At 42.2% G+C, this 57671-nt stretch carries 46 protein-coding genes, 4 tRNA genes and 6 pseudogenes (1 of these 56 cut by a window edge); 17 read left to right on the top strand and 39 right to left on the bottom strand.

The window, feature by feature from the left end; genetic code table 11:
- Positions 1 to 159 precede the first annotated feature (159 nt).
- The 5 genes from rplS to ffh form a co-directional block, all read right to left on the bottom strand.
- Positions 160 to 513, bottom strand: coding sequence for a 50S ribosomal protein L19 (gene rplS, locus GKR74_RS17225; RefSeq protein ID WP_036949834.1), 354 nt, complete (start codon positions 511 to 513; stop codon positions 160 to 162).
- A 41-nt stretch (positions 514 to 554) separates the two neighbouring features.
- The gene (trmD, locus tag GKR74_RS17220; RefSeq protein WP_154604584.1) at positions 555 to 1319 is read right to left on the bottom strand and encodes a tRNA (guanosine(37)-N1)-methyltransferase TrmD; all 765 of its coding nucleotides are present in this window, start codon (positions 1317 to 1319) and stop codon (positions 555 to 557) included.
- A gap of 37 nt (positions 1320 to 1356) precedes the next feature.
- Positions 1357 to 1905 (bottom strand): ribosome maturation factor RimM, encoded by a 549-nt coding sequence (gene rimM, locus GKR74_RS17215; RefSeq protein WP_154604583.1) that lies wholly within the window; start codon positions 1903 to 1905, stop codon positions 1357 to 1359.
- A gap of 18 nt (positions 1906 to 1923) precedes the next feature.
- Entirely contained in the window at positions 1924 to 2172 is a 249-nt protein-coding gene (rpsP, locus tag GKR74_RS17210; protein ID WP_036949828.1) for a 30S ribosomal protein S16, read from the bottom strand.
- Between the two features lie 137 nt (positions 2173 to 2309).
- Complete coding sequence (gene ffh / locus GKR74_RS17205; protein ID WP_036949826.1) at positions 2310 to 3671, bottom strand: signal recognition particle protein; 1362 nt, start codon at positions 3669 to 3671, stop codon at positions 2310 to 2312.
- A gap of 296 nt (positions 3672 to 3967) precedes the next feature.
- On the opposite strand from ffh, the gene GKR74_RS17200 reads away from it, so the two are divergent.
- Together GKR74_RS17200 and GKR74_RS17195 are read left to right on the top strand one after the other, a co-directional pair.
- On the top strand, positions 3968 to 4759 hold the full coding sequence (locus tag GKR74_RS17200; protein WP_154604582.1) for a cytochrome C assembly family protein: 792 nt from the start codon (positions 3968 to 3970) through the stop codon (positions 4757 to 4759).
- A 45-nt stretch (positions 4760 to 4804) separates the two neighbouring features.
- Positions 4805 to 6091 carry a CNNM domain-containing protein gene (locus GKR74_RS17195; protein ID WP_154604581.1) on the top strand — a complete coding sequence of 429 codons (1287 nt, stop codon included), beginning with the start codon at positions 4805 to 4807 and terminating at the stop codon, positions 6089 to 6091.
- Between the two features lie 84 nt (positions 6092 to 6175).
- Here GKR74_RS17195 and luxS read toward each other — a convergent pair whose 3' ends face one another.
- The 18 genes and pseudogenes from luxS to gpt form a co-directional block, all read right to left on the bottom strand.
- A complete protein-coding gene (gene luxS / locus GKR74_RS17190) occupies positions 6176 to 6691 on the bottom strand; it encodes an S-ribosylhomocysteine lyase (RefSeq protein ID WP_154604580.1) in 516 nt (171 codons plus the stop codon).
- 156 nt (positions 6692 to 6847) lie between these two features.
- Entirely contained in the window at positions 6848 to 8407 is a 1560-nt protein-coding gene (gene gshA / locus GKR74_RS17185; RefSeq protein ID WP_154604579.1) for a glutamate--cysteine ligase, read from the bottom strand.
- 187 nt (positions 8408 to 8594) lie between these two features.
- Positions 8595 to 8671: transfer RNA gene (locus tag GKR74_RS17180), tRNA-Arg, on the bottom strand.
- Positions 8672 to 8773: 102 nt separating this feature from the next.
- A tRNA-Arg gene (locus GKR74_RS17175) sits at positions 8774 to 8850 on the bottom strand.
- Positions 8851 to 9022: 172 nt separating this feature from the next.
- Positions 9023 to 9099 (bottom strand) — tRNA-Arg (locus tag GKR74_RS17170).
- Positions 9100 to 9110: 11 nt separating this feature from the next.
- Positions 9111 to 9203: transfer RNA gene (locus GKR74_RS17165), tRNA-Ser, on the bottom strand.
- Between the two features lie 438 nt (positions 9204 to 9641).
- On the bottom strand, positions 9642 to 9827 hold the full coding sequence (csrA, locus tag GKR74_RS17160) for a carbon storage regulator CsrA (protein WP_004264815.1): 186 nt from the start codon (positions 9825 to 9827) through the stop codon (positions 9642 to 9644).
- Positions 9828 to 10052: 225 nt separating this feature from the next.
- The gene (gene alaS, locus GKR74_RS17155; RefSeq protein ID WP_154604578.1) at positions 10053 to 12680 is read right to left on the bottom strand and encodes an alanine--tRNA ligase; all 2628 of its coding nucleotides are present in this window, start codon (positions 12678 to 12680) and stop codon (positions 10053 to 10055) included.
- A gap of 325 nt (positions 12681 to 13005) precedes the next feature.
- Positions 13006 to 14073, bottom strand: a complete 1068-nt coding sequence (gene recA, locus GKR74_RS17150; protein ID WP_036954212.1) for a recombinase RecA — start codon at positions 14071 to 14073, stop codon at positions 13006 to 13008.
- A gap of 65 nt (positions 14074 to 14138) precedes the next feature.
- Positions 14139 to 14681, bottom strand: a pseudogene (pncC, locus tag GKR74_RS17145) (nicotinamide-nucleotide amidase).
- 14 nt (positions 14682 to 14695) lie between these two features.
- Positions 14696 to 15898: a lysophospholipid transporter LplT gene (gene lplT, locus GKR74_RS17140; protein ID WP_154604577.1), complete on the bottom strand. Its 1203-nt coding sequence runs from the start codon at positions 15896 to 15898 to the stop codon at positions 14696 to 14698.
- Between the two features lies 1 nt (position 15899).
- The gene (gene aas, locus GKR74_RS17135; RefSeq protein WP_154604576.1) at positions 15900 to 18047 is read right to left on the bottom strand and encodes a bifunctional acyl-ACP--phospholipid O-acyltransferase/long-chain-fatty-acid--ACP ligase; all 2148 of its coding nucleotides are present in this window, start codon (positions 18045 to 18047) and stop codon (positions 15900 to 15902) included.
- A 125-nt stretch (positions 18048 to 18172) separates the two neighbouring features.
- Complete coding sequence (gene aroL / locus GKR74_RS17130; protein ID WP_154604575.1) at positions 18173 to 18670, bottom strand: shikimate kinase AroL; 498 nt, start codon at positions 18668 to 18670, stop codon at positions 18173 to 18175.
- A 133-nt stretch (positions 18671 to 18803) separates the two neighbouring features.
- Entirely contained in the window at positions 18804 to 20057 is a 1254-nt protein-coding gene (proA, locus tag GKR74_RS17125) for a glutamate-5-semialdehyde dehydrogenase (RefSeq protein ID WP_154604574.1), read from the bottom strand.
- A 2-nt stretch (positions 20058 to 20059) separates the two neighbouring features.
- On the bottom strand, positions 20060 to 21163 hold the full coding sequence (gene proB, locus GKR74_RS17120; RefSeq protein ID WP_036954225.1) for a glutamate 5-kinase: 1104 nt from the start codon (positions 21161 to 21163) through the stop codon (positions 20060 to 20062).
- A 115-nt stretch (positions 21164 to 21278) separates the two neighbouring features.
- The gene (crl, locus tag GKR74_RS17115; RefSeq protein ID WP_154604573.1) at positions 21279 to 21680 is read right to left on the bottom strand and encodes a sigma factor-binding protein Crl; all 402 of its coding nucleotides are present in this window, start codon (positions 21678 to 21680) and stop codon (positions 21279 to 21281) included.
- 71 nt (positions 21681 to 21751) lie between these two features.
- The gene (gene frsA, locus GKR74_RS17110; protein WP_154604572.1) at positions 21752 to 23002 is read right to left on the bottom strand and encodes an esterase FrsA; all 1251 of its coding nucleotides are present in this window, start codon (positions 23000 to 23002) and stop codon (positions 21752 to 21754) included.
- 174 nt (positions 23003 to 23176) lie between these two features.
- Positions 23177 to 23641 carry a xanthine phosphoribosyltransferase gene (gpt, locus tag GKR74_RS17105; protein WP_108479429.1) on the bottom strand — a complete coding sequence of 155 codons (465 nt, stop codon included), beginning with the start codon at positions 23639 to 23641 and terminating at the stop codon, positions 23177 to 23179.
- A gap of 319 nt (positions 23642 to 23960) precedes the next feature.
- Here gpt and pepD point away from each other — a divergent pair, with 319 nt between their 5' ends.
- Positions 23961 to 25421, top strand: coding sequence for a beta-Ala-His dipeptidase (pepD, locus tag GKR74_RS17100; protein ID WP_181478099.1), 1461 nt, complete (start codon positions 23961 to 23963; stop codon positions 25419 to 25421).
- An 81-nt stretch (positions 25422 to 25502) separates the two neighbouring features.
- Here the strand turns inward: pepD and dinB are convergent, their stop codons facing one another.
- Positions 25503 to 26558 (bottom strand): DNA polymerase IV, encoded by a 1056-nt coding sequence (gene dinB / locus GKR74_RS17095; protein WP_154604571.1) that lies wholly within the window; start codon positions 26556 to 26558, stop codon positions 25503 to 25505.
- A 234-nt stretch (positions 26559 to 26792) separates the two neighbouring features.
- Between dinB and GKR74_RS17090 the strand changes: the two genes are divergently transcribed.
- Both GKR74_RS17090 and GKR74_RS17085 read left to right on the top strand, forming a co-directional pair.
- Positions 26793 to 27689 (top strand): glycerophosphodiester phosphodiesterase family protein, encoded by an 897-nt coding sequence (locus tag GKR74_RS17090; protein WP_154604570.1) that lies wholly within the window; start codon positions 26793 to 26795, stop codon positions 27687 to 27689.
- A gap of 225 nt (positions 27690 to 27914) precedes the next feature.
- The gene (locus tag GKR74_RS17085; protein WP_154604569.1) at positions 27915 to 28280 is read left to right on the top strand and encodes a hypothetical protein; all 366 of its coding nucleotides are present in this window, start codon (positions 27915 to 27917) and stop codon (positions 28278 to 28280) included.
- Positions 28281 to 28384: 104 nt separating this feature from the next.
- On the opposite strand, the gene nqrM is transcribed toward GKR74_RS17085, so the two are convergent.
- The 8 genes and pseudogenes from nqrM to GKR74_RS17045 all read right to left on the bottom strand — a co-directional run bounded on the left by nqrM (position 28385) and on the right by GKR74_RS17045 (position 35729).
- Positions 28385 to 28612 carry a (Na+)-NQR maturation NqrM gene (gene nqrM, locus GKR74_RS17080; RefSeq protein ID WP_154604568.1) on the bottom strand — a complete coding sequence of 76 codons (228 nt, stop codon included), beginning with the start codon at positions 28610 to 28612 and terminating at the stop codon, positions 28385 to 28387.
- A gap of 15 nt (positions 28613 to 28627) precedes the next feature.
- The gene (locus tag GKR74_RS17075) at positions 28628 to 29659 is read right to left on the bottom strand and encodes an FAD:protein FMN transferase (protein WP_154604567.1); all 1032 of its coding nucleotides are present in this window, start codon (positions 29657 to 29659) and stop codon (positions 28628 to 28630) included.
- A 234-nt stretch (positions 29660 to 29893) separates the two neighbouring features.
- Positions 29894 to 31117, bottom strand: a pseudogene (gene nqrF / locus GKR74_RS17070) (NADH:ubiquinone reductase (Na(+)-transporting) subunit F); the annotation flags it as partial.
- A gap of 15 nt (positions 31118 to 31132) precedes the next feature.
- Complete coding sequence (nqrE, locus tag GKR74_RS17065) at positions 31133 to 31729, bottom strand: NADH:ubiquinone reductase (Na(+)-transporting) subunit E (protein WP_006657396.1); 597 nt, start codon at positions 31727 to 31729, stop codon at positions 31133 to 31135.
- Between the two features lie 4 nt (positions 31730 to 31733).
- Positions 31734 to 32363, bottom strand: a complete 630-nt coding sequence (locus GKR74_RS17060) for an NADH:ubiquinone reductase (Na(+)-transporting) subunit D (RefSeq protein ID WP_154604565.1) — start codon at positions 32361 to 32363, stop codon at positions 31734 to 31736.
- A pseudogene (locus GKR74_RS17055) lies at positions 32350 to 33150 on the bottom strand (Na(+)-translocating NADH-quinone reductase subunit C). Before GKR74_RS17055 ends, GKR74_RS17060 begins: the two are co-directional and overlap by 14 nt.
- Positions 33143 to 34381 carry an NADH:ubiquinone reductase (Na(+)-transporting) subunit B gene (locus GKR74_RS17050; protein ID WP_036954189.1) on the bottom strand — a complete coding sequence of 413 codons (1239 nt, stop codon included), beginning with the start codon at positions 34379 to 34381 and terminating at the stop codon, positions 33143 to 33145. The pseudogene GKR74_RS17055 and the gene GKR74_RS17050 overlap by 8 nt, the downstream one beginning before the upstream one ends.
- A 4-nt stretch (positions 34382 to 34385) precedes the next feature.
- Positions 34386 to 35729, bottom strand: a complete 1344-nt coding sequence (locus GKR74_RS17045) for a Na(+)-translocating NADH-quinone reductase subunit A (protein ID WP_154604563.1) — start codon at positions 35727 to 35729, stop codon at positions 34386 to 34388.
- A 415-nt stretch (positions 35730 to 36144) separates the two neighbouring features.
- On the opposite strand from GKR74_RS17045, the gene GKR74_RS17040 reads away from it, so the two are divergent.
- Positions 36145 to 36885 carry a L,D-transpeptidase family protein gene (locus GKR74_RS17040; protein WP_154604562.1) on the top strand — a complete coding sequence of 247 codons (741 nt, stop codon included), beginning with the start codon at positions 36145 to 36147 and terminating at the stop codon, positions 36883 to 36885.
- Here GKR74_RS17040 and GKR74_RS17035 read toward each other — a convergent pair.
- Both GKR74_RS17035 and lpcA read right to left on the bottom strand, forming a co-directional pair.
- A pseudogene (locus GKR74_RS17035) lies at positions 36859 to 37623 on the bottom strand (class II glutamine amidotransferase); the annotation flags it as partial. The gene GKR74_RS17040 and the pseudogene GKR74_RS17035 sit on opposite strands and share 27 nt — an antisense overlap.
- Before the next feature lie 26 nt (positions 37624 to 37649).
- On the bottom strand, positions 37650 to 38228 hold the full coding sequence (gene lpcA, locus GKR74_RS17030) for a D-sedoheptulose 7-phosphate isomerase (RefSeq protein WP_036954182.1): 579 nt from the start codon (positions 38226 to 38228) through the stop codon (positions 37650 to 37652).
- A gap of 340 nt (positions 38229 to 38568) precedes the next feature.
- Here lpcA and fadE point away from each other — a divergent pair, with 340 nt between their 5' ends.
- Positions 38569 to 41034, top strand: a complete 2466-nt coding sequence (gene fadE / locus GKR74_RS17025; protein ID WP_154604560.1) for an acyl-CoA dehydrogenase FadE — start codon at positions 38569 to 38571, stop codon at positions 41032 to 41034.
- Positions 41035 to 41141: 107 nt separating this feature from the next.
- On the opposite strand, the gene GKR74_RS17020 is transcribed toward fadE, so the two are convergent.
- Positions 41142 to 42404 carry a hypothetical protein gene (locus GKR74_RS17020; protein WP_154604559.1) on the bottom strand — a complete coding sequence of 421 codons (1263 nt, stop codon included), beginning with the start codon at positions 42402 to 42404 and terminating at the stop codon, positions 41142 to 41144.
- A gap of 25 nt (positions 42405 to 42429) precedes the next feature.
- Positions 42430 to 43059, bottom strand: coding sequence for a sel1 repeat family protein (locus GKR74_RS17015; RefSeq protein ID WP_154604558.1), 630 nt, complete (start codon positions 43057 to 43059; stop codon positions 42430 to 42432).
- A gap of 1278 nt (positions 43060 to 44337) precedes the next feature.
- On the opposite strand from GKR74_RS17015, the gene GKR74_RS17010 reads away from it, so the two are divergent.
- Entirely contained in the window at positions 44338 to 44571 is a 234-nt protein-coding gene (locus GKR74_RS17010; RefSeq protein WP_154604557.1) for a helix-turn-helix domain-containing protein, read from the top strand.
- Between the two features lie 140 nt (positions 44572 to 44711).
- Here GKR74_RS17010 and GKR74_RS17005 read toward each other — a convergent pair whose 3' ends face one another.
- Genes GKR74_RS17005 through GKR74_RS16995 form a run of 3 tightly spaced genes read right to left on the bottom strand, consistent with a single transcriptional unit; the run spans position 44712 to position 48542 of the window.
- Positions 44712 to 45479, bottom strand: coding sequence for a dimethyl sulfoxide reductase anchor subunit family protein (locus GKR74_RS17005; RefSeq protein ID WP_154604556.1), 768 nt, complete (start codon positions 45477 to 45479; stop codon positions 44712 to 44714).
- A 2-nt stretch (positions 45480 to 45481) separates the two neighbouring features.
- Entirely contained in the window at positions 45482 to 46099 is a 618-nt protein-coding gene (locus GKR74_RS17000) for a DMSO/selenate family reductase complex B subunit (RefSeq protein ID WP_154604555.1), read from the bottom strand.
- 13 nt (positions 46100 to 46112) lie between these two features.
- The gene (locus GKR74_RS16995) at positions 46113 to 48542 is read right to left on the bottom strand and encodes a DMSO/selenate family reductase complex A subunit (RefSeq protein ID WP_195848785.1); all 2430 of its coding nucleotides are present in this window, start codon (positions 48540 to 48542) and stop codon (positions 46113 to 46115) included.
- Between the two features lie 1083 nt (positions 48543 to 49625).
- Here GKR74_RS16995 and GKR74_RS16990 point away from each other — a divergent pair.
- From GKR74_RS16990 to GKR74_RS16950, 9 genes and pseudogenes are all read left to right on the top strand, one after another.
- Positions 49626 to 50150, top strand: coding sequence for a fimbrial protein (locus tag GKR74_RS16990; protein ID WP_154604553.1), 525 nt, complete (start codon positions 49626 to 49628; stop codon positions 50148 to 50150).
- 65 nt (positions 50151 to 50215) lie between these two features.
- Entirely contained in the window at positions 50216 to 50941 is a 726-nt protein-coding gene (locus tag GKR74_RS16985) for a fimbrial biogenesis chaperone (protein WP_154604552.1), read from the top strand.
- The gene (locus tag GKR74_RS16980; protein WP_154604551.1) at positions 50925 to 51509 is read left to right on the top strand and encodes a fimbrial protein; all 585 of its coding nucleotides are present in this window, start codon (positions 50925 to 50927) and stop codon (positions 51507 to 51509) included. The genes GKR74_RS16985 and GKR74_RS16980 overlap by 17 nt, the downstream gene beginning before the upstream one ends.
- Positions 51510 to 51524: 15 nt before the next feature.
- Complete coding sequence (locus GKR74_RS16975) at positions 51525 to 52115, top strand: fimbrial protein (RefSeq protein WP_154604550.1); 591 nt, start codon at positions 51525 to 51527, stop codon at positions 52113 to 52115.
- Positions 52116 to 52165: 50 nt separating this feature from the next.
- Positions 52166 to 52732: a fimbrial-like protein gene (locus GKR74_RS16970; RefSeq protein WP_195848784.1), complete on the top strand. Its 567-nt coding sequence runs from the start codon at positions 52166 to 52168 to the stop codon at positions 52730 to 52732.
- A pseudogene (locus GKR74_RS16965) lies at positions 52683 to 53504 on the top strand (fimbrial biogenesis chaperone). The gene GKR74_RS16970 and the pseudogene GKR74_RS16965 overlap by 50 nt, the downstream one beginning before the upstream one ends.
- Positions 53458 to 54351 (top strand): annotated as a pseudogene (locus GKR74_RS16960) (fimbrial biogenesis chaperone). Before GKR74_RS16965 ends, GKR74_RS16960 begins: the two co-directional pseudogenes overlap by 47 nt.
- 19 nt (positions 54352 to 54370) lie before the next feature.
- Positions 54371 to 56992 (top strand): fimbria/pilus outer membrane usher protein, encoded by a 2622-nt coding sequence (locus tag GKR74_RS16955; protein WP_154604546.1) that lies wholly within the window; start codon positions 54371 to 54373, stop codon positions 56990 to 56992.
- Positions 56993 to 57009: 17 nt separating this feature from the next.
- Positions 57010 to 57671, top strand: the 5' portion of a protein-coding gene (locus GKR74_RS16950; RefSeq protein WP_154604545.1) for a hypothetical protein. 460 nt of this gene lie beyond the right edge of the window; the window shows 662 of its 1122 coding nt (coding positions 1–662); its start codon is at positions 57010 to 57012; the stop codon falls past the right edge of the window.

Here is a 57671-nt window from a genome sequence, read left to right as displayed (position 1 = left end):
TGTGGTTAGGCGGCAAAATGAAGACAGCGCAGGGAGCATACATAAGTATGTGACCTGTGTGGCTGAATGAAGCCAACACCGCCACAGCGCGAAATATGACGAATATAAAAAAGGCCCGCAAATGCGGGCCCTTTAACTTTCGGATGTAGCGAAAGCGTATTACTTGGCGTTCAGACGCTCTTTGATACGAGCTGCCTTACCAGAACGCTCACGCAGGTAGTACAGTTTAGCTCTGCGAACAGCACCACGGCGTTTAACAGCAATGCTATCTACGACTGGAGAGTGAGTTTGGAATACACGCTCAACACCTTCGCCGTTAGAAATTTTACGAACAGTGAATGCAGAATGCAGACCGCGGCTACGGATAGCGATAACCACGCCCTCAAATGCCTGCAGACGTTTTTTAGAGCCTTCTACGACCCATACCTTAACTTCCACGGTGTCACCCGGACGGAATGAAGGTACGTCCTGCTTCATCTGCTCTTGTTCAAGTTGTTTAATAATGTTGCTCATAATAACTCTCTTACCCTAGGTAAACTGATATGTTTAGACAATTAATTGTCTGGATTCACTGGTTGCTCAGCCTGATATTCCCGTTGGAATTCAGCTAGCAACATCCTCTGCTCGTCAGTCAGAGCTAGGCTTTCTAGAAGCTCAGGTCTTCTAAGCCAGGTACGACCGAGTGACTGCTTCATGCGCCAGCTATCGATCTTGGCATGGTTTCCTGAAAGTAGTATGTCAGGAACTTGCATGCCGTCTAACACCTCTGGTCGGGTATAGTGAGGACAATCTAACAAGCCATCCGCAAAAGAATCTTCTTGAGCTGAAGCTTGATGACCTAGTACTCCAGGAATAAACCGAGAGACTGAGTCTATCAACACCATAGCAGGGAGCTCCCCACCACTGAGAACGTAATCACCGATTGACCATTCTTCATCAATTTCGGTTTGAATGATCCGCTCATCAATACCTTCATAACGACCACAAACAAGAATTATCTTCTCGTTTGTTGCCAGTTCACAAACTCCGTCTTGACCGAGTTTGCGACCTTGAGGTGAAAGATAAATCACTTTTGCACCATCACCGGCCTCAGCTTTTGCTGCGTGGATTGCATCTTTTAACGGTTGCACCATCATCAGCATGCCTGGACCACCACCATAGGGGCGATCATCAACGGTTTTGTGTCTATCGTGAGTAAAATCTCTCGGATTCCAACACTCAACCGTTAGCAGGCTATTTTTCACTGCCCGACCAGTTACCCCGTACTCGGTTATTGCGCGGAACATTTCGGGAAACAGGCTAATTACCCCAATCCACATGATTTATCCCACTCATAAAAACCGGTAAACCGGAGATTTAAAAACCAGGATCCCACTCCACTTCAATAATTTTGGTGGAGAGATCGACTTTCTTGATAACCTGCCCATCAAGAAACGGAACCAACCGCTCCTTGATGCCAAATGCATCTTTTAAATTTGCCTTGATTACGAGAACGTCATTCGATCCCGTTTCCATCATATCAATCACAGTACCAAGGTCGTAACCCTCAGACGTCACTACATGGCATCCCATAAGGTCTTTCCAGTAGTATTCGTCGTTGTCCAAATCAGGAAGTTGGGTTGAATCAACCGCAATTTCAAAATTGGTCAATAGAGCAGCTGCATCGCGGTCTTCGACCCCTTTGAGCTTGACGATGATATCTTTGTTATGATGTTTCCAATCTTCTATTTCAATATGTTGCCATTGACCAGAGCGTTGGATAAACCAAGGTTGATAATCAAAAATACTTTCAGCATGTTCGGTGGAGGAAAAAACTTTGAGCCAACCACGAATACCGTATGCCGCGCCTAATTTGCCCAATACAATTGGGTTTGCAGGAGGCAGTAGTTTAGTTTGCTTGCTCATTGTTACCACCGTGACAGATTAAGCTACTTTTTTAGCTTGTTTGACCAGTTGTGCAACACGGTCAGAAACAGTTGCGCCTAAGCCAACCCAATGCTCAATACGGTCCAGGTCTAAACGCAGTTCTTCTGCTTGACCTGCAGCGATCGGGTTGAAGAAACCGATACGCTCAATGAAACGACCGTCACGCGCATTGCGGCTATCGGTTACAACGATTTGGTAGAACGGACGTTTTTTAGCGCCGCCACGAGATAAACGAATTGTTACCATAACATCCTCATTAGTTAACAAAACAACCAGACTCCATCGAGGGATAGAGTCCGGCTGTTATATAAAAAGCCCGAAAAGTTTACTCACTTTGACGAAAAAATCAATCAAAAGTACACTTTTGTTTCAGGCTTTATTGCTTAACGCCCCGGGAAACCCGGAGGCATCATACCCTTCATACCGCGCATCATCTTGGCGAGACCGCCTTTCTTCATCTTTTTCATCATGCGCTGCATATCATCAAACTGTTTTAAGAGTTTATTAACCTCTTGTACTGTGGTTCCAGAACCCGCAGCAATACGGCGTTTGCGTGATCCTTTAATAATCTCTGGTTTTTCGCGTTCTTTACGCGTCATGGATTGGATCATCGCTTCCATACGGATGGTAATTTTGTCATCCATTTGGGATTTAACCGCATCTGGTAACTGGGACATGCCCGGCATCTTACTCAGCATGCTGGTCATTCCGCCCATATTACGCATCTGTTTTAGCTGGTTTAAGAAGTCATTAAAATCAAAGGTATCCCCAGTTTTCAACTTCTTCGCTAATTTTTCAGCTTCATCACGGTCAACTTTGTGTTCAATCTCTTCAATCAGAGATAACACATCCCCCATGCCTAAAATACGTGAAGCCACGCGTTCAGGGTGGAATGGCTCAAGAGCGTCAGTTTTTTCACCAACCCCTAAGAATTTGATTGGCTTACCGGTAATAGAGCGGATAGATAATGCAGCACCACCACGCGCATCACCGTCAACTTTGGTTAAAACAACCCCAGTTAATGGCAATGCTTCATTAAAAGCTTTCGCTGTGTTAGCTGCATCTTGTCCTGTCATGGCATCAACCACAAACAGGGTTTCAACTGGATTGATTATACGATGGACTTCTTGGATCTCTTCCATCATCGCTTCATCAACGTGTAAGCGACCGGCTGTATCTACTAACAACACATCGTAAAATTGTAATTGTGCGTGCTTTAAGGCTTTTTGAACAATTGCCGCTGGCTTTTCTTGCACTTCAGATGGGAAGAAATCAACACCAACCGCTTGCGCTAAAGTTTCTAATTGTTTGATCGCCGCAGGGCGATAAACGTCGGCAGAAACCACTAAGACTTTTTTCTTTTGCTTTTCTTTTAATAGTTTACCCAGTTTTGCAACGCTGGTTGTTTTACCCGCACCTTGCAAACCTGCCATCAACACAACAGCCGGAGGCTGAGCAGATAAATTCAGTTGGTGATTTTCTTCACCCATTGCGCGGGTCAGTTCATTTTGAACAATTTTAATGAACTCTTGACCCGGTGTTAGGCTTTTATTAACGTCTTGACCAACAGCACTTTCTTTGACTTTTTGAATAAATTCACGGACGACTGGCAAAGCAACGTCGGCTTCCAGTAACGCCATGCGAACTTCGCGTAATGTATCTTTAATATTGTCATCAGTCAGACGTCCACGCCCACTGATATTGCGCAAAGTGCGCGATAGTCTGTCAGTTAAATTATCAAACATGTGTCTTAGCTCAATTCTGTTATGGGCCTATATGTAGCCTTATTTGGTTACTCGCGCGCTGTATTTCAAGGGCAAACTCAAGATAGCCACGGCACAATTCAACGCTGTGTTGGTCGCCGATTGTATCATACTTGATGGGGTTTCGCTGTTTCGTTTCATTAAGCTAATTGAGCAGCCTAAATGAGCGATTAGTAAAGAATATACAGCGATACGTCATACCAATAGTTGGAGCCTACACTTGCACGGGTTATACTAGTTAATTACTATCCACTTAAAATGAATAACGACACTATACTATGCCCGTATTTGCAGTCATAGCAGTTTGTACATACATGGTCAGTCTGCTGCTGATCGTTCCCGGACAAGTGCGCAAGCAAGCTCTTTATCGTCGATTGGCTATTTTATTAGCTATCGTGGCGATGGTTACTCACGCAATCACGTTGAAATTACAAATTTTTAGTGAAGCCAGCGGGCAAAATCTCACCCTCTTAAATTTAGGCTCCTCTGTCAGTCTCTTAATGTGTTTGATTATGACGGTAGTTTCCTATTTAGGACGTGCGTGGTACTTAACCCCTATTGTGTATAGTTTCGCGATTATTAACCTGATTTTATCTACGATTATGCCTGGGGAGTTTATTACTCATTTAGAGGCAAGTACCCCATTATTTGTCCATATTGGCTTAGCCTTATTAAGCTATGCGACGTTGCTTATCGCGGCGTTATATGCGTTTCAAGTTGCCATTATTGACTACCAGCTTAAAAACAAAATTCTGAAATTTAGCCCTGATATGCCGCCAATGATGGTTATTGAACGCAAAATGTTTCACGTCACTCAGGTGGGCGTCATTCTCTTAACCTTAACCCTGTGCACGGGCTTTATTTATATGGATAACATCTTTGATAAAGAGAATATCCACAAATCCGTACTCTCTGTTATTGCTTGGTTTGTTTACGTTATTTTGCTGTGGGGGCATTTTCATGGTGGATGGCGAGGCAAACGCGTCCTCTTTTTCCATTTGGGCGGGTCACTCATCTTAACCTTAGCTTTCTTTGGAAATCGATTAATTCAGCAATTAACTGTGGCATAAGGCCGTTTAAGCCTTAAATGACTGTTATAAATAAGGAACCTTGTTTTGGATGAAGTATCTACTGGTACTCTAATCATCATACTGATTGTTTTAATTTTTTTATCCGCTTATTTTTCAGCGTCAGAAACCAGTATGATGACGTTGAACCGTTATCGGTTAAAACATTTAGCGAAACAAGGTAATCGCTCCGCTATCCGCGTTGAAAAACTACTACGCCACCCCGACCGCTTACTGGGCTTAGTATTGATTGGTAACAACCTAATCAACATTGTTGCTTCTGCTCTCGCGACCATTATCGGGATCCGCTTATATGGCAATATGGGTGTCGCCATTGCAACTGGTGTGCTCACATTTGTTATTTTGTTATTTGCAGAAGTGATGCCAAAAACCATCGCGGCACTGTATCCAGAGCGTATTGCCTTCCCTAGTAGCTTTATTCTTACGCCACTGCAAAAAATCATGTTACCTGTCGTGTGGGCGTTTAATACTATTTCCGCCCTTTTTATGCGCTGCTGTGGAATAAAAGTCTCAAACACTCGTAATGATGCGGTCAACAAAGAAGAGTTACGCACTATTGTTCATGAGTCCAAAAACAAGCTCAGCCGCCGTAATCAAGACATGCTGATTTCGATTCTTGATTTAGACAAAGTGACCGTTGGCGATATTATGCTGCCACGTAATGAAATTGTCGGTATCGATATTAATGATGATTGGAAATCGATTGTTAGGCAGCTCACGCACTCCCCTCATGGGCGCATTGTTCTGTATCGTGACTCTCTTGATGATTTGATTGGTATTTTGCGAGTGCGAGAAGCTTATCGATTGATGGTAGAAAAGCGCGAATTCAACAAGCAGAATTTGATCAAAGCCGCCGATAGTATCTATTTCATTCCCAATAGCACACCTCTCAACGTTCAGTTGGTTAATTTCCAGCATAAAAAAGAGAAGTTTGGCATTATCGTTGATGAATATGGCGAGATCCAAGGTTTGATCACCGTAGAAGATATTTTGGAAGAAATTGTCGGTGATTTCACAACATCAATGTCGCCTTCTCTAGCTGAAGAAGTCATGCCTCAGAGCGACGGCAGCGTCCTCGTGGATGGAACAGCAAACATTCGTGACCTAAATAAAGCATTTGATTGGAACCTCCCTATTGATGGCCCTAGAACCGTTAATGGGATGGTTTTAGAGGTATTAGGTGATATTCCACAGCCTGAAGAACAAATTGTTATTGGCCACTATGTTATCGAAGTTTTAGTAATCAACGATAATATTATCAAGCAGGTAAAAATCACCCCGCTCGGTTTTGACTCACAAGCCCCTGAATTTTAATTGTTCATTTCAAAGAAAAAAGCCTTAAAACCCTGATCCATTGATCGGTGATTTTAAGGCTTTTCAGTCTGTTTTTTTCAACAACTAAACATGAAGCTGGGCGAGCTTTTCTTCTGGCAATGCAAGTTCATCGTTTTTATTGACGAGAATATCTTTCGCTAGCACACTTCGGGCAATTTGCTGAGCTTCTTCAAGAGAGTGCATCATGTAAGTCCCACATTGGTACACATTGAGCTCTGGGATCTTATTTTGGTCTTGTACATGCAGCACATCTTGCATAGCGGCCTTCCAGGCTTTAGCAACACGTTGTTCATCTGGTTGACCAATCAAGCTCATATAGAAGCCTGTACGGCATCCCATTGGCGAAATATCGATGATTTCAACACCGTTACCATTAAGGTGATCTCGCATGAAGCCAGCAAAAAGGTGCTCTAGGGTATGCGTTCCTTTTTCTGTCATTGCTTCTTTATTTGGTACTGTAAAGCGTAAATCGAATACGGTGATAGCATCCCCGTGAGGCGTTGTCATCGTTTTCGCGACACGAACAGCAGGAGCAGCCATACGCGTATGATCCACAGTAAAACTGTCTAATAACGGCATTTCATGACCTCCATAAAAATAAAAAAAATAATTTTGAAAAAAATGAAACTAATCCAAAAATGCAGAGTCTTAATATGTGAAAGACGCGCAAATTGTTATCATCCCTAATTCTTTAAAAGATTTTTTATTTGGCCACCTCGTTGTGGCCATTTTCTTTTAGCGTCCTGCGTGGATCTTAAGATACTCTTCAAAACTTTCGCTCTGATCTTGCTCCATTCGCTTCTGCTTCTCAATTGAAGCCAAACGTGCTTGTTCAAACTGCTCTTCAGTGATCACTTCATAAGGTTCATTAATTAACTGCTGATAGTATTTTTCAGCTAATTCTAACCCATAGCCACCGATACCTTTTTCCAGCATTTCGTCCATCACCAGCGCTGAATAGGTCAAGTTTGGATCTTCAAACATGGCGACAAACTGATGACACACATCTTTGTATTTTGCATCACAGCAGGTATCCAAAACTTCAGCCACACGGATCAGATCTTTAAACAACGTTTGTCCTACTTCAACCAATGGTTTGAGCTCGCTACCACAGCCAAAGCCAATCACCTGCTCCGGTTTACGACCTTCAAGGATCACGCGGCTCCAGTTTTTACGGCAGCAATCCAACTCTTGAACATTCATTTCCGGGGCATCTGCAAGCACGCACCAAATCAGGAACAAGTCCACAAAGCGGGCTTGAGTTTCATTAACCCCAATCGGACTAAATGGATTGATATCGAGGGAACGAACTTCAATGTACTCGATACCACCACGTAATAATGCATCAGAAGGCGATTCGTTACCTTGAGGTACACGCTTCGGACGAATTGGCGCATACAGCTCATTCTCTATCTGTAGCACATTGGTGTTCAACTGAACGTACTTGCCATCTTTTTTCACGCCCAGCTTTTCAAATTCAGCGGAAGGCTTGTGAATGGCTTTTTTCAGATTTTCCACATATTCGTCAAGGTGGTTAAACGTAATATTTAAATCACTCTGAGATTTATTGGTGTAACCTAAATCGCTCATTCTCAATGAAGTTGCGTAAGGCAGATAATAAGTACCGCACTCGGTCTTGCTAAAGTTCAGTGAGGTTTCTCTGTTCTTTAAGAAAGAACCGCAAATAGCGGGAGATGCGCCAAATAAGTATGGGATCACCCAACCAAAGCGGTAGTAGTTTCTGATTAGACGTAAATAGCCTTCAGAAATTTTTTCCTTTCCGCTTTCTGCGTCTTCAACACCCGCCCACGCTTTCCAAAACTCAATTGGAAATGAGAAATTATAGTGAACGCCCGCGATGGTTTGCATTAATGCCCCATAGCGGTTTTTTAACCCTTCACGATACAGCGTTTTAAACTGCCCCACATTGGAGCTACCGTATTGCGCTAGTGTGATCTTATCTTCACTTGCAATAAAGCAAGGCATACTTAACGGCCACATTCTTTCATCGTGTAAATGACGTGCCGTATAGCGATGCAGATCCCGCAAAAAAGCCAAGTTGTGGCTAATGCTTTTATCTACAGGAGTAATAAATTCGAGTAAGGATTCCGCAAAATCCGTTGTGATCCATTTATGGGTAAGGGCTTTCCCCAGCTCATCTGGATGTAATGTCTCGGCTAACGCACCTTGAGGTGTCACGCGTAGTGTTTCACGCTCAATACCGCGTTGAATGCCATTGAGAATTTCCGGGTGCGCTTCTAACCATGAGAGCGCTTTTGATACGTCCGGGATCAAATCGACCTCCCGCCTGTGATTTAGTTTTATTTTAATAAGGTGATTACTTTAGCTTAAATCACATAAATTGTCGCTGTCTAGATGTGTGGTTTACCCGATGAGAAAACAGAAAGAAAAGGAAGGAAGATAGCAAATTAGGATTTTAGGCAAAAAAAAAAACTCCTCAGATTGAGGAGTTTCTTAATGATGGTGCATCCGGGAGGATTCGAACCTCCGACCGCTCGGTTCGTAGCCGAGTACTCTATCCAGCTGAGCTACGGATGCAGAATTTGTCGATTATCAATCGATGCTGTATAACTACAGCAGTAATTTGGATTTATTAAATTGATGACAGAATTATTGATACTGACAGAAATGTTTAAGAGATGGTGCATCCGGGAGGATTCGAACCTCCGACCGCTCGGTTCGTAGCCGAGTACTCTATCCAGCTGAGCTACGGATGCATTTTAGTGCAATACGTACTTCTCTCTCAATACTGCTTAATCAAAATCTACTTCAATATTTATGGTTATAAATCTTGTTAGCTTTAAGACCATATTAAATCTAAACTACTTTTGCTTTAGTTTGCTAAAAACTAAAACATCACCCTATCAGTTTTACTCATAAGGTAGAAAATGGTGCATCCGGGAGGATTCGAACCTCCGACCGCTCGGTTCGTAGCCGAGTACTCTATCCAGCTGAGCTACGGATGCAGAGCCTAAAATGGCGGTGAGGGAGGGATTCGAACCCTCGATGCAGCTTTTGACCGCATACTCCCTTAGCAGGGGAGCGCCTTCAGCCTCTCGGCCACCTCACCATATTTTAGTCACATGCGATTTGTTTTTGTTTAAACATCTCGTCTCTGTGTGGCGCACATATTACTTTCCTAGACTTAGAAGTCAAACAATTTTTCCAAACTTTTTGCATTCCAATGATCGTTTGCACATTTCACAAGCAAGATGATTAGTTTAACACCGAAAAAGCAATGTTTCCGTGCTTTTTTGCCCTTTTATTATCTTCAATCTTATTATAAAAAATTCAGGAAAAAATGGAGAAAGTTGATAGCGTGTAGCTTAGCAGTATGAAAATAGTACAGGAAGAAAGGTGGATTCATTCAAAGAGATAGCGCTCAACACCAACATAATGTGTTAAGCCAATTAAAGAATAGAAAAATTAGGGGATCACTAAAGATAAAAAAGAGAAAGACAAGCGCCCATTATTGCTGTGTGATAACTCACTGGACGCTTATTCATTATTATTGATTGTCTGGTTGAGTCTTTTCGGCCTGGATCCGTTGATAAATTTCTTCACGGTGAACAGAAACTTCTTTTGGGGCATTAACACCAATACGTACTTGGTTGCCTTTTACGCCCAATACGGTCACTGTTACCTCATCGCCTATCATGAGTGTTTCACCAACTCGACGAGTCAGAATAAGCATTCTTTGCTCCTTGAAATATTAAAAGAGTCGGGTCTCTAGGTATTCCCCGCTATTGTCCATCACACACCGTGAAAACGTAAAGCAATGACATTCACCTAAAGCATTGATGCCATCAAGGCAATAATTCTAATTATTTACAAGCAAAATATAACACTACCGGCAACATATTAACAATGCTGCAACAGATTAAAGTTACCCCACTAAAATGGGGTAACTTCGCAGCAATTACAGTTTAGAATCAACCCATTGTTCGACACTTTCCATCGCTGTTGGTAATGCGCTTACGTCAGTACCTCCAGCCATCGCCATGTCTGGTCGACCGCCACCTTTACCGCCTACTTGTTGAGCAACGTAGGATACCAAATCACCTGCTTTAATTTTAGCAGTCAAATCATTAGTCACACCAACAATTATACTGACTTTATCACCACTTGTGGTTGAAAGCACGATAATCGCCGATTTCAGCTGATTTTTTAGATCATCGACCATTGTTCTCAATAGTTTAGGATCAGTATCGCTTAATTGACTAACTAATAGTTTGATACCTTTAACATCTTTCGCTTTACTACCTAGTGAAGCACTTTCTTGAGAGGCTTGCTGATCTTTTAATTGCAAAATCTCTTTTTCAAGATTTCGTGATTTATCCAATGCAGCTTTAACTTTCTCAACTAGGCTATTTGCATCACCTTTTAATAGGTGAGCAATTGCAGAAAGTTGTTCTGACTGAGCATGTAAGTGCTCCATTGCAGTTGCGCCGGTTGTCGCTTCGATACGACGAACCCCTGCAGCGGTACCAGACTCACTTAAGATACTGAACAGGCCAATATCCCCTGTGCGGCTAGCATGTGTACCACCACATAATTCGATGGAGAAATTCCCCATACTCAGAACACGTACGCGCTCTTCATATTTTTCACCGAATAATGCCATAGCCCCTTTCGCTTTCGCACCCTCTAAATCCATCAACTCAGTTTCAATTTCTGAGTTTTGGCGGATCTGCGCGTTCACAATATCTTCCACTTGACGCAGTTGCTGTTGTGTCATCGCTTCAAAATGAGAGAAGTCAAAACGGAGATACTTGTCATTTACCAACGAGCCTTTTTGAGAAACGTGCTCGCCTAAGACTTGGCGTAATGCTGCATGTAATAAGTGAGTCGCCGAGTGGTTTAGACGAATAGCATTACGTCTTTCACTATTGACTATAGCCGCAATTCGATGGTTAACAACTAATGAACCTGATTCGACCTTACCCACATGACCAATTGCTTGACCATATTTTTGGGTATCAGTCACAGTAAAGCTAGCGCTGTCATTTTTGAGAACACCAGTATCACCAACTTGACCACCAGATTCTGCGTAGAATGCAGTTTTATCAAGGATCACTAACCCTTCATCACCCGCCTGCAGGGAATCAACCGGCTGACCATCTTTATATAATGCTGTGATAGTCGCTTGCTGTTCATCATGCTGATAGCCTGAGAATTCACTGTGCTTATCAACTTTGATCAGGGCATTATAGTCTGCACCGAAGCCGCTTGACTCTCTCGCACGACGACGCTGGTCTTCCATTGCACGCTCAAAGCCATCTTCATCTACTTTGAGGTTGCGCTCGCGGCATACGTCCGCCGTTAAATCTAACGGGAATCCATAAGTATCATAGAGACGGAATGCGGTTTCACCATCTAGCGTATCGCCTTTCAGTGATGCCAGCTCTTCATCTAATAATTGCAGACCGCGCTCTAAAGTACGCGCAAACTGTTCTTCTTCAGTTTTTAATACTTTTTCAACTAAAGCTTGTTGACGCTGTAGCTCTTCCGCTGCAGGTCCCATTACTTTAATTAGGGTAGAAACTAATTTATAGAAGAACGTTTCTTTCGCACCCAGCATATAACCATGACGTACCGCACGGCGAATAATACGACGTAAAACGTAACCACGACCTTCGTTGGATGGAATTACGCCATCACTCACCAAGAACGCACATGAACGAATATGATCAGCAATGACACGCAGAGATTTGTTAGACAGGTCAGTTGCACCTGTCGCTTCTGCTGCTGCTGCAATCAGCTCGCGGAAAATATCGATTTCATAGTTAGAATTCACGTGTTGCAGAACCGCAGAAATACGCTCCAGCCCCATGCCTGTATCTACAGACGGTTTTGGTAGCGGCTCCATGGTACCGTCAGATTGACGGTTGAACTGCATAAAGACGAGGTTCCAGATTTCAATATAGCGGTCGCCATCTTCTTCTGGACTTCCTGGAGGACCACCCCAGATATGATCGCCGTGGTCAAAGAAAATTTCGGTACAAGGTCCGCAAGGCCCTGTATCACCCATCTGCCAGAAGTTGTCAGATGCGTAAGGAGCGCCTTTGTTATCACCAATGCGAATAATACGCTCGACAGGAACACCAATTTCTTTGTTCCAAATATCGTAAGCTTCATCGTCAGTCGCGTATACAGTAACCCACAGTCTTTCTTTTGGTAGGTTAAACCACTGTTCGCTGGTTAAAAGTTCCCATGCAAAGCGAATAGCATCGTGTTTAAAGTAATCACCGAAGCTAAAATTACCTAACATTTCAAAGAATGTGTGGTGGCGAGCGGTATAGCCCACGTTTTCTAAGTCGTTATGTTTACCACCTGCACGTACACAACGTTGTGCGGTTGTCGCTCGGGAATATGCTCGTTTATCCAGACCAAGAAATACATCTTTGAACTGGTTCATCCCTGCGTTAGTGAACAATAGTGTTGGGTCATTATTTGGCACTAGCGAACTGCTGGCTACCACCTGATGACCTTTCGTATGGAAAAAGTCGAGAAACGCTTGACGGATCTCAGCGGTGCTTTTACTCATATTTATCCCGATATCAAGCTGGAAACAGAATTACGAATTGTTGAGATGGAATGTAACATCACCTCTAATCAACTCTCCGATTAAAAAGTGACTGATAAGATAAAGTCTCTTTGTATAGAAGTAAAATATAGATACATCCATTCGCGGCTTTCATTGTAAAGCGTCTGAATATTTTCTGAAAGTATGTTTATACCTCTGGCTAGGGTATTTTTCCACAGAAAAACTGTGCAATAAACTATTATTGTGATAGGCAGAAACAAAAAAGCGCCAGTCAATTAAGAATGGCGCTTTTGATATCAATTTATTTCAATAGGTTAGCGTTGAATTAAAATTCTTCTGGAACTTCCTCTTCATCAGAATCACTGATGAAATCAGTCGCTGCACTGTTAAATTCACCTGTGTGGTTTAATAATAAATCACGCAGCTTTTTATCAATTTCTTGTGCAACTTCAGGATGTTCTTTCAGGTAAGTTGTCGAGTTCGCTTTACCTTGACCAATTTTGTCGCCGTTATAGCTGTACCAAGCACCCGCTTTTTCAATCAGCTTATGTTTAACACCTAAGTCAATCAGCTCACCGAAGGTATTGATACCTTCACCATAAAGGATTTGGAATTCAGCTTGTTTAAATGGCGCCGCAACTTTGTTTTTCACCACTTTAACGCGCGTTTCGCTACCAACAATTTCTTCACCGTTTTTCACTGCACCAATACGGCGGATATCTAAACGAACAGAAGCGTAGAATTTCAGTGCGTTACCACCAGTCGTGGTTTCTGGGTTACCAAACATCACACCAATCTTCATACGGATCTGGTTGATGAAAATCAGCAAAGTATTTGAATTTTTCAGGTTACCCGCTAATTTGCGCATTGCTTGGCTCATCATACGCGCCGCAAGGCCCATATGAGAATCACCGATTTCGCCTTCAATTTCCGCTTTTGGTGTTAATGCTGCAACGGAGTCAACGATGATCACGTCTACCGCACCAGAGCGAGTTAATGCATCACAGATCTCTAACGCTTGCTCACCCGTATCTGGTTGGGAACACAGAAGGTTATCAATATCAACGCCTAATTTTTTCGCGTAGATAGGGTCAAGCGCATGCTCAGCATCAATAAACGCACAAGTTTTACCACTACGTTGAGCTGCAGCAATAACTTGCAGAGTTAATGTCGTTTTACCTGAAGATTCAGGGCCGTAGATTTCAACAATACGCCCTAATGGCAAACCACCCGCACCTAAAGCAACGTCAAGAGATAAAGAGCCTGTTGAAATGGTTTCAACATCCATTGTGCGGTCTTCACCAAGACGCATAATGGAGCCTTTACCGAATTGCTTTTCGATTTGACCTAATGCCGCAGCAAGTGCTTTTTGTTTGTTTTCATCAATAGCCATGTTCACTCCCTAAGGCAATGGTGGTAACCATTGCGAATAAAACGATTGAATTCGATTTGTTGGAACTAAGTATACTGTATAATCATACAGTATCAAGAAAATTTTTCAGATATTAACTGTAAAAGCGTTTCCAGCGAATAACCTGTTGATTGCAAACGAACTTGATACCTATCACCTTCGAATATCTGATGACGAGTCACAACATCCACAGTACCATTGGCCTGCTTTAATGCAAAACCAAACCAAACTGTCCCGACAGGTTTATCTTCGCTGCCGCCGCCCGGTCCAGCAATTCCACTGACTGACATCGCAAAGTCTGCCTGGGCTTCATTTAATGCTCCAAGTGCCATTTCCTGAACCACTTGCTGACTAACTGCACCAAAACGCGTTAATGAGTCGTTGGTTACCCCAATCATTTGGTGCTTAGCTTCATTACTGTAAGTCACAAACCCACGGTTAAAATAAGCTGAGCTGCCTGCAATATCCGTCAACACTTTGGCAATCCATCCACCAGTACAGGATTCCGCCGCCGTCACTGTTTTATCAAGTTGCAGTAAACGCTGTCCTAACTGAATACTTAATATTTCGAGTTGCTTCTCATCTATCATTTGGTTATTCACCGTTATGCTGTTTTCTTACGAGCGCGATCCCAAATCCACAGCCCTGCAATCGCAATTGCGAATACCACGCCAAAACCGACACCTACGCTCACGACCGAGAATCCGACCTTTATCGCCAGAGAATATAACCCTAGCATTAATAGCATGGCACTGTTTTCGCCGAGATTTTGTACTGCGATGGCATTACCTGCTCCGACTGTTTCTTTACCTTTCTCTTGAAGTAAAGCATTCAGTGGAACCACAAATAGCCCACCAAAAATCCCTAATACCATCAAAATAAAATAGGAAGGAATAATATTGGTTTGTAGTGAAAGGAAAACCACCATAACCCCAATCACAATCCCTGCAGGAATACAGCGATAGACCGTTTTTAAGGTGATAAATTTCGCCGCTAACCCTGCCCCCACAACAATACCTACCGCCACCATCGCATTCAAAATGGTTGGGGTTGTATTATCTTGCAATCCTAAAGCCACTGGCACCCACGCCACCAGCAAGAAACGCAATGTTACCCCTGCGCCCCAAAACATGCTGGTGCCCACAAGGGAAAAACGACTTTCTTGATTTGCCCATAAAATACGACAGGCGGAGAAGAAGTCCCCCAGCAACTGTTTGAAATTCCATCCTGTTCCCGGTCTTGCAGCCGCTAAGTGGGGAATAAAAAAGTTAAAAATGACCGCGAGCGCATACAGTAAAGAACAAGTTCCCAATGCCAATAGTAGGTTAATGTCAGAGAGCATACCGCCAACCACAGAACCCACTAAAATCGCTGCGATCGTAGAGGCTTCCATTAGTCCGTTAGCTTTGACTAAATTATCGCCACCTGTAAGTTCACCCAAAATACCATATTTTGCCGGAGAATATGCAGCGGCACCGACACCGACTAACCCGTAACAGAGGAATGGATTAACCCCTAAGCAGATCCCCAATGCCCCAATAAATTTAAATATGTTGGAAAACAGCATCACGCGGCCTTTAGAAAATCTATCCGCAATTTGCCCCACAAATGGTGCCAGCACAATATAGGTGAAGACAAACACCATTTGTAGAATTGGATGGCTCCATTCTGGGTAAAATTCCGCTTTTAACTGCGCTAATATCGCGAATAATAACGCGTTATCTGCAAATGCAGAAAGAAACTGAGACGCCAGAACGGCTTTCATTCCGGTGCTCATCAGTGGCGTATTTGGTGTGCTTTCCTGCATATTATTCCCCTGTTAACGCCATCTGTTTTAATGTCACAAAGTCCGTTTTTCCGCTACCTAATACTGGTAAGGCTTTAACCCAACGAATATCCCGAGGAACCGCTAATTCAGTTAAACCTTTACCTTTCGCTGCGGCAGATAATGCACCTCGGTCAAGATCCTTATCCGTGGTAAATAACACCAACGCTTCCCCTTTGCTACTGTCGGGTTTGGTCACAACACCGTGGTCGCAGCTTGGAGAGATCTCAGCCACCATTTGTTCAATACTTTCAAGAGAAACCATTTCGCCAGCGAGTTTAGCAAAGCGCTTCACTCGTCCTTTAATGGTGCAGAAGTTTTTATTGTCTAACTCAACAATATCCCCAGTGTCATACCAGCCTGGTTCTATCTCGCCCTGAGCATTTTCCGCTTTTGGCTCCTCTAACACGCCCGGCGCTTCTACACGTAAGTAACCCTTCATTATATTTGGGCCTTTCAGTTGAAGTTTTCCACCGTGTTCAATACCCGGTAATGGTATAATACGGGCTTCCATACTGGGTAAAATCTGCCCTACAGAGCCTTCTTTCGCCGCCATAGGGACATTAATAGAGACTATCGGCGCACACTCCGTCACGCCATAACCTTCAAGAATACGGATACCAAATTTTTCGTACCAAATTTTCTTGGTTTTATCTGACAGTTTTTCTGCGCCAGCCACAATATAACGAACTCTTGCAAAATCATACGGATGGGCAAAACGTGCATAATTGCCTAAGAATGTTGAGGTTCCAAACAGAACGGTACAATTTCGGTCATATACCAATTCAGGAATAATTCGGTAATGTAATGGACTTGGATATAGGAAGACGCGGCTCCCAGAAAACAGCGGGATAAATAACCCAACGGTTAATCCAAATGCGTGGAATAACGGCAGTGATGACATAAAACGGTCACGCGGCGTAAAATCGGCAATGGTTTTGATCTGTTCAACGTTAGCCATTAAGCTACGATGACTATGCACTACGCCTTTTGGCGTCCCTTCAGAACCAGAGGTAAATAATACAATGGCTTCGTCATCCACGTTACGGGGAACAATAGCGTTACGTGGTGAGAATAAATGCTTAACAATCCACCACTTATCTTGGAAAGTGACAGTATCTTTTAAATCTTCGAGGTAAATCCACGTGGCTTCAGGCACTTGCTCAGGAATATGAGTTAGTTTCCCTTTTTCCAAAAATTGTCTTGAAGTAAAGACCACCTTCGCCGTTGACGCTTTCAAAGCATTACTGATCCCGTGGCTTCCCGCCGTGTAGTTCAGCATTGCAGGCACACGACCACGCATTAAGCAGCCAAAAATCGCCGCGGCAGTCACTGTCGCATTGGGCAGTAATAGCCCGACGCGTTCATTTTCATGAGTATAGCGTTCGATAATTCGCCCAACACCAAGAGATTTTTTCAGTAATCCTTGATAGTTATCTTCTTTAAAAGCGATATCTTCAATGCAGCGAGAACGACGCCCGTAACGCTCAATACTATCAATAAAGGCTTCGACTAGCGTCATTTGCGGGCGGCTTGCCATACGTGCCGCTTTCATGATTTGGTAAAGGTGTTCACCCGCTAATGCTCGGCGCTCAACTGCACGAGGTGCATCCGGCATAGGAATGGCTTCAGCAGGTAGAATGTGTAACTTGATTTTCGGGAACCACTTTAACGGGATAACCCCTTTTAAGCGCCCAAAGTAACTTCGCTCAGCACCATCAATACGAATAGGGACAATTTTTGCCCCTGATTTGGCAGCGACAAAAGCCGCACCTTCATAGATCTTCATTAAAGAGCCATGAACAGAAATGCGGCCTTCTGGGAAAATAACGATTGGGCGACCTTTGTCCACTTCACGAACTAAGTGTCTGAGGCCCAACGGGTTCTTTGGATCTAATGCAACAACATCGGCATAAGGCTTAAGACGCTTGATCATCTTAGGCGTTGCCACTGTGCTGTACATAGCAAATACAGGTTTTACTGGTAAGAATAGCGCAATCAACACACCATCAAGAAAAGAGACATGGTTTGGCGTAATGATACATTTGTCTTGATTGAACTCATTTGGGTTGCCAATGACTTCGACACGAAACAAAAACTTCAGTACTTTTTTTATTATCTTTGCCAACATAATGATTCCCTTTCTTATGGTGATAATTTTATCTATTGATTAACAATTAGATACTACAATAATTATCTCGTGGCCAATGCGCCTCATTAAGGGGTTTATCCTAAAGGCATTGGTATACCAAATATTTATCTCAAATTTGCGATCTGCTTAATGATAGCATCAATGGATTGATTGGCATCAATAACGTGGTGCGCAGTCGATAAATAGATAGGATCACGCTGCTCCATCACCTCTTCAATTTCTTCAAGCAGTGATTTTCCCGTTAAGCTCGGTCGCTGTTCTGCTTGAGGCTCTGCCGCAAGCCGCTGTGCGAGGGTTTCAGGAGTGGAACGTAAATAAATGACCGTTCCATTATCCCGCATAACCTGCTGATTTTCAGAGGCTAAAATAATACCGCCCCCTGTTGAAACAATGGCTTTTTGTGGTTCGATTGAAGCAAGAATTTGGCTTTCTAGCTGACGAAAATAGTCCCAACCTTGTTGCTGGACAATGTCAGCAATGCTCATTCCCGCGTGTTCTAAAATAAGTTTGTCGGTATCAATAAACTGGTAACCCGTTTTTTCTGCGAGCTTCTTACCAATCGTTGTTTTTCCTGAGCCTCTAGGCCCAATAATGTAGAACATCGATATTCATCCCATCATCATGATTACTATGATAAATTTTCCATACACATGCTTCTAGCAGGTTAGCCAAAATGGCGAATAGTCTAAAAAAATAAAGCCACACGCAGTGTGGCTCGAAATTATTATGATTAAATTATGGCCGACTTAAAAAGTCACCGTAACCAATCCATTTATAAGTAGTCAGAGCATCTAACCCCATAGGTCCACGGGAATGGAGTTTTTGGGTACTCACAGCCACTTCAGCACCGAGTCCAAACTGCCCACCATCGGTAAAACGGGTGCTGGCATTAACGTATACCGCAGCCGAGTCCACACGCTGCACAAAGTAATCCGCTTGGCGAATAGACTCCGTTAAGATGGCGTCAGAGTGTGCGGTACCATAGTGACGAATATGTTCGATAGCGGCATCAATCCCTGAAACAATCTCAACGTTCAAGTCCAAAGATAACCATTCATCCACTAAGTTTTCCGCTTGAACAGGAACCACTTTAGCAGCGCCATCTTTCAAGAATGCCATTGCTTTCTCGCTGGCATGTAATGTCACTTGCTGCTGAGCCATTTTTTCACTTAAACGCGGTAAGAAACTCGCCGCAATGTCTTCATGAACCAACAGTGTTTCCAATGAATTACATGCACTTGGACGCTGAACTTTAGCATTAGTAATGACACTCAGTGCCTTATCAAAATCCACAGAGTCATCTACAAAAGTATGGCAAACACCAATTCCGCCAGTGATCACCGGGATTGTAGATTGCTCTCGACATAATTTATGTAAACCCGCACCGCCGCGAGGGATCAGCATATCCACATAGCGATCCAATTTTAATAATTGAGCCACTAATTCACGATCCGGATTATTGATTGCCTGTACCGCATTGGCTGGCAGCCCGCTATTTTTCAGCGCTTGCTGAATAACCTCTACCACAGCAAGATTGGTATTATGCGTCTCTTTTCCACCGCGCAGAATAACCGCATTTCCCGTTTTTAAACATAAAGAAGCGACATCCACAGTAACATTAGGGCGGGCTTCATAGATCACTCCAATAACCCCTAACGGAACACGACGACGTTGTAAATTTAACCCGCTATCTAACTCGCTACCATCAAGGACTTGCCCTACAGGATCAGCCAACTGGCACACTTTTCTGACGTCATCCGCGATGCTTTTTAAGCGCGCTTGGGTCAGTAATAAACGATCTTGTAATGCTTCGCTCATACCACTTTGCTGAGCTTGAGCCATATCCTGCTGGTTAGCCGCTAAAATACTGGCACTCTTTTGCTCTAAGAGGTCAGCAATTTGCTCAAGCGCACTATTTTTTTGTTTGGTATTGAATTGAGTCAACTGCCATGACGCTTCGCGCGCCGCTTTACCCATTTGTTCTAACATAATTAACTCACTATCATATCGTCGCGATGAACGGCAACTGAGCCATGTTCATAGCCAAGGATTTTACCAATATCTTGGGAATGATGACCTGCAATCATTCTGAGCGCATCACTATTATAGTGGCTTACGCCATGTGCCAAATCTTTGCCTGCCATATTGCGAATACGGATCACTGCGCCACGGGAGAAATCGCCTTCTATTTTCTTAATACCCTTTGGCAATAATGAGCTGCCTTTTTCGGTGATCGCCAACTGCGCGCCATCATCAATATAAACATCCCCCGCCGCTGGCGCGCCAAAAATCCAGCGCTTACGGTTTTCCATTGGGTTTTTCTGCCCATAAAAACGGGTTCCCACAGGGATATTTTCAATCACTGAATTGATGACATCCGGTTTATTCCCCGCTGCAATAAACACGTCAATCCCAGCACGGCCAGCAACATCAGCCGCCTGTAATTTTGTTGCCATTCCACCGGTACCTAAGCCCGTTACACTATCCCCTGCCATACGGCGTAAATCATCATTAATGCCATGAACTTCAGGGATTAGTTTTGCGTTCGGATTACTGCGTGGATCCGCGTCGTAAAGGCCTTCAATATCGGTTAATAACAGTAATTTATCTGCATCACCAAGAATGGCAGCAAGTGCGGATAAGTTATCATTATCCCCCACTTTAATTTCGGCTGTCGCCACTGCATCGTTTTCGTTGATCACCGGAATAATACCGTTATCTAACAGCGCTTGCAGTGTGTCTCGCGCATTTAAAAAACGTTCGCGATCTTCAAGATCTGCACGAGTTAACAGCATTTGGCCAATGTGAATGCCGTAGATGGAAAAAAGCCTTTCCCATAATTGGATTAAACGACTTTGACCGACCGCCGCCAGCAACTGTTTAGATGCAATGGTGGCCGGCAGTTCGGGGTAATTGAGATGTTCACGTCCTGCAGCAATTGCGCCAGACGTGACAATAATAATTCGGTGACCTTTTTCATATTGCTGCGCACACTGTCGAACCAACTCAACGATATGAGCTTGATTTAAACGACGTGAGCCCCCTGTTAAGACACTTGTGCCAAGTTTGACCACGAGTGTTTGGCTATTTTTCATCTTTTTTCTGCCATTAGGATTAATAAATACAAAGTGGGTATCAGTTTTATCAGGAGATGCGCGTTATGCCAACAGGCATAACGCAAAATTAAACAAAAGTTGGTTTAAAACAATTTTATGCGCTTAATTCCAGCTTTAATTCTGTCATTAAGGGGGATGGGAACAAGCTTAATTCTAGAGCGGATAATTGCTGGGAAAGGCGTTGATGGAAGGCATGCAGGTTCTTTTCGACGGCATCCGTCGTTGCGGCATCTTTCAAGGTTTTTGCTTGCCAATTTCCCTGATTATTGTAGATCCCTAATTTATAAGCAAATTCGAACCCTTCATCCGTGGAAGCTAATTCTAACCACCATCCCCAAAACTCTCGTTTTTCAGGCGCAATATTCGCATTAACACAGACAACTAAGCTATCAAAAAAGTAGCAGTTTTTGATAGATTGTTGCTCACGTAAATAAGGCCCTATCGCAGCAAATTTCTTTAAAAACTTTCCATTTGTGTAATCAGTCGGTAACGCCATATTAAGGATCTCCTTCTTGGGAAGATCCCTTTTTAACAAATGTTAAAAAATAAGCAAGCTATTCAATACAATTATAATATTTTACTTTCTAACCATTTGGTTGTATCTGACATGGATCGCTCGAAAGCCTCTAAAATAGGGCTACTTGGTAACGTCAATAAATGACTATCCATAGATGAACGCGCTATTAAATCTGAATCAGCTTTCGGACTGTAGGGATCATTTTTAAAACATACTGACATCATCGGTACTTGGTTACGGCGTCCCAACAGGCCTTGATTACGCAGTGAATAACAGCTGAGCTCATGGCGTAATGATTGACCATCAACTTGATAAATTCCTAAGCGGCTAGCAAAAACATCCAGCACCATACGGGGAATATCTTTCTGATATTTTTCTTCATGTAATAGGCTATGGACGATAGGGCCAATCACCGCAACGGCTTTGATTTTATCTGGGCACATATACGCTAAGCGAACAGCGATATTCGCGCCAAAACGGATCCCAGTGATTGCAAATCGCGTGTGGTCAATCCATGGGATGGTGTCGAGCTGGCGAACAATCTGTTCATGCAATGTACTGGTTTCTTGCGAAAGGCAGTACTTGCCAGAATAACCGATAGATGGCATATCCAGCGTTAGCATCGCAATACCACGAGGCTCTAAATATTCTCGAAAGTAGCGGCTGTAATCTGTTTGTAAACTATCCAGCATGCCACAAACCATCACTGTTGGATAAGGACCTTGAACATTCGATGGTATGTGCAAAAAGCCACAGACTTCTTTACCACCATCAACTTTGAATGGGATTTTTTTCAATTGGTACTGTGAGAATTTTGCCGCACTATCATAAGCTTTACAGGCTAACACAATCGCTTGATCCGCCAGCTCATCCCCTTTAATAAACGGGTATGCCGCAATACTGTATAAGTTAGCGGCACGCAACCACGCATCGCACGCTTCCTGGCCTTTTTCAAATTCTAAGGCTTTTTGTTGCCAGTGCATGGCTTGATGTGACCATTCAAAGCACCAATTACCGCGACGATTCCCAATGACGGTATCAAGCCATTCTTCACGGCTACGTTTAGCATCCGAAATAGCAATACGGCTTAGAACTTCTTCAATTTCAATCGCATCAATACCACGCCAAATCCACATTAACCGGTTAAGAGTACGATACCAATGATTATGCGAAGAGCCACTTAATACACTGTGGTTCTCTAATTGGGAAAGGGTATGGGAGGAATAAGAAACCAACGTTGATGTTTCAACTTGTCTAACGCGAGGTTTAAAGAGTTTTTCGGATAAATTTTGCTGAGTCATGTGGGTTCCCTACTTTTACCTATTAAGTCTGTCACATAAACAAAAAGGGAGTGCATTTCGCACTCCCTTCTATCATATCGTGTTTAGCTCAAATCACTTAGGTAATAATGTGTTGTTTTTATCAAACAAACGCGACCTATCACGGCTAAACAGATTTAAATTATTTCGTTCAGACTACTTATCTTGTTCACACAGAGGATCGATAAACACAACGCCCATATCCCAAGGCTGTTCAATCCAAGTGTTTTGTGGGATATCAACCACATAATCATCCACTAATGGGCGACCTGCTGGTTTTGCAAAGATAGTCACGAAGTGTGCTTTTGGATACATGTCGCGGATAGCTTTCGCAGTGCCACCAGTATCCACTAAATCGTCAATCACGATAAAGCCTTCACCATCGCCTTCAGCGCGTTTGATGACATTCAATTCGCGTTGGTTGTCATGGTCATAGCTAGAGATACAAACGGTGTCAACATGACGAATACCCAGCTCACGCGCTAACAGTGCGCCTGGGACTAAACCACCACGGCTAACTGCGATGATACCAGTCCATTGTTTTGCTGGTAATAAACGTTGTGCGAGTTTACGGGCATGTATTTGCAACATATCCCACGTTACGACATATTTTTCGCTCATAAAATTCGGGTCCCGAAGGTGAGTAAAACAGAAATGTGTCTTGCGGAAAAAAGGTTGCGCGAGATTATAGTGATTTGGCGCAGGAAAAACCAGTGAAACCATCCCACTAAATGAATTATTCTTATTAGCGCTCTCCATTATTCGATAGAAAGTGTTATGCTGAACCAATACATAAAACCGCTTAAAACCTGAGTTATTACACTTAAGTGCAATCTTAAATTAAGCGACCAACGCCGTCAGTTAATTGTTTTGGATGTAAGCCAATCCCCAGCTTGAAATATGACGGAAAGATTACGATCAAAGTGCCAAGGAGAAGAACGTGTCACAATTATCAACGCTAAAACCACAACCATTGTGGGATATTTTCGCTAAAATCTGCTCCATCCCTCACCCATCAAAACACGAAGAAGCTTTAGCCGCCCACATCATGGAATGGTCTAAAGGGAAAGGTTTTCACGTTGAGCGCGACCAAGTTGGTAATATCTTAATCCGTAAACCAGCGACTACAGGCTACGAAAACCGCAAGCCTGTTGTACTGCAAGCTCACTTAGACATGGTGCCGCAAAAAAATAACGATACAGAGCACGATTTCACTAAAGATCCTATCCGCCCTTATATTAATGGTGAGTGGGTTACTGCTGAAGGCACAACATTAGGTGCAGATAACGGCATCGGTATGGCTTCTGCATTAGCTGTATTAGCGGATGACAGCGTTGAGCACGGCCCACTGGAAGTATTACTGACCATGACCGAAGAAACCGGTATGGACGGCGCTTTCGGTCTACAACCAAACTGGTTACAAGCGGATATTCTGATCAACACTGACTCAGAAGAAGAAGGCGAAATTTACATGGGTTGTGCAGGTGGCGTTGATTTCACTGCGACATTTGATTTAACCCGTGAAGCATTACCACAAGGTTATAAAACCTTCCGTATGACCTTAAAAGGCCTTAAAGGCGGTCACTCTGGTGGCGACATTCACTTAGGTTTAGGTAATGCCAACAAACTGTTAGCGCGTTTCGTAGCGGGTCACGCTGAAGATTTAAGCTTAAAACTGCTGGAATTCACTGGTGGTACTCTACGCAACGCGATTCCACGCGAAGGCCAAGTAACCATCGCAGTGCCAGCTGATAAAGTCGCTGAATTAACCGCATTAAGAACTCGCTACGAAGGCATTCTGAAAAATGAATTAGCCGCTGTAGAACCTAACTTAGTTTTACTGCTAGATGAAGCAACGAGTGACTTAAAAGCACTGACTGATGATTGCCAACAACGTTTAGTTTTCTTCCTGAACTCTGCACCAAGCGGTGTTATCCGTATGAGTGATGTGGTGAAAGGGGTTGTTGAAACTTCGCTGAACGAAGGCGTTGTGAAAATGACTGAAGACAAAGCCGAAGTGATCTTCTTAATCCGTTCGTTAATCGACTCTGGTAAAAACTACGTCGTTAATATGCTGACGTCTCTGACAAAACTGGCGAAAGCTCAGTACCAAGCTGAAGGTGGATACCCAGGTTGGCAGCCAGATGCAGACTCACCAGTCATGCATATTGTTAGCGACACTTACCAAAAACTGTTTGGTAAAATCCCAAATATCATGGTTATCCATGCGGGTCTTGAGTGCGGTCTATTCAAAAAGCCTTATCCATTAATGGATATGGTCTCCATTGGACCAACCATCCGTGGTGCACACTCACCAGATGAGCGCGTTCACATTGAGAGCGTGGGTCAATACTGGACACTGCTAACTGCTATCTTAAAAGCTATCCCAGTGAAAAACTAATTCGGCTTTAAGCTATCAATATCAGGGTCATAAGCTACGGTTTATGACCCTATTTTTTTCATTCTTTAAACATAATAAAAGCTATAAAAGTAATGAAAGCTGCCTTTCGATTTGTGGATTTTGCAGTGTCACATGCAAGCCCACTAACCTGACACCTCGCCCTGCCCGCCGATTTTCCCAAGCCTGCTGTGCCAACCGAATAAGATCCTGCTTATCTATAATGGGATAAACATGCTCTTGCGTCGTTTGCTGAAAATCCTCAAATTTTAATTTCACACCTTGGCGAGCAATACGCAGATCTGGCTTCACTTTCTCTAAGCGAAAATGTAGCTCATCGTATAAAGTATCGAGTAAAGGCAAACACTCCTCCCACTGATGAATATCTTTGGCGAGAGTGCGTTCTACCCCAACGGATTTACGTAAGCGTTCAGTATTTACTGCTCGTTCATCAATGCCATGACAGCGCTCCCACAGAACCTGTCCAAATTTACCCATGCTTTTTACCAACGCCAGCATGTCATAGCGCTGAACATCCGCGCAGGTCAATAACCCCATGTCCGCCAGTTTTTGCGCTGTCACTTTTCCAACACCGGGGATCTTTTTTAATGGTAGCGTGGCAATAAACGCCGGTAATTCCTGTGGCGTGATCACAAATTGCCCATTGGGTTTATTCATATCAGAGGCGATTTTGGCGAGGAATTTAATCGGGGCAATTCCCGCAGAAGCAGTGAGCTGAAGCTCATCAAAAATTTGTTGGCGGATAGCCTCGGCGATGAGCGTGGCAGAGCCGTGAAGCTGCTGGCAATCAGTCACATCCAAATAGGCCTCATCTAAAGATAATGGCTCAATAAGATCGGTATAGCGGGCAAATATTTGCCGAATATGATGGGAAACTTCTTTATAGACCGCCATACGACCGGGGACGACTTTCAGGTGAGGACATAGTTTCAATGCCAACGCCGTCGACATTGCGCTATGAACGCCATAGCGTCTCGCTTCATAATTTGCGGTACTCAATACGCCACGTCGGTCTGCACTTCCCCCGACAGCCAGTGGAACATTGCGTAATTTTGGGTCATCGCGCATCTCTATCGCAGCAAAAAAGCAATCCATATCAATATGAATAATTTTACGCATGATAGCTGCCCCCAACCAATGATTACTGAATAAATATACAGTAGTTTTATTAGCCATGCAACTTATTCATCTGATTGAAATGTATTCCTGAAATACTGTAAATGACCGAAAAAGTAAAAAGTTACTCCTAATTTATAGGCTTATTGCTTACAAAGTTGATGGAACATATTACAACAACCACTCGGTCAATCTCATGTTAGTTCATTGAATTTTCTATTATTATGGATTATACAAATGCAAATTATATCAACGTCAGTGTTCAAAAAATCCGCCGCGATAGGTTTACTACTTTTGGTTAGCCAATCCGCTTCCGCATTAATGCCGCAAATTGTGGCACACCGCGCAGGTACCGCAGATGCCCCTGAAAATACTCTTTATGCGATCGAACAAGCCAAAAGCAATAAAGCTGATGCAATTTGGTTAACTGTTCAGCTCAGTAAAGATAATCAATTAGTCCTTTACCGCCCGAGTGACTTAGACGCTTTAACAGATAAAAGCGGTGTTGTTTCTGATTATTCCGCCAAGCAATTAAGCCAAATAAATGCGGCGTATAAATTTAATCAGAAAAATAACCAACAACTCCCCGCTGCAACAACCACCATCGTGACATTAGAAGAAGTATTAAAAAAATACCCCGATACGATTTTTTATATCGACTTAAAATCCCCAGATGCAGATCCTAATACGCAAGCTCAAGCTATTTTGGCATTGTTGAATAAAACTAACACATTTAACCAAGTCCGTTTTTATTCCACTAACGATGCATTTTTAAAAGCTCTGAAGCCTCTTTCTACTCAGTTACAATTATTTGAAAGCCGTGATGAGACTCGCACCATGCTTGCCAACAGTGTGATGAGCCATCAATGTACGCTTGAGAATGATAAATCTGCAACTCGTTGGTATGGTTTTGAGCTGCATCGTAAAGTTGAAGTCGTTGAGAAATATACCCTTGGTGAAGCGCGTTCCCCAGCAACCCTCTCATGGGATAAAGAAGCTATCGACTGCTTTAGAAAAAATGGCAACGCTTACATTATTGTTTTTGGTGTAAATAGCGATAGCGATTATCAATTGGCTAAAGAAATTGGTGCTGATGCCGTTATGGTCGATTCACCAAAAGCTTTCAAAAAATAAACACTAATTATTAAGCTACTTTATTTTGATAATGATTTATTCAATTTAAGTAGCTTATTTTTATTACTCCTTTTTCTATCTATACATTTTTCTATCTATACATTCCTCTATCTTATATTCCCTTCCTTTTTTAATAATAAATAACATTCAATATTAATTACTTAATAAATCATCGATGCCAAGATAAGTAAATATATTTAAACTCTCATTTCTAAGGAATTTAACATGGCGATATCAAAAGGTTTGCTTTCTATAGAGAACCTATGGAATGAAGACTTAAAAAAGGTGGAAATTTCTTTCAAAAATAATGCGAATGAATATGGAAATGTTTTTATCTTTTATAATCTTATAAATGGAAAAAAGTTAAGCGATATCACTGAGTTCACTTTTTCTTCAACCGAACAAAGTTATTGGATGGGAATAATCACGACAAAGTCAGGAGAAAAATGGAGCAGCATCGATTACTTAGCATGCAAACTCAACGAGAAAGATAATGGCAAAGTCACTCTCAGTTTCAAAGGAAATATGCGGCACATGTTTGTTCACTACCCTATTTCCACATCATGCTCGACTTCATTACATAAAATTTAGTTCGCAATGAAATACATCACTATTTTTATCAAGATAATCTTAAAATAAAAAACCCTAACCGCTCATTAAAGCAACTAGGGTTGATATTCATAACAGTGTAAAAATTACAAAATGCGGTTTTTCTCTAGCATTTTTTGGCGCGCTTCTTCGCGTGCCATACGTTTTTTACGCGCATCGCAAGGTTCAGGGCAATCACAAACTTTCTCTACCCCAATGCTACTTAAACCGCCGCAACTGCCTTGGATACTTTTACGTTTAATAATATACCCAAGGGACATACCTAAAAACGCCAACAAAAATAAGGCAAAGGCTGCAAGAAAAACATTCAACATTCTGCTTTCCTCCTTTTACTGTTTTTTCTGTAAAAATGGCTCGAATGCTTTAGTGTAACGCTCTTCGAAACCTTTATCTGTCTTAACAATCATAAAAACAGGAATATTCATTTTTTCAGCAAGAGCGAGACCAGCTTCTGGCCCCATCACATTGAAACCTGTAGATAATCCATCCGCACTCATGCAATCGTCGGCTAATACCGTAATTGAGACTAAATTGTGGGAAATTGGCTTACCTGTTTTTGGGTCAATTGTGTGTGAGAAATGCACACCATTTTGTTCAAAATAGTTACGATAATCACCTGATGTCGCAATAGATAAGTCACCCGGCTCGATGATTTCCTGTGCCGTTTGACTCACACCATCCGTTGCAGGTTTTTCAATCGCAATACGCCATGGTGTATCTTTGCCATTTTTACCTTTTGTACGGACTTCACCACCAATATCAACCATATAATCATTGATACCGATGGACTCTAAATATTCCGCCACCACATCAACACCATAACCTTTAGCGATTGAAGATAAATCAACATAGAGCTCAGGAATGGTTTTGATTAAGTTGTTGTCTTGTACAGAGAGCTTATCAATACCCACCCATGCGCGACGTTTTTCAAGCTCCTCATCTGTAGGTGCTTTTGTAACTCGACCCTCTGGACCAAACCCCCACAGATTAACCAGTGGACCAACAGTGACATCCAGGCCGCCATCCGTTAATTTATTAATCTCAATGGCTTTACTGACCACTTTTGCCGTCGCAGCAGAAACAGGGAATGGCACATTAACTTCATTGGATTGATTGAAACGACTTAATTCAGAACCAGGGCGATAGGTAGACATCTGGTCGTTCACTTCTTCCAAACGCTTGTCGATTTCGGCTTGGATAGCTTCCGATGAAGGCTCTGAAGAGTCTGTCACGAACTTAACAGAATAATAGGTTCCCATGGTTTGTCCCTGAAGATTCTTTTGTTCAGGTCCACCACATGCGGCAAGATGGAGAGTGGCTGCGAATAGCAGCACAGGAGCAAATACTTTTCTGTTTAGCATAAATTTTCTCAGCGTTAATTGTAAGCGCCCACTAGAGAAAGAGTAGGTGCTGAGACGTCTAACAAACTCAACATTCACAAATCTAGAGAATACTCACGTTTAAAAATTGAATTGCCTATTTGGCGATTCACAGTTTACAACCAAAAAGAGGAAAAAAACCCATTTTTTCCTCTTTTTAATCAACAAGCGCCCAGTTTCCTGAGCGCTTAATAGATAATTTACAGCAATTAATCAACCACCAAAATCATCCAGTAAGATGTTTTCGTCCTCAACACCGAGGTCTTTTAACATCTTAATGACTGCGGCGTTCATGACAGGAGGCCCACACATATAGAACTCACAATCTTCTGGCGCTGGGTGATTTTTGAGGTAGTTTTCATACAGGACATTATGAATAAATCCTGTGTAACCGTCCCAATTATCTTCTGGCAAAGCGTCAGAAAGTGCAACATTCCATGTAAAATTGTCATGCTCTGCAGCTAACTGATCAAAATCTTCAGTGTAGAACATTTCACGTTTCGAACGTGCACCATACCAGAAGCTGATCTTACGCTTAGAATCTAAACGACGTAATTGGTCGAAAATGTGGGAACGCATTGGCGCCATACCCGCACCACCACCGATAAAGATCATTTCCGCATCAGTTTCTTTCGCGAAAAACTCACCAAATGGTCCAGAAATAGTGACTTTATCACCTGGTTTCAGTGACCAAATATACGATGACATAATTCCCGGCGGTACATCTGGATTACGTGGCGGTGGCGTTGCAATACGCACGTTCAGCATAATAATACCGCGCTCTTCTGGGTAGTTTGCCATTGAGTAAGCACGTACTGTCTCTTCTTTTACATCAGAAACATAGCGGAACAAGTTGAATTTATCCCAATCTTCACGGTATTCCTCAGGCACATCAAAGTCTGAGTACTTCACTACATGAGGTGGGCATTCAATTTGAATAAAACCACCCGCACGGAATGGAACCACTTCACCCTCAGGAATTTTTAACTTCAGCTCTTTAATGAACGTTGCTTTGTTATCATTGGAGATAACTTCGCATTCCCATTTTTTCACGCCGAAAATTTCTTCAGGTAATTCAATCTTAAGATCTTGTTTTACGTTAACCTGACACGCCAGACGGCAACCTTCTTTCGCTTCACGCTTATTAATGTGAGAAAGCTCAGTTGGCAGGATGTCACCACCGCCCTCTTTGATTTTCACACGGCATTGACCACATGAACCACCGCCACCACAGGCAGAAGAAACAAAGATACCTTGGTTTGCTAACATGCCTAACAGCTTATCGCCTGCTGGAGCATCAAAGCTCTTATCAGGATCGCCGTTGACTTCAACTTTAATGTTCCCTGTATTGACCAACTTGGACTTTGCAAACAGAATCAGGCCTGTCAGCGCCAAGACAATCAGGGTAAACATAACTACGCCTAGAATAATAATATCCATGAATTCTTCTCGCCTTTATAGCTGCACACCGGAGAAGGACATAAAGCCCAATGCCATCAAACCGGTCGTAACAAAGGTGATGCCTAACCCTTTTAGACCCGCTGGAATGTCTGAATACTTCATCTTTTCACGGATCGCGGCCATTAAGACAATCGCTAACATCCAACCAATACCTGAACCAAAGCCATAAACAATAGATTCAGTGAAGTTGTAGTCACGCTGAGCCATGAAAGATACACCACCAAAGATTGCGCAGTTTACGGTGATCAACGGTAAGAAGATCCCCAGTGCGTTATACAGTGATGGGAAGTAACGATCTAAAATCATTTCCAGTATTTGAACCAGTGCCGCGATGACACCGATAAAGGTAATGAAGTTCAGGAACGAAAGATCCACGCCTTCAACCAGCGCGCCGTCACGTAACACTAAGTTGTACACTAAGTTGTTCGCAGGGACGGAGATCCCAAGCACCACGGTTACCGCAATACCCAGTCCAAAAGCAGTTTTTACGTTCTTCGATACCGCAAGGAATGTACACATCCCTAAGAAGAAAGCTAACGCCATGTTTTCGATGAAAATGGCTTTTACAAACAAGCTAATATAATGTTCCATTCTCTTAATCCTTCTCTATCTGAGCTGGTTTCAGAGTACGTAGACCCCAAATCAGCATACCGATGATAAAGAATGCACTTGGCGCTAACAGGAATAAGCCGTTTGGCATGTACCAACCACCATTTTGCAGTGATTCAAATACCGTAATACCAAACAGTTTACCGGAACCAAATAGCTCACGTAGGAAGCCAACCAGTACCAGAATCACACCGTAACCAAGACCGTTACCGATACCATCCATAAAACTTTCGATTGGTGGTGCTTTCATCGCGTACGCTTCAGCACGTCCCATCACGATACAGTTGGTGATAATCAAACCAACGAATACGGAAAGTTGTTTCGAAATTTCATAGGCATAGGCGCGTAAGATTTGGTCAACCACAATTACCAATGATGCAATAATTGCCATTTGAACAATAATACGAACACTGCTTGGAATGTAATTTCTAATTAATGAGATAAAAAAGTTAGAGAACGCGGTAACTAGCGTTACGGCGATGGTCATAACCAATGCAGTTTCAAGTTTAGTAGTAACCGCTAAAGCGGAGCACACTCCCAAAACCTGCAATGCAATCGGGTTATTATCTAACAGAGGTCCAAGTAGGACGCGTTTTACTTCTTTAGAATCAGCCATTATTCAGCGCTCCTTCACGAACTTTTTTCAGGAACGGACCAAAACCGTTATCGCCTAACCAGAAATCAAACATATGTTGAATACCGTTTGAAGTCAGGGTTGCACCTGAAAGACCATCGATCCCAAATGGGTTATCGGTGGCACCACCACGCACGATTTTGATTGCAGGGACACCCTGCTCATTGAACAGTTTTTTACCCGGCCACTGTGCTTTCCATTGTGGGTTGTCAACTTCACCACCCAGACCCGGCGTTTCACCATGCGCATAGTAGGTAATACCGCGAGAGGTTACACCATCGATATCCACTGCGATAAAGGCATACATCACTGACCATAAGCCTGAACCATAAACTGGCAGAATCACTTGGGTCACTTTCCCTTGCTCATCTTTAACCAGATAAATTTCAGCGCTATTGGCACGACGGCGAATTTTCGCAATGTCTTCTTCTGGAGATAACGCGATGCTGGTCTCTTCGCTACGCAGTTCGCTGTTTAAGTCAAAACGACTTACGCTGTTAGATAGTTCATTCGTTTTGAAATTCAGCAATTTAGGCTCGATACGCTCACCATAGACTTTTTGAATTTCTTCGGCGCTCATTTTAGGCTGCAGCAGACCAGCAACACTTAAAATATTACGCTGAGTATCTAACATCATTTGTTCTTGTTGCTGAGGTTTCAGTCCAACCGCAGCACCGGCAACGACGACGGAACAGACTAAGCAGAGAATGAAAACAACGATAAACGTTCTGCCGACGCCATCTTTATTTACTGGTTTATCATTAGCCACGGGCTTTTCTCCGTTTAATATTTGCTTGAACGACCATATAGTCAAACAGAGGAGCAAACAGGTTGGCGAACAGGATTGCGAGCATCATCCCTTCTGGATATGCAGGGTTCACAACCCGAACAAGTACGCACATTACGCCGATCAAAATCCCGTAAGCCCATTTACCTTTATCAGTAAAGGAAGCAGAAACAGGGTCTGTCGCCATAAAGATCATACCGAAGGCAAAGCCGCCTAAAACCATGTGCCACCACCATGGCATAGCAAACAGTGGGTTGGTGTCTGAACCGATAAAGTTGAACAGGTAAGACATGGCAATCATACCCAGCATCACACCTGCCACGATGCGCCAAGAGGCGATACGGAAGAAGATAATAAATGCACCGCCGATGAAGATCATCAGGGTAGAAACTTCACCAATTGAACCTGGCATGTTCCCTAAGAAGGCTTGCATCCAAGTGATTGGCTCGCCAGTTACTGTGTTTACCAGTGAACTCACACCACCCGTCGCCCATTGGGACAGAGGCGTTGCACCCGAGAATCCATCAGCAGCAGTCCAAACTAAGTCACCCGAGATTTGCGCTGGATAAGCAAAGAAAAGGAAAGCACGACCCGCTAGTGCAGGGTTAAGGAAGTTACGACCTGTACCACCGAAAATCTCTTTTGCGACAACCACACCGAAAGTGATACCGAGCGCCGCTTGCCATAATGGAATGGTCGGCGGAACAATCAGCGCAAATAAGATGGAGGAGATAAAGAAGCCTTCGTTGATTTCATGACCACGGATCATGGCAAACAACACTTCCCAGAAACCGCCGACCAAAAATACCACTAAGTAAATTGGCAGGAAGTAAATCGCACCTAGCAGCATTTTGCTGCCCCAGCCAGCATCAGGTGCTAAAGAAGCGCCTAATAACTGAGCTAGAGAATAGTGCCAGTCACTCGCTAAAACTTGTTGCAGCTCAGCGCCACTGTATAAGTGATGCAACGCGGGAATAGCTTGGTTACCAACGTTATACATACCCCAGAACATCGCTGGGAAAACCGCAAGCCAGACTAAAATCATCATACGCTTGAGGTCGATTGTATCGCGGACGTGTGAGCGACCTTTTGTTACAGTGCCCGGTGTATAGAAGACTGTCGCAACAGCTTCATACAATGGATAGAATTTTGCTAATTTTCCACCGGGTTCAAATTGGTGCTCATATTTTTCAAATAAATTTTTCAGACCCATGGAATTACCCTTCTAGCTCAATCTTGGTCAGGACATCACGCAGTACTGGACCATATTCATACTTAGCTGGACACACATAGGTGCACAGTCCCAAGTCTTCTTCATCGAGTTCCAGACAACCCAGTTCCTGAGAAGTATCGGTGTCCCCTGCGAGCAGATCACGCAGTAAGTGGGTGATCATAATATCGAGAGGCATGACACGCTCATAGTTACCAATTGGTACCATTGAACGCTCACCGCCATTCATCGTCGTGGTAAAATCGAAGCGTTTATTCTTCAAGAAATGCCCAATGGTGGTACGCGTGATAGTGAATTTATTCACGCCTGGCATAATCCATCCAAACAGCTCTTTTTCACGACCTTCCGCTAATACAGAAACTTGGTTATGGAAACGACCAAGATAATGATGAGCATCATCACAAGTCACGCCCCACAGCACAGAACCAGAAATAATGCGGTTCTCACCTGCCTTGAGCTGACCTTTGGTTAATTCATAGATATCCGCGCCAAGGCGAGTGCGCAGCAAGCGAGGTTTCTCAACTTGCGGGCCTGCGACAGAAACAACGCGATCAGTATAAAGATGACCAGTGGTAAATAATTTACCGATGGCAATCACATCCTGATAATTGAGGCTCCACACCTTTTTGCGAATGCTAACAGGTTCAAGGAAATGAATATGAGTCCCTGCTAAGCCCGCTGGATGTGGTCCTGCAAATTGTGTGTATGTGATTTGTGTATTAGCAGCTTGTTTTGGAAGCTCGCTCGCACCATGACAAACATGCACCTTGCCTTCAGTTAGTCGGCTCAGAACGATGAGACCGTCAGTAAAGGCTTGCGCATTTTCGCCAATAATAATCGAAGGATCAGCAGCAAGAGGATTGGTGTCAATTGCAGTCACAAAAATCGCTGCGGGGAATGAACCTGGCTCTGGAGAACGACTAAATGGACGCGTTCTTAAAGCAGTCCATAAACCGGATCTTAAAAGATTTTGTTCAACCTGCTCTTTCGTCAGTGATGGGAGTTGGTCGGTAGAATAAGACTCGAAAGTCTCTTGTTCGTCACCATCGATTTCGATAACAACGGACTGAAGTACACGACGCTCACCACGATGAATAGCAATAATTTTACCGCAGGCTGGGCTCGTGAATACCACGCCAGGATTCTTTTTATCTTCAAAAAGAACCTGCCCTTTTTTTACACGCTCACCTTCTTTAACCAGCATCGAAGGACGCATTCCGACATATTCTTCACCTAGCACCGCTACGTGTTGAATTTTCGGGCCGTCTTCTATCACTTGGGCTGGCTCACCTGCTATTGGAAGGTTAAGGCCTTTTTTAATTTTAATCATAAGATCTGCACAAGTTTATCAGTTAAACCCTAAGCTAACGATTCAGCAATGAATGATAGCGACTCAATAATAAAAATAACTCAAGTTGCTTTCGCCACTCGAGTAAGTAAATCTAACAATATTGCTACACTTTATCTTCTTCTGCCGGGGTCAATTTTATCAGTTCCCTCGACCTCTGTCCGGTTATAGAAGTGACCTAGTTCAAGCAAATTGCAATAAAATTTAAAATTTTGTTGCAACAATTCGTAAATACCTACATGTTGGCTCACATTTATCGAGCATCGATTAATTTGTAGCCAATAATGATTCATTAGAAAATTATTAACTTGATATATTATATTTTGTTCCATTCGTCTAAAATATGTTGAATTTGGTCCATTTTTAATCAGCTTATTTTTCAACATTTGGCTTAATTATGCATATAAGTAAAACCGTCGGTGTTTATTTACTCTTCACATTTGCAACGTCTGCATTTGCTCAACAAGAAGAAAACACATTATTTCACCTTAATAGTAAGCCAACTACTCAGCCTGATTCATCGATATTTATTCAAATATTTAAGCAAGAGGGTGTGCTTGAGCTCTACCAAAAAACAGCCGTAGGAAAGTATAAATTAGTCAAAACCTACCCTATCTGTAAGTTTTCTGGTGGACTAGGCCCTAAAAAGATAGAAGGCGACTTAAAAAGCCCTGAGGGGTTTTATCAGATCACGCGCTCGCAACTCAATCCAAATAGTCGATATTATCGATCTATCAATCTTGGATTTCCTAATGAATTTGATAAGACGCAGGGGTATTCGGGTAACTATCTGATGATTCACGGTAGCTGTGTGTCTGTCGGGTGTTATGCAATGACAGATAAATCCATGGGGGAAATTTATCAAACCGTGGAACAAGCACTTCAAAATGGTCAACCTGCCGTTGATGTAAGTATTTATCCATTTCGCATGACTAAAATGAATATGCTGCGTTATCGCAATTCAACGCATTATGCTTTTTGGAAACAGCTTCAACCTGCTTATGATTATTTTGAGCGAACCGGCAAACCTGCTGAAATATCAGTAACATTAGGTAAATATCATGTTAACAGCATGCCAGAAACGCCCACTAAGTTATTGGGATCTAAATCACAGTATGCGTTGGCCACGGTGGAATAGCACAAATTCACCGGGTTCGATTTTTTGCCACGTCTCGTTACCTGTTAAGGGCGCCGTGGCAATAACTGAAACAATATCACTTGGCGTTGTGCACTGTTGAAAGTCAATCTCGATGTCCTGATCCAGCAGTTTCGCTTTACCAAACGGCGCTCTACGCGTGATCCAATGCAGCTTTGTTGAGCTAAATGCCATCAAATATTGCCCATCGGATAACAGCATATTAAATACCCCTTTTTCACGCAGTTGCTGCGCGAGTGTGCCAATAAAACGGAAAACGGCTTTCCAGTTTGTTGGCTTTCTTGGGTATTTTTGATTCAGTTGATGCAAAATCCAGCAAAACGCCCATTCACTATCAGTTTCACCGATTGGTCTATAGTGCCCCGTCTTTAATGAACGAAACCCTTTCAATTGCCCATTATGCGCATAAGTCCAGTTTCGTCCCCATAATTCCCGCGTAAACGGATGGGTATTCACCAGTGAAACATCTCCTCGGTTCGCCTGACGAATGTGCGCCACAATGCTTTCCGATTTAATAGGATATTCCTGCACAAAACGCGCCACAGGGGAGACAAAACTCGGTTGAGGATCTTTAAATGTGCGGCAGCCTAGACCTTCGTAGAACGTGATACCCCATCCATCTTTATGTGGACCAGTCTGCCCACCACGGGAAATCAGCCCACTTAGGCTAAACGTAATATCGGTTGGTACATTGGCACTCATGCCAAGCAACTCACACATTTAAAGTCTCCTGCTACTAAAAATGGTTACTTAACCATCTCTTTTTCAATTAATTGGATCAAAATATGGATCACTTTGATGTGGATCTCTTGGATACGATCTGCGTAACCAAAATGCGGAACGCGAATTTCAATATCAGCGCTTCCCGCCATTTTTCCGCCATCTTTCCCTGTTAGGGTGATGACTTTCATACCTTTCGCACGTGCCGCTTCGATCGCTTTAATAATATTGCCAGAATTACCTGAGGTCGAAATGCCAAGCAGCACATCGCCTTTTTGCCCTACCGCTTCCACAAAGCGAGAGAAAACAAATTCATAACCAAAGTCATTACTCACGCAAGAGATGTGACTAACATCGGAGATAGCAATCGCTGGGTAGCCAGGACGGTTTTCACGATAGCGTCCAGTTAACTCTTCCGCAAAGTGCATTGCATCACAGTGAGAGCCGCCATTACCGCAAGAGAGCACTTTACCACCTGCTTTGAAAGAGTCCGCCAGCAATACTGCAGCCTTCTCAATCGCTTGCAGATTTGCATCATCACTTAAAAATTTTGATAGCGTATCTGCCGCTTCAGTCAGCTCACCACGGATCAAGTCTTGGTACATGAGTTTCCCCTTAATTTTTACGAATGCTTGATGGAGATAATTACGTCTTTATAGGTAATTTATCTTTGATTTCTCGATTGTTGCACAGGGTACATTTTGTTTCTACTTTTGATTGTACCGTATGGGGTATGGTTGGCGAAATCTCCAACAATGCGCTTCTGCTCTGCAGCTAGCTAAAGACGGGTTATTTTTCATTCACCATCCCTTTACAAAAGGAACTGATGATTTTGTGAGCCAAGTTGTAATTAAGATGTAAATACCTTGCTAATTGTTTATTACCAGATATAGATTAATAAAACAAACAGGTCAGACCTCTTACAAGTAGACAGGAGCTTCAACTATGATCCTTCTCAGTATTGTTTTATTTATTGCGTTAATCGGCGTGCTGAGCTACCACAAAAGCTCACTCATTCTGAGCACCATTATATTACTGGCTTATACCGCAGCCATGGGTGCTGCTAGTGTCTGGAGCTACTGGATGCTGTTACCCGTCGCTCTGGTTTTATTACCATTTGTCATCACACCAATTCGCCAATCTCTGTTTTCATCAAAAGCGATGACCATGTTCCAGAAAGTGATGCCACCGATGTCTAGCACAGAAAAAGAAGCGATTGATGCTGGAACCACTTGGTGGGAAGGTGACCTGTTCCGTGGGGCGCCAAATTGGAACAAACTTCATAATTACCCAAAACCACAACTCACCGCTGAAGAACAAGCTTTTATTGATGGCCCAGTGGAAACTGTTTGTGGCATGGTGAACGACTTTGAAGTCAGTCATGAACTCGCAGATTTACCGCCAGAAGTCTGGCAATACCTACGCGATCACCGCTTCTTCGCGATGATCATCAAAAAAGAGTATGGCGGATTAGAATTTTCTGCGTACGCGCAATCTCAAGTCCTACAAAAATTAGCGGGTGTTTCCGGTATCCTTGCTATCACGGTGGGTGTTCCAAACTCATTAGGCCCAGGTGAATTACTGCAACATTACGGTACGGATGAGCAAAAGAATCGTTATTTACCGGGCTTAGCTACTGGTGAAGAGATCCCTTGTTTTGCATTAACCAGTCCAGAAGCAGGCTCTGATGCTGGAGCGATTCCTGATGCCGGCGTTGTTTGCATGGGCGAGTGGCAAGGTGAACAAGTCTTAGGTATGCGCCTGACTTGGAACAAACGCTACATTACCCTTGCGCCAATCGCGACGGTATTAGGCTTAGCCTTTAAATTAACTGACCCAGAGAAACTACTGGGCGGCGAGAAAAACCTCGGTATTACTTGTGCATTGATCCCAACGAACACCCCTGGTGTTGAGATTGGTCACCGCCACTTTCCGCTGAACATTCCATTTATGAATGGCCCAACCCGCGGAAAAGATATTTTCGTGCCTATCGATTACATCATAGGTGGCCCACAAATGGCGGGTCAAGGTTGGAGAATGCTGGTGGAATGCCTGTCTGTTGGACGTGGGATCACCTTGCCATCTAACTCAACAGGTAGCTTGAAAAGTGTCGCAATGGCAACGGGGGCTTATGCTTATATCCGTCGTCAGTTCAAACTTCCTATCGGAAAAATGGAAGGTATTGAAGAGCATCTAGCCCGTATTGCTGGTAACGCCTATTTAATGGATGCCGCAGCCACCTTAATTACATCTGGCATTATGTTGGGCGAAAAACCAGCGGTACTCTCCGCCATTGTGAAATATCACTGTACTCACCGTGGTCAACGCTCAATTATCGATGCGATGGATATCACGGGTGGTAAAGGCATCTGCTTAGGAAGTTCCAACTTCGTTGCCAGATCCTACCAAGGTGCACCTATCGCCATTACCGTTGAAGGTGCCAATATTCTGACTCGTAGCATGATTATCTTTGGACAAGGCGCCATCCGTTGCCATCCTTATGTGCTTGATGAAATGGCAGCAGCCCAAGACAATAACCTGAACAAATTTGATAAAGCAGTATTCGGTCATATTGGTCATGTGATCAGCAACAAATGTCGTAGTTTCTGGTTAGGTTTAACCAATGGACGCGGTAGCAGCGCACCAACTAAAGACGAAACTCGCCGTTATTACCAAATGCTTAACCGCCAAAGTGCTAACTTAGCCCTGCTCTCTGATGTGTCGATGGGCGTTCTAGGTGGTAGCTTAAAACGTCGTGAACGAATCTCCGCTCGTCTTGGGGATATTCTGAGCCATCTGTATCTTGCTTCTGCAACCTTGAAACGTTATGAAGATGAAGGTCGCCAAAAAGCGGATTTACCACTGGTGAAATGGGCCGTTGAAGATTGTCTGTATCAATCAGAAAAAGCGATGGACGATTTACTGAAAAACTTCCCAAATCGCTTTATTGCTGGCGCATTACGCATTGTCCTGTTCCCGACAGGTCGTGCAATGTCAATGCCATCTGACCGACTGGATCACAAGCTAGCACAGCTGATGATGGAGCCATCAGAAACACGCGACAGAATTGGACGTGGCCAATTCCTAACCCCTGTGGAGAACAACCCGCACGGTTTAGTGAACCAAGCACTGTATGACATCATTGCTGCAGAGCCAATTTTCGAACGTATTTGCCGCTTAAAAGAGCGTAAATTCAGCTTCACGCGTTTGGATAAGTTAGCTGACCAAATGTTGCCAGAAAACATTATCACCCAAGAAGAAGCCGATATTTTACGTAAAGCCGAAGCCAGCCGCTTACGTACGATTAATGTCGACGAGTTTGATTTCGATGATTTAGGTGTGATTCCATCAAAAAAGCCACACACTGAGTCAGAGGATGAATCTCAGTCGAAAAAGAAAAAAGCAGCATAATTAATTTAGCGCGCTAAAAATTGCAGCCATACTAAAAAATACTCGATACACTAAAAACAAGGGAGCCAATAGCTCCCTTGATTCATATTGACCATTTTTCACATCATTTAGTATGCGACTTCTTTTATCGGAGTAAATACATTAGGCATAGTTAATACATTGATATCAATATACTCAGAGATACCCGCCATACTATCTGAAACCATTGATGCCATTTTTTCTATTAATTGGGAGTTAATATTATCAGTTGAATTTGTAAGCTGAACTTCATCAGATTGCATTAGCCAAACATCGGTAACATCAGCAAAACTTCCATCCTTCCACTGCGCTTTAGATTTTAATTGGTGTTTATTTCCGTATTCATCAATATCAAGTGACTCCTGATATTTCAAATCAATAGACTCAACCCCCAATCCTTCTAAAGTTAATAGTTCATCATACTGTGATTTTCCATCACTATTTTTATCTTGCCAAATTCTCAACTTATACCAAAGAATATCATTCTGGTTGATCAGGCCATCATCATTACTATCAATATCCAACAAAGCATCAAATCCATTAACAGCTTTATTTCCATCACGCTTCATAAAATTATCGCCAAATAATTCGCTTGCGTTATCAATAATTCCATTACTATCCCTATCAAAAACTAATAGTCCATCATTAGGGTCAATCCATGCCGTTTTTTCATTTACACCATCAAATTCAAATTTAACACCAAAACTATCAGGTAACGTTTTCACGCCATCTTTATTAAGGTCAAATATAATTGGTGTTTTATATTTCTTAGCTAAATTCTTTAGAGCTTTTAATAAAGACTTTGGTGATCCCGAAACCTCAACCCCTTCAATTTCAGCATCTTTTAAGAAATTATTAATAAAATCAATACAGTTATTACTATACAAATTGTAATTATCTAATTCAATGCTGCCTGTTTTATACTGATTATACAAATAAAAAAGATTACTCATATCTTCATTAAATTTAGTTCCCATTCCGGTAATCGTTAATGAAGATGCTTCGGGATAACGTAAATGATCATTAAAAGAAACGTTATCTTCATTTGTAAGTATGCTATTACCTGTACCGAATCCTATTGATACGGCCTCAAATCTTCTAGTTCCTGAGTTATAGCCTTTTATTCCCATAAATACATGGCCAAACCTAGAGCTTTCTTCTCCACCTGCTACATTTTCAGCATTTATATCAATAAATTTACTTCCAGGCGGTGCTACAAATATTGTAAAACTAGGCCTATCTAACGCCGTAAAATTACTGTCTTCCAAATGAAAATATTGCGTATCTCCTTCATTAACTGCTTGTAAGTAATGCTCAGGAACATAGTCATCCTGAGGAGTTTCATCATACATGATATATTTTCCTTTAATTTTAAAATTAACGTGATAAAGCTATTACATCTTTAAGATTTTTTAGGCAAATCATCCCTCCTTTCTTAGCTCCCAAATCCAAATAATACTTCATCCTTTCGATATCTCGCCCCTCTCCATCATCATTAAAATAGTAAATATAACCAATGTATTCACAGACTAAATCACTGTCTTTACCGCCTTTATTAATAACTCTATCTAAATATTTAATCGCGTTTTTTCTACTCACTGAAAAACCAATACCACGGTGGTGTAAAACAGCCAATTCATATAATGCAAGGCTATTATTTGGATTTTGCTCTATGGATTGATTTAAATAATCGATAGCTCTAAGGCATCTCTTAGTCGGTTCAACACTCTTTAAATCAACAAAGTTACAATTTGAACTAATATAGAAAAGATGAAAAAGTAACAAGCTACTATTTGAGTCACCTTTACTTGACTGTAATTTCAAATAGTTATAATCAATTTGTGTTCTGGGAGGAGGAGTGTTGGATAATAATTTGGGGTCATATTGTCTGTACTCATTAGAGTAACTAAAAGAAAGCATGCTTTTTGTCGCTAAATCAGTATGTTCCTTACCATTAGAATGACAACCTTGAATGATTAATAAAGCTAAAAATAGAATTAATTTCATGTCTTCGCCGACTCAGTGAATAACAGAAACTAAACCTTACCTTTATTTGTAAAATTGAAAATCCCCTAAACGAGTTATTTTATATCGAGTAAAAGCTAGAAGATCTCCAGCTATTTTTTCTCATTCCTATACTTTTTATTCCGTTTACAACCAGTTCTAACGTTTTCTTACTGATATATTTGGTCTGATATCCACCAGCTCCACTTAGCGATACCTCCCTTACTATCCAGCTAACGATTACTCCTTATAAGTGTATAGATAAATTTCATCACGCCGCTACCTTTCAAACTCAGCCAAAAATAACATATTCAATCGAGATTGAACTCACTAAAAACATCAAAGGAGCCATAGGCTCCCTTGATTCTTTTGATCATCATCAATATATTATCTATCTTCTTAGGTATTAAAAATAATGTATACGAGATTTATACGCATTTTCGCCTTCTCACTGAAATAATCTATCCTACTGATTATATTAAACAAAAATAGAATTTCTTTTATTCTCAATAAATTCATCAGGGTACAATTTAATTGGCAAAATACTCTGAAATTTAACCTTAATTCCATTTAGGTTAAAACTTAAGTTCGCTATTGATTGATTTCTGTTTTTTTATATTTCATTAAACTATTGTTTTTATTTTTCTCTTTTATTTTCTTCTACGTGATAGTCCCTATAGTGATAATATTTTATTCTATACGCCTGTACGGGGTATTGTTTTTGTTTTTTTTTATTATTAGACTGATTACCAATTTAACTTGAAACATTTAGAAATGAATACAAACAACCCTTAAAATATATATTTCACTTAAATTAAAAAGGAGAGTGATTAACCAAAATTTTAATTACACTCAAAATTCGTTTCAGAAATAACAATCACGTTAATATCTTTACTTTAATTTTTATTGGTTTGTTAATTTTGTTAACCAAATCTAAAATCAAAATAAGATTAATTTCCCCAGGAGGTTAAACAATAAAATAAATTTATTTAGATTTATCCGATAGTAAAGATAGCGATATGAAAATATATAATCACGAATTTCATTTTAAATTTAAACCAATATTAAATTAAAAGAACATTAATATATAAACATTCTATCTGGAATTAATATTTAGGCTGATTATCATTTTTTCATTATTCAAAATCATGCCATCTAAATGTAGAGCATAATCTATGCCCATAATTATAAAAAATATAACAAGCACTCTCTGACGGTAAAATAGAACTACTCAATGAAAACAATCACTTAAACATAATCGTTAACAATAACGAGGGAATCATGGAAACACAGTATAGTTTTAGCTATGTCGCAGGTTATTTCATTCGTAAGTCACGGATTCGCATGGGTTTAACTGGCGCACAATTAGCCGATTTAATCAATATGAGCCAACAGCAAGTCTCTCGTTATGAAACAGGACGATCAAAGCTTAGCCTAGACCAACTAGATGAACTATTAAATGTATTAGGTCGCACATGGAGTGAGTTAATTGATTTTATTGAGAACAAATTTTAATTAGACTCATTAAAACCAATTTATTTACATTGAAATGAAATTAAATCATTTATTAATTTTGATCTTATAAATTGACCATAGATCATATTGAGACCCCAATCAAAATTAAGACTGGAGTCTCAATAAATAACACCCTAGTATTACATAGGAATGCTCCACATATTATAAAATGCAATTCGGCCTAGTAATTCAGAGGCAACAATTAGAATAGTTGAAAGATAAATCCAACGATGCGGTAAGCGTTTTACTAAAACAAATAGTGAAATAATTAAAACGGCTAACATCAGCAAGACCTGAAAACCAAACCACAATGTTTGAGCTGAGGTTAACTGACTATTGGCATTCCATAATACCGATAAGTAACTTGGTCTAATTAGCAAACTGACGATTACCCCGATAACTGAAACCCAGATAGCTTTCTGATTTGCGCCTAACGTTGCCGCAATTAACCCACCGCAAGTTAACACCGTCAACAGCATAACAACCCAAGTGTATTCCGTTTGCCATCCAACAATGATATCAAGTTGATATACCGCAGGGATCGACACGACAAACCCGATCCCCACGATTGCTGCTAACCATCCAATCCCTTTAAATAAAGATGGGGAGCCTTTGCCACTCAATAGTCCAAGAGCCGATATTGCCGCAACAGAACCAAAGAGTGCCGATAAGATAATCTCATTACTCATTGGTGAACGACCGACCCCAAAGAAGAGATTCATCGCTCGCAGCAGTTGTCCCATATGGAATACACCAATCACCAACCCTAATCCAAAAACGCAGAGGGATAGAAATAAGCGCCCGCCCAGTTGTTTACCTTCAAAGGAAGAAAACAACAATAGAAAAATAAATGCACCAACGGCGCTTTGGCCAAGAACCGTAAAGAAAACAAGAGGTAATTCATGCATGATTAGATCTCCTTAGGGTTCATAATGGCACCATTTTTGTCCCCAGAAGGACGTGCAGTTGGATGCGGTTTTACAATAAGGTTAGGGCGAGTAAGACTTGGGTCTGGTAATGGAGCAATAGCATTTTCAGTACCATAACGCTGACGTAACTCATCAATCAGTCCAAAATCCAGCGCTCTTTGAGGACATGATTCAACACATGTCGGCATTAAGCCTCGCTCGACTCGGTCAAAGCATCCATCACATTTTGTCATAAGCTGTTTATGTTCATCATATTGTGGCGCACCATATGGACAGCGTAATTCACAATAGCGGCACCCCACACACACATCCTGATTGACCACCACTAACCCATCTTTTTCCCGCTTATGCATAGCTCCCGTTGGGCAACCTTGTACACAGGTTGGCTCATCACAGTGATTACATGAAATCGACAAATAATAACTGTAAGTATTATTCATCCACCCATTCCCTGACTTTATCCACGAGCCCCCACCATATTCATACACACGACGAAATTTAGGGCCCACATCAAGTTCATTTTTATCTTTACAGCTCACTTGGCATGTTTTGCACCCCGAGCAGCGGGACGAATCTACATAAAAACCATATTGTGTCATGACGCTTTACTCCTTAAGCCTTGCGAACTTGAACAAGGTTAGTGTGTTGTGGATTGCCTTTTGCTAATGGTGATACGCTGTGAGAGGTCAGCGTGTTAATGCAGCCACCAATATCAACGCCATTTGAATTTTGTTTCGTCCACCCGCCCTCCGGCATCGCCACCACACCTGGAATAATACGATTTGTCACTTTACATTGGATTTCAACAATGCCCCTGTCATTAAATACCTGCACAGGCATTCCATTGACGATCCCCCTTTCCATTGCATCAATTGGGTTCATCCAGATTTCATCAGGAACCGCTTCTTGTAGCTGAGGGACATTTGAGTAAGTTGAGTGGGTATGACCTTTGGTATGGAACCCACTAAGCTGAAGTGGATATTTGCTATTTAACGCCGTGTCTAGATGCGACTCTTTGGCAATACAGAATTCAGGTAATGGCGTAATTTTATCCCCTTCGGGTAAAATCCACGTTTTAGCTAACTTATCTAACGCTTCCGAATAGATCTCGGCTTTACCTGATGGAGTTTTAAGTGGGTTAGCGGTAGGGTCTCGTCGGAATTCAGCTAAAGCAATGCTTTGTTTTTCTGTCGCTTTTTGCTGATCAACAATGCCCATGTCTTGTGCAATCGACCAATCAGGTAAATAGTCACGTTTCGCTTTAACTTCGCTGTAATGTTTTTCAATCCATTGACTTTGGGTTCGACCTTCGGTGTACGCATCTCTAAATCCCATATATTCTGCGATATCCGCACAAATATCATAAGTGCTGCGCACTTCCCACATTGGCTTAACGACCGGTTTCATGGCAATCATGTAATGGTTAGATCCTGAAGCATAGGAGTTATCCACTAAATCTTGCGCTTCGAGATAGCTGGTTTCTGGGAGTAAAATATCGGCATATTTGGCGCTTGGAGTCATGTGGTTATCAATAACCACAATAAATTCACACTGTTTATCATCTACAAGGATTTTAGCGGTGCGGTTAATATCACCGTGCTGGTTGATCAGGGTATTACCCGCCTGATTGATAATACACTTAATGCCGACATCCAATTTTTCCTTGCCGCGCAACCCGTGGGTTTTATCGGTAATAATGTCAGGGTTAACAATTGCATCTGTCCATAAGTAGCAAGGGATCGCCGTTTTTATTGGGTTGTCGCCATCCGGTAGACTCGGTACACCATACTTCGTTGCATAGGGCCAGTTTCCGGTATTTGTCCCTGCAAGCCCAAAATGCCCAGTTAAAAGCGGTAATGTGTTAATAGCTCGAACAGATTGTTCGCCATTAGCATGCCGTTGAGGCCCCCATCCTTGAGCGATATAACACGCTTTTGCATTAGCAATCTGTCTGGCTAATTGACGAATTTGAATTGCCGGAATTCCTGTAACCTCTTCCGCCCATTCAGGGGTTTTCGCCGTTTTGTCTGCGCCACTACCTAAAATATAATCTTTATAGCTGCTATTCGGAGCTGCCGATGCAGGCAATGTACTCTCATCAAAACCCACGCAATACTGATTCACCATGGATTCATCAATCAAATTTTCATTTATTAATGTCCAAGCAATACCAGAAACCAATGCCGCATCAGTTGTTGGGCGAATTGGGATCCACTGGGCATGTTCAGTTACGACAGAGTCTGTATATCGAGGGTCAATAATCACAACCTGTGCTTGAGAATCTTCAAGAGCCCGTCTTAGCTCTTCAACTTGCCCACCACCAGACATACGTGTTTCAGAGAGATTCATCCCAAAGAAAACCACTAAGTCTGAATGCCTGATTTGATCAAAATGGCTTGCGGTGTATTCGCCGTACGTATAAGGCGTTGCCACTGAAATTTGTGCTGTTGAATAAGTATTGTAATAGCGTAAATAGCCACCCGATAAATTAAGCAAGCGCTTCCACGCCGTTGTACCTTGGTTATGGTAATAAGCACCCGATTGATAATTATAATAAACAGACTCATTACCATGCTTTACAATAATCCGTTGCAGCTCTTGGGCAATATGTTGGTTTGCTTCATCCCAACTAATCCGTTCAAACTTGCCTTCACCGCGCTTACCTACCCGTTTTAATGGATATTTTAGTCTGTCAGGACTGTATACACGCCAACGGCTTGAACGCCCTCTTAAACAAGGTCGAATTTGATGTTGTCCAAAAATATCTTCATTTTTAGCCGATTCCGGCTCTATACGTTGGATCACATCATCTTTAACAATCACTTTTAATGGGCATCGACTCCCACAGTTAACCAGACATGCGCTGTGCTTTATCTGTTCCTGGGGATCCGTGAGTTTCACTTCCTGGTTCGATGTATCTGCTAATGCATTAAAAGGTAATGGGATAGTACTCGTGATTGCGAGTGTTGCACTTAACTTCGTTGTATTTTTCACTAATGCACGTCGACTCAATGAATGAGCCAGCATTGTCTTTATATTCATTTCCATAGTCACATTGCTCTTAATAGTTATTTTGCTATTAAAATCTATCGCCACTGAAAATAGATATATTGATAGGGGTCAACTCGATTGTTATTAAAACAGAAAAACAGCCATAAATAGAAAAACGGTCAATAATAAAAACACAAAATACCAAAGTGAATTAAACTAATTAATAGTTAAAAACAAGAATATATCATTGCATTATGATTAGAAAGTCAATATCTTCCATTAATCTTAAAGAAAAAACCAGACCTTAACACCAAATAAAAATGAAAAAACAACGATAACAAATATAATGAATATTAAAAAATTTCGATATGCATTTATTTATACAAAGAAAACCTTAAAAATAGAACAAACAAAAACCATTCTCAACAAAAAATTTAAAGATATAATAACACAGAGAAACAAACTAATATAACGAGTATGAACTTAGGTTAAATTAACACCTATTTCACACCATTACAGAGTGTTTTTATTTGTTTCAATATATTTCAACCAAAACAAAACTCAACGCATTGAAAATTAACGAATTTATATAAACAGCAATGACTCTAATATGTTTTTGAATTTATAATTATTAAAATTTATCAAAATCAAAATATTACTCTGAATGTATTTCTTTTTATGTTCAATTTCAGATTATAACTCCAATTTAATTATACCAGCGGAGATATAAATCACATTAACAGCATGATTTATATGGTTAATTACCATTACGTTATTATACTTATATTTAGTGTAATTTGCATTTGCCATTTTACTCATTTCTCGGGTGTTGTCTTTGTGTTTTTTTATTATTAAACTATTTGGCAATTAGATTTCATAATATTTAAAACAACCAATTAAGCTTAATTAATTATCAGCAACAAAATTTTAAAGAACATTTAATAGGATATATTTTTATCTCTCTTAATTATTAATGAAATCACGTTTAATTTAAATTCAAGCTTATGAGTTTATTACTGTGTATTTTCCAATTATACAGTAGCAAGCTTATGGCTTTTATTACCGAAAACTTACCATTTAGTTCAGATAGTTTTTTATCTCTTTTAAATCTATATCTATAGGGAAAATATAATCATGTTAAAAAAAATCGCCTTAGCGACCACATTATTTGCGGGAATGTCTGGTGTTAACTTTTATGCAAATGCGGCAGAACCTTCCGCAGAAGTGACATTACAGGGTGTGATCACCAATTCAAACTGTGTACTTACCGTTAATGGCGGAAAGTCAGTGCTTAATATTGGTGTATTTAAATCAAGTGAATTCACGGCAAATACAAAAGTGGGTTCAATCAACATGCCTGTCACTTTAACCGACTGTAGTCCTGATGAGACTGGTGACTTAATCATTCAAGGTATTACGTCTATTGCAAATAATGACAAAAATATTTTTGTTAACAGCGACACAGATACTGTCGGTTTTATGGTCGCGAAATCAGATGACACCACGATTTTAAGCGCCAATGAAGGTACTCCAGTCGCTATCGCAACAGATGCAACTAGCAGTGATTACTCTTTCAAAGTGGGTATGGCAACAACCGATATGCAACCTGCAGCGGGTGCTTACAGTGCTCCAGTATTAGTCGCTTATATCGTTAACTAAATCCATGAAATGCTCAGTAAGTTCATATCAATAATGAGCTTACTGAGATAGCGGAGTACATAAACATGACATTTTATCGTTCACTGTTGACTGGTTCATTGGGGCTTTTTTTTACTGTCAGTGCAATGGCTGGCATTTCCTTGGACAGCTCACGAATTGTTTTTCACGCGGCAGACCGAGAACAAGGTCAAGCCATTAGCGTGACAAGCAGTGGCCAATCAACAGTGCCGTATTTAGTGAAGGCCCAGATCTTAGGCGATGTACAAGGCACAAAGACACAAAATATTTTCTCTGTTACGCCGTCTTTATTCCGCTTAGAACCAGATAGCAGTAATCAATTACGGGTATTACAAACAGGTAACGCCTCTTTTGCTCAAGATAGAGAATCTATTTTCTACTTACGCGTTATTGCCCTGCCCTCGCAAGCGCGCAGTGAAAATACAAAAAGTAGCAATGTGGGAGGCTCGATAACGGTCTCCTCTGGAAGCGTTATTAAGTTGTTTTACCGTCCTGACGGGCTGGCGATGACACAACAAAAGGCAATGGGATCATTATCTTTTTCTCAACAAGGTCAGAAACTTAAGGTTTCAAACTCTACGCCTTATTACATTTCTCTCTCATCTTTAACGGTTGGAGGAAAGCGCGTTGCAATGAGTCAAAGCCAACAAAATACGATGATCGCTCCTTTTAGCTATTTAACTTATCAAGCGGCACCAACATCAGGGAAAGTCACTTGGGGAGCCATCAATGACTATGGCGTAGTTGAGGTTTTTCATGGCGTGGTTCAATAAATTAACTCAACAGATCATCAAATTAAGTTGGTTTGGGATCTTTTTAAGTAGCCTGAGCGCTTCCCTTTACGGCGCAACGGTGGAGTTTCGTGCAGATATCGCTTACGAAGGCGCATGTGAAATTTCATTTCCCAATGAAGTAATTTTCAACCACGGGGAACCGATTCTGCCTGCGGCGATTGAAGCTCAGCTTCCCGTGACAACAGAAGCGTTTAACCTAACGCTAACCAAGTGCCAAGGGTTCGGTCTCACCCCCAAAATAACCCTAGTCGGCGAATCTACCGCCGCTTATGGCGATGCCATGTTTTTAGACTCAGTAGGGTCGACAGCAACAGGTTATGGCATTTTATTAAAATTTCAGGGAAATGAGTATTTTCAGCCAAACGAAGATCTGGCAGCAAACAAAGAAATTTTAGCTATCGAAAGTTGGGACATTAAAACCCCTTTATCCCTTCTCAATGGCACATTACCCATTAAAGCCGTTCTAAGCTGCGGGAATTGCAATAAAGAAGAGAGAGTCGGTGGCGAACTTAAAGCGAATGTGACGTTTGACTTTCAATACGATTAATAAGGAGGACAAGAAATGAAACAAACTCTCTCTGTTTCATGCAGCTTAAGCATGCTTATTTTTTTGATATTCCTCTGTTTTGGAAGCTTGCGCGTTGCATACGCAGAGCCCATGACATTGAAAGCCGTCATAGCCAACAAAGGTATTGGCTGTGACGTCAACCTGCTCGAGCGTGTTTTGGAATTTAAACCCTTACAGGCAAGCAAGTTGGTTGGGGCAATTCAAGCGTATCAAATTAAACCATTAACACTGCAAATTTCCTGTGTGGATGAAACTGAAGTATTGCAGCCCATCTTGTCATTGCAAGGAAGCACTCCCTATCCCAATGACACATTACAGACTGTATTTTTAGATGGGGCTCCTAATGGCATCGGTTTTATGGTTCGACAATCCGTTGATAACCAAGCTATTTCACTGGCTGATTTTTATCGCCCTGATTTGGCAATAAGGAATCACGGTGATGGCGTCCCAATCCAAATATTGGATAGCAGCAATCAATATCACTCTAACACTTTGCTGTGGGTGGGTGTTGTGGGGCCTTTACAACCTGAGATTACATCAGGGTGCTTTCAAGCGGCATTAACGGTCAACGTGGCTTTTGAATAAGGGAAAATGAAATGCAACTCATTGTGAAAAAAAGGAATTTGTTTCTGACGGTGACTCTTTTGTTATGCCTGTCTATTGGTGGATTTACATGGAGCATTTACGCCTTTGCTATCAACAATGCCAGTAACACATTTACCTTCTCTGCCACCTTTGTCGGCGGCAGTTGCCAAATTACAGCCCCACCAAGTGTGGCGTTTAATAACGGCAATCCATTAATGCCCGACGATATTAAAAATGGTTTAGATAGCGCAAAGCACGAATTTGAATTGACTCTAAGTAAGTGTGCGGGTTGGGGATTGACGCCTTCAATTCATGTCAGTGGCACGATAACAACGGAGCTGGGAGAGCCCGTATTCCGAGATGCCGAAGGGCAATCTGATGTAAAAGGTTATGGGCTTTGGCTCTCAACAATAGGCTCTGCGGATTTTGGCCCCAACACCAATTTAGCCCGTAATGGCGTGATTCAACCCATTAATTGGGCTTCCACGCAACAGCTGAGTACGCTAGCAACCACCATCCCCATCAAGGCGATATTAACCTGTGGATATTGTGATTCAACCGATCGCCATGGGGGCGTATTTATTTCCACTGTGACTTTTGATTTTTTGTACGAATAATGCCAACGCAAAGGAAACAATAACAATGAAACTAACAAAATATCTTTTGCCACTTTGCACATTGCTCTTTGTGGGATTTTCACTAGGCATCGTCAAACAAAGCCAAGCTAATGGTGGCTTAAGCTTAAGCCAGACCCGTGTTGTCTTTGATGGAAAAATGAAAAGCAGCAAAATCGCCATCAACAATAACAGTGAACGCGTGTACTTAATCAATAGTCGTGTTTTAAAAACACCTAATGACCAAGAGAAAGGGGCTCAAGCTCTGCCATTTATGGTGACGCCACCTCTATTTCGCTTAGAAAAAAATAGCCAAAATACCGTACTGATTTCTCGTCAGAACACATCGTCACTGCCCACTGACCGAGAATCTGTTTTCTATTTAAGCTTTTTGGCTATTCCATCAGTTCAAAAAAATAGCGCTGCAAGCGAAGACAATATGACCACCACACAGGTCTCTCTTGGGCTTCGCATGTTGATCAAACTGTTTTATCGCCCAAGTGACTTAGGTATGCCAGTCACAGCAGCACCTAAACAGCTGCGTTTTTCACAGCAAGGAAAACTGTTATTCGTTGAAAATCCCACGCCTTATTACCTGACATTCGCCCAATTAAAGCTGGATGAACAAGCTGTCAATGTCCGTGAACAAGGCGCCATGATTGCCCCATTTTCTAGCCAGACTTATCACGTTCAAGCACCAGCGAAAACAATCTATTGGAGCGTCATCAATGACTATGGTGGCATCAGTGAATCATTCCAGCGGAAACCATGATAAGGGTGAAAAAATGACAACTTTGAACGCATTATTGTGGGGTGGAATCGCAGCGCTACTGAGCATCACTGCGCAAGCAAACATGCCAGACGAAGGAATTTCAATGCAAGGAACTCGACTGATTTATGCTGCGAAGGCGAAAAATGGCGTGACATTCAATGTCACCAATAACTCCTCGCAAGTTTATCTCTTGCAATCACGAGTTTTACCTTGGAAAGCGCAAAATACGGAGCCTGCTATTACGCAAAACCCTGACAAAAAACTAACGCCATTTATGGTTTTACCGCCGTTGGTCCGCTTTTCTGAAAACGAAACCATCACCTTGCGTATTCGCTTAACAGAAAACCGCTTACCCGTTGATAGGGAATCCGCTTTCACTTTGGCATTAAAAGCGATCCCCGGACAACCTGCACCTGAAATGGCCAAAGGCGAAGGCGAAGGCGAAGGCGAAGGCGAAGGCGCAAAGATGGTATTAGCCCTGCAAAACAATCTGAAAATGTTTTATCGCCCCGAAGGTCTTCCACAAATGGATGCCAATATTCGTGCGAATAAATTGCAATTTGCGTATCGAGACGGGCAATTAGAAATCAACAACCCAACACCGTATTACGCAACATTCGGGGAGCTCTCTATTGATGGTCACGCGGTTTCATCGTCTTCAATTCCAATGATCGAGCCTTACAGTCATGTCCTTCACCCTATAAAAACAACAGACAAGGCTGAAGTTCGTTGGAAAATTATTGATGACTTAGGGCGGAAAACCGCAGAGCAAACCCAGCACTTAAATGACACCCATTGAGACTGAAAAATTGATATGAGACGTTTTGGAATGTCTCACTGTGATGGATAGACGAATTGAGAATCGATGTATGTACTGTACTCAACAAAAACAAAAAACAGATCATCTTGCGATATTACCCGCATTTTTTCGCCTAAGTTTGCTAACGATTGGAATACTCAATTTATTTCCTAAAGCAATCGCGGAAGATTACTTTGACCCGAGCTTTCTTTCGTTAAGTGGAGAGTCCGAGCACGTTGATTTGTCCGCATTCAGTGAAAAAGGTGGGGTTGCTGAAGGGGAATATACCGTTACGATTTATGTGAATAAACGCGATGAAGGGCAACTAACATTAGCATTTAAAAAAGATAAACAAGGCAAAGTTCAGCCACAATTAACCCCAGAACTACTGCAATCATGGGGGGTTAACGTCCCTAATATCCCGGAGCTAAACTCGCTGCCTTTTCAGGAACCGATTGATAATTTAGCCACTTATATTCCGCATGCAGTCACACAGTTAGACTTGGCAAGCTTGCGTTTAAACATCAGCATTCCACAAGTGGCAATGACGGCAAAATACGCCAATTATGCCGATCCTACATTATGGGATGATGGAATACCTGCCCTGCTTTTTAATTACAACCTAAGCGCAGGTCAAAATAAAAATAGCACTGAAGAGAGCGGAAGCTCAGAAGTGAATAACCTATTCGCCTCAATTATGGGGGGAATGAATTTGGGTGCGTGGCGTTTACGCAGCATGCTAACCCATACGCGAAGCGAATTTCGCGGACAGAAAAATCAATCTGACCAAACACAGAATCAAACGCGTTTTTCAAACACCTATCTTTCACGGGATATTCATGCGTTACGCTCAAACCTCTTAATCGGTGAGTCAACAACGGGCGGCGATATTTTTGACAGCGTTCCTTTTCAGGGGCTGCAATTAAAATCCAATGAACAAATGCTGCCGAGCCAACTTCGGGGTTATGCGCCTGCAATTAGTGGCATCGCTAATACGAATGCGAGAGTCACCGTTCGACAAAACGGCAACATTGTTTATGAAACCTACATTGCACCCGGGGCTTTCTATATCAATGATATCCAGCAAGCTGGGTTATCAGGGGACTATGACGTCACTGTCACCGAAGCGGATGGCACTCTGCGCCGTTTTATTGTGCCCTACTCTGCACTACCCATGATGCTAAGACCGGGTGGCTGGAAGTATGAAGTCACTGCTGGACGCTATAACGGTTACTTAACCCAAGGCTCTCGCCAAGCGGACTTTGTTCTCGTGACGGGTGTGTACGGTTTGCAAAATGGCGTGACTCTATTCGGTGGTGTTTTAGCCGCTGAGGATTATCAAGCGGTCACTGCAGGCTCCGGTGTATCACTCGGAAATATAGGCGCGATTTCTGCGGACGTCACCCAGTCTGTCGCCAAATTTACCTCGCAAAATGATCAATCAGAACGACTCACGGGGCAATCTTACCGTGTCCGTTATTCAAAAAGCTTGATGTCCACCGGAACCTCGGTGGATCTCACTGCTTTGCGATATTCCACCGAGAATTTCTATAACTTTAACGAGTACAACAGTCAGGGTTATCGCCTTGAGGATAACTTGAATCCGTGGACATTACAGCGCCGTCGAAGCAGCTTTAAAACACAGCTTAGCCAGCAATTAGGCGATTTTGGCACAGTGCGATTACAAGCAAACCGAGATGATTATTGGGGTAACAGCAAAACCCTCACCGGTATGTCTCTGGGTTACAGCGGCAATATTCGAGGAGTCAACTTCGGAGTGAACTATAACATTGACCGAGTCAAAGACGCAGCAGGTCAGTGGCCAGAAAATCGACAGATCAGCCTCAATATTAATATCCCATTTCGTATTTTCGGATACGGAGAAAATTTACAGTCGATTTATGCCACGACGAGTATCACTCACGATAATCATGGCCGAACCCAAAACCAAGTCGGGATCAGCGGTAGCACTCTGAACAATAGCCTGTCCTACAACCTGTCTCAAAGTTGGGGAAATCAAGACATACCCGCGATGAGTAATGCCAACCTCGGCTTTCAAGGAAACAAAGGCAACCTAAGTTTAGCCTACAGCTACGGTCACGATTCCCGTTCAGTCAATATGAATGCGAGTGGTGGCGTGTTGGTACACAGCGGCGGTATTACATTATCCCCCGTTATGGGGGATTCCGTGGCACTCGTCAGCGCACCAAACGCATCAGGCACCAGCATTACCAACGGAAATACTGTGGTTGATTGGCAAGGTTATGCCGTGGCGCCTTATTTATCGGATTACATGAAAAACAGCATCGGTATCGACCCGACAACCCTGCCTGAAGGTGTCGATGTGAAAAACTCGAATGTTAACGTGTACCCAACCAAAGGCGCGGTTGTCGATGCCAAAATAGCCACCCGCATTGGCTATCAAGCCTTAATGACGTTGACCCAGAACAACCAACAACCCGTACCTTTCGGGGCAATTGCAACGCTGACAAGCACATCTGAGCAAGAAGAGATCAGCGGCATTGTTAGTGACATGGGGCAAGTATATCTATCGGGATTACCAGAGCAAGGCACCCTTTGGGTCAAATGGGGTGATACCCCCGATAGGCAGTGTCTGGTGACATTTAACTTAACGGGAATCACCGTTAACACTGATATGCCAATTCGCCAGTTACAGGTTACATGCCAATAACTTTTTCTAGGAACAACATGATGATAAAGCCACCATTATTACTAACATTGATTTTATGTATCCTTATCTGGCTCTTCGGCTATGCGCAAGCCGCCGTTGAATTACATCGAGGATTCAATGAACTTGGTACAGCTTCAGCCAATATCAAAGGAAGTAATGGTTTAACACTCACTAAACCTGACTGGGATGGTTTAGCCTTTAACGTCAGTAGAAGCAACGCAAGTTCACGTTGCGAATCCCCTAATCAGGATATCAAACTGACCACATTAGATGGCTATACCGGATATCAGTTTGCCCCAGGGATGTTATTGGTTTTGTACTCAGGAACCATTTCAGGTACCCGTGATTTTAACTGGGGATTTCTGGGTATGCTAAAACCCTTACCTTATAGCTACACCTTTTCACCGACAGGCGTGTTGTCCCCTCAGACTTACACTGAAGCAGCATGGTGTGCAGACCCGAGAACAACACAGCAAGGATTAGGTGCCGTTAACTTATCTGGGAGTGGTGGCAGTACAACAGGTAGCGTCAAAGTGGGTATTTATGTTCCAGAAAGCATCCCATTAGGCACCATGGGAACGCTAGAAAGCTTATATATCAACCGAGGAACTCCCTCCGATACCCCTGATAGTGCTGGGAAAATCATCGGCACAGGGGTTGAATATGTGGTCGTAGGGCA

It is taken from the genome of Providencia sp. wls1914, from assembly GCF_009706645.1.
Classification (GTDB): domain Bacteria; phylum Pseudomonadota; class Gammaproteobacteria; order Enterobacterales; family Enterobacteriaceae; genus Providencia; species Providencia zhijiangensis.
The sequence above is the reverse complement of the archived record's forward strand: the minus strand, read 5'-3'. Positions and strand labels throughout refer to the sequence as shown.

What these genes read in the sequence shown, in the direction of transcription:
- lpcA (WP_036954182.1), bottom strand. Translation starts at nt 38,228, where the DNA reads ATGTACCAAGACTTGATCCGTGGTGAGCTGACTGAAGCGGCAGATACG.
- GKR74_RS17050 (WP_036954189.1), bottom strand. Translation starts at nt 34,381, where the DNA reads ATGGGTCTGAAAAATTTATTTGAAAAATATGAGCACCAATTTGAACCC.
- proB (WP_036954225.1), bottom strand. Translation starts at nt 21,163, where the DNA reads ATGAAAAATAGCCAAACACTCGTGGTCAAACTTGGCACAAGTGTCTTA.
- GKR74_RS16985 (WP_154604552.1), top strand. Translation starts at nt 50,216, where the DNA reads ATGACATTTTATCGTTCACTGTTGACTGGTTCATTGGGGCTTTTTTTT.
- GKR74_RS16955 (WP_154604546.1), top strand. Translation starts at nt 54,371, where the DNA reads ATGTACTGTACTCAACAAAAACAAAAAACAGATCATCTTGCGATATTA.
- ffh (WP_036949826.1), bottom strand. Translation starts at nt 3,671, where the DNA reads ATGTTTGATAATTTAACTGACAGACTATCGCGCACTTTGCGCAATATC.
- GKR74_RS17085 (WP_154604569.1), top strand. Translation starts at nt 27,915, where the DNA reads ATGGCGATATCAAAAGGTTTGCTTTCTATAGAGAACCTATGGAATGAA.
- GKR74_RS17045 (WP_154604563.1), bottom strand. Translation starts at nt 35,729, where the DNA reads ATGATTAAAATTAAAAAAGGCCTTAACCTTCCAATAGCAGGTGAGCCA.
- GKR74_RS16990 (WP_154604553.1), top strand. Translation starts at nt 49,626, where the DNA reads ATGTTAAAAAAAATCGCCTTAGCGACCACATTATTTGCGGGAATGTCT.
- aas (WP_154604576.1), bottom strand. Translation starts at nt 18,047, where the DNA reads ATGTTGGCAAAGATAATAAAAAAAGTACTGAAGTTTTTGTTTCGTGTC.
- rpsP (WP_036949828.1), bottom strand. Translation starts at nt 2,172, where the DNA reads ATGGTAACAATTCGTTTATCTCGTGGCGGCGCTAAAAAACGTCCGTTC.
- GKR74_RS17040 (WP_154604562.1), top strand. Translation starts at nt 36,145, where the DNA reads ATGCATATAAGTAAAACCGTCGGTGTTTATTTACTCTTCACATTTGCA.
- GKR74_RS17060 (WP_154604565.1), bottom strand. Translation starts at nt 32,363, where the DNA reads ATGGCTGATTCTAAAGAAGTAAAACGCGTCCTACTTGGACCTCTGTTA.
- rimM (WP_154604583.1), bottom strand. Translation starts at nt 1,905, where the DNA reads ATGAGCAAGCAAACTAAACTACTGCCTCCTGCAAACCCAATTGTATTG.
- fadE (WP_154604560.1), top strand. Translation starts at nt 38,569, where the DNA reads ATGATCCTTCTCAGTATTGTTTTATTTATTGCGTTAATCGGCGTGCTG.
- GKR74_RS16975 (WP_154604550.1), top strand. Translation starts at nt 51,525, where the DNA reads ATGAAACAAACTCTCTCTGTTTCATGCAGCTTAAGCATGCTTATTTTT.
- crl (WP_154604573.1), bottom strand. Translation starts at nt 21,680, where the DNA reads ATGGCGTTACCGACTGATTACACAAATGGAAAGTTTTTAAAGAAATTT.
- alaS (WP_154604578.1), bottom strand. Translation starts at nt 12,680, where the DNA reads ATGAGTAAAAGCACCGCTGAGATCCGTCAAGCGTTTCTCGACTTTTTC.
- csrA (WP_004264815.1), bottom strand. Translation starts at nt 9,827, where the DNA reads ATGCTTATTCTGACTCGTCGAGTTGGTGAAACACTCATGATAGGCGAT.
- GKR74_RS17200 (WP_154604582.1), top strand. Translation starts at nt 3,968, where the DNA reads ATGCCCGTATTTGCAGTCATAGCAGTTTGTACATACATGGTCAGTCTG.
- rplS (WP_036949834.1), bottom strand. Translation starts at nt 513, where the DNA reads ATGAGCAACATTATTAAACAACTTGAACAAGAGCAGATGAAGCAGGAC.
- nqrE (WP_006657396.1), bottom strand. Translation starts at nt 31,729, where the DNA reads ATGGAACATTATATTAGCTTGTTTGTAAAAGCCATTTTCATCGAAAAC.
- aroL (WP_154604575.1), bottom strand. Translation starts at nt 18,670, where the DNA reads ATGTTCTACATTATTGGGCCTAGAGGCTCAGGAAAAACAACGATTGGT.
- GKR74_RS16980 (WP_154604551.1), top strand. Translation starts at nt 50,925, where the DNA reads ATGGCGTGGTTCAATAAATTAACTCAACAGATCATCAAATTAAGTTGG.
- gpt (WP_108479429.1), bottom strand. Translation starts at nt 23,641, where the DNA reads ATGAGCGAAAAATATGTCGTAACGTGGGATATGTTGCAAATACATGCC.
- dinB (WP_154604571.1), bottom strand. Translation starts at nt 26,558, where the DNA reads ATGCGTAAAATTATTCATATTGATATGGATTGCTTTTTTGCTGCGATA.
- trmD (WP_154604584.1), bottom strand. Translation starts at nt 1,319, where the DNA reads ATGTGGATTGGGGTAATTAGCCTGTTTCCCGAAATGTTCCGCGCAATA.
- GKR74_RS17075 (WP_154604567.1), bottom strand. Translation starts at nt 29,659, where the DNA reads ATGCTAAACAGAAAAGTATTTGCTCCTGTGCTGCTATTCGCAGCCACT.
- GKR74_RS17005 (WP_154604556.1), bottom strand. Translation starts at nt 45,479, where the DNA reads ATGCATGAATTACCTCTTGTTTTCTTTACGGTTCTTGGCCAAAGCGCC.
- GKR74_RS17000 (WP_154604555.1), bottom strand. Translation starts at nt 46,099, where the DNA reads ATGACACAATATGGTTTTTATGTAGATTCGTCCCGCTGCTCGGGGTGC.
- proA (WP_154604574.1), bottom strand. Translation starts at nt 20,057, where the DNA reads ATGTTAGAACAAATGGGTAAAGCGGCGCGCGAAGCGTCATGGCAGTTG.
- GKR74_RS17015 (WP_154604558.1), bottom strand. Translation starts at nt 43,059, where the DNA reads ATGAAATTAATTCTATTTTTAGCTTTATTAATCATTCAAGGTTGTCAT.
- frsA (WP_154604572.1), bottom strand. Translation starts at nt 23,002, where the DNA reads ATGACTCAGCAAAATTTATCCGAAAAACTCTTTAAACCTCGCGTTAGA.
- luxS (WP_154604580.1), bottom strand. Translation starts at nt 6,691, where the DNA reads ATGCCGTTATTAGACAGTTTTACTGTGGATCATACGCGTATGGCTGCT.
- lplT (WP_154604577.1), bottom strand. Translation starts at nt 15,898, where the DNA reads ATGCAGGAAAGCACACCAAATACGCCACTGATGAGCACCGGAATGAAA.
- nqrM (WP_154604568.1), bottom strand. Translation starts at nt 28,612, where the DNA reads ATGTTGAATGTTTTTCTTGCAGCCTTTGCCTTATTTTTGTTGGCGTTT.
- recA (WP_036954212.1), bottom strand. Translation starts at nt 14,073, where the DNA reads ATGGCTATTGATGAAAACAAACAAAAAGCACTTGCTGCGGCATTAGGT.
- GKR74_RS17090 (WP_154604570.1), top strand. Translation starts at nt 26,793, where the DNA reads ATGCAAATTATATCAACGTCAGTGTTCAAAAAATCCGCCGCGATAGGT.
- GKR74_RS16995 (WP_195848785.1), bottom strand. Translation starts at nt 48,542, where the DNA reads ATGAATATAAAGACAATGCTGGCTCATTCATTGAGTCGACGTGCATTA.
- GKR74_RS17010 (WP_154604557.1), top strand. Translation starts at nt 44,338, where the DNA reads ATGGAAACACAGTATAGTTTTAGCTATGTCGCAGGTTATTTCATTCGT.
- GKR74_RS17020 (WP_154604559.1), bottom strand. Translation starts at nt 42,404, where the DNA reads ATGTATGATGAAACTCCTCAGGATGACTATGTTCCTGAGCATTACTTA.